The sequence below is a fragment of the uncultured Clostridium sp. genome, from assembly GCF_947039605.1.
In the GTDB taxonomy this organism is placed as follows: Bacteria; Bacillota; Clostridia; order Clostridiales; family Clostridiaceae; genus Sarcina.
In genome coordinates, this window is record NZ_CAMQZG010000026.1 from 1 (window position 1) to 49,508 (window position 49,508).

Consider the following 49,508-nt stretch of genomic DNA (forward strand, 5'->3'; position numbering starts at 1 on the left):
TTGAGTAGGAACTTAATTATAACAAGGATTTACTATGAATGTTTTTTATTTTATACAAATGTAATATTATTCAAGTGTTTTTGCACTATTATAGTTAGTTGAATTAAATATCCAATAAATGGTGTGATGAGTGAGAGGTATTTGATTATATTTTAAGATTTTTTATAAATGGATCATAGATGAGATCGTAATAAGATTTTCATTATCCATATTTCAGGAACTAAATACTGAAAAGGAAATATCTAAATGGTTTACAAAATTATTATCAGGAAACAGTCAAGTTATGATTTAGCTATTTTCTTTTTTTGTATAAGATAGATTATCAAGTTAAGTGTAACACTTCCTTAAAGAATACTTGGATGAGACTTTTCCAAGTTAGGCATTTAAACGCTCTACGAAAGTTGCAAAACACTCTTTATTTGAAACAACAGTAATAAGCTCCCAATGTCCAAAAACCTCTCTTTTATTAAATTTATTTGGAGCAGTATATATTTTATTCAAAATAAAGTACCCCTAGTTTCTTTAGGTTTATAATTTCCCCTTTTTATACGTAATTTTTAAAAATCTCCCTTTATGATTTTTATAGATAACTGAAGTTATCTATAGTTTTAAATGCTAATTTAGTTATAAAAATTAGCAAAAAGGTGCAATTTAGATTGCACCTTTTTGCAAAATTAATATTAATATAGCTATCTTAGTTTTGTATATTATAGTTGTAACATTTATATTTATTGGAAAGAGATACAACTATATAAACACATACGTTTGTAGAAATGTTTACAAAAACCTTTGTGGATGTAGAAGTGGAAATAGATCCACAAAATAAAATGAAAATATATTTATGAAATATACAGTATTAAATAGCTATATAGAGAGAGTTATAGGACTTTAGGGTTAATAAGATTTAAATTAGATATTAATTAAAATTTAGTTAGTTAATTGAAAAAATATTAAAAGAATAATTAACTAACCATACTATATAAAATAAAAGAATAGAATTATAAAAATAGAAGTTAAAGTTTATTTAATAAACTCAAATTAATACTTTACATTAATAACATATTATCAAATGTAAAAATTTCTGAAATATGGAACTATTAAAAATGACTACATTTTTAATAGAAATTGCTATTTTAGTTATAGGGCTGGATATTTAACTTTAAAGTTTGCTAAACAAAAGTTAAAAGAAAAATTTATAGGGTAGTTTTGATAAAAATTTGGTATAAAATCTATTGAATTTATTAAAATAGTGAGCGTTTATTTGAAAAAATGGAAAAAGAAAGAAAATATTTGAATTTTCTATTAATTTTGTTTATAATTAATTCACAATTTGAAAATATTAAAGATAAGGTGAATCATTGATGAAGAAAGTAATAGGTAGTTTTTTTGTAGGACTAATAATTTTAATAATAGGAATATGTATATACAATTTAGTAAATCAAAAACATAACAGTAGTATAATATTTTCAGATGGAAATCAACCTACTACTAATGTAGCAAATAAAAAAATTATAGATTTAACTAATAATGTAGCTTTAACTAAAGATGGAGTTAAGGTATATTTAGGAGTTCCAAAAGGTTATGTTAGTGATAAAATAAAAGCATGTAGAGTAGAGACAGTTGGAAAGTTACGAAATTACATTTTATCTTGGTACAATGATGGTAATCAAATAGATTCGTATAAAGAAAGTGTGAATTATAGTATCCCGAGTAAGGAATATCAATCACAATTATATTTATTTTCTATGGATAATCAAGATAAAAAAGACTTTTTGAAAAAATATGGAGCAGAAAATATTATGATTACAATTGGAACGGCTAATAGTTCTAGTTTAGATTCTGAAAATGTTTGTTCTGCTATAATGATAAATGGTATCCCAGCTTTTGGATTTACAGTTTTTAATAATAAGATGATGGTTGAGGGAAATAAATTATTTTATTATGGCTTTATTACAGGGGATGGAGTTGTTATTCCAGCACATCAATTAAAAGAGTATGGAAGAGAAGGTAAGGTTCAAGTTATTGAAACAGGTCAAGCTATTGATTTTAATGGAGCAAATAATGGTCAAGCAGCTTGGTTAGTCTAAATATAAGAGTGACTATGAAAAAATTCATAGTCATTTTTATTTGATTTTTTAAGAGTTTTAGTGTATTCTATAAATAGTTAGCATGCTAACTAAAAGGAGATTTAGTTATGAATATGGATGAATTTAAGATTTGCCTCTATATAAAGGAGTTTAATACAATTATAAATACAGAGGTATCTGAGAGATTAAAACACAAAGGACTTACACAGTCACAAATTACAGCTATAAAATTTGTAGCTCACAAACATAAAATAACATTAACAGAGCTTAGTGAAAAAATGAGTATTAAAAAGTCAACTTGTTCTGGAATTGTAGATAGACTTGAGGCTATAGATGTTTTTGAGAGAATAAAAGATGAAAATGATAAGAGAATAAGTTATATACAGTTTTCTGAAAAAGGAAAAACATTAGCATTTGAGATTAAAGATGATATGAATGGAGTTTTTGCAGATATATTTAAGGATGTTCCAAAAGAAACTTTAGATTTAGTTGGCACAAAACTTGAAGAAATTATAGAAATTATAAAAAAATAATCATTAACATTTAAAAAACAAAAGATAAAAGGAGTGGTTTTTAATGCCTAAATTATTAATACCAGCAATTATATTTATTACAGCAGCACTTGTTTTTTATACTATAGGAGTTTGGGGAGAGAATAGAGCGAAAGTTCTTAAGAAGAAACATGTAGTTATATTCTGGCTTGGACTTGTGTGTGATACTCTTGGGACTTTTACAATGAGTAGAATTGCAGCAGCGGGGACAGATAAAGGAATTACCCCTATTCAACTTTTAATACATCAATCAACAGGAACTCTTGCAATCGTGTTAATGCTTATACATGCTGTATGGGCAACATTTATTATTACTAGAGGCAGTGAGAAGGCAAAAGCAGTATTTCATAAGTTTAGTGTAATAGTATGGGTTATTTGGTTAATACCATATTTTGCAGGTATGTATATTGGAATGACATCTTAATACAATATTAGAGTAGACTATTTAGTCTGCTCTTTTTTTGTAAAGAAAAGATTAATTATAAATGTACAAGCATAAAATGGAAGAAAAAGTTAATTAAATAGATATATCTTTTTAAAGTTAAGTCAACAATTTTAACTTTTTATAGTGATACAATATTTTTATAAGATTATTTAGGAGGGAAAATATGTTACAAGTTAAGTTTATTTTAGTTGATGGGGCTGAAAATTTAAAATTATATTCAGAGATAATTAATAAGGTTTCAAGAGAGTATGCAGAGTTTAAAAACTATAAGATAAATAATAATTTAGAGGGTTTATTATTAGAATTTGATGTTAATAATAAGTATAAGGGTTTTAATCTTACTTATTTAATTAGGTCATATGATTATGATGAAAACAGTATGGGGGCTGAATATTCAGTAAATTATTTTAATAATGATAGACCTACAGATGTTAAGATAGTAATCGATAAATATGATGAAAAACATATTAGAGTAAAAAGTATAAAAAATAATCAAGTTATGAATGTTCTTACAGTATCACAAAAAGATTCAATTGAATCAACAGTTTATAATTTAAGTATTTATTCTGAAAATTTAGTTTCAGATGAAGCTAAAAAAACATATAAGAATTTAAGTATAGATAGTTTATGTGAAAGGGTATTAGAGCATTTTGGAGTTGAAATAGGATATTTATTTAGTAGAACATCAAAAGAATGGTTGCTTGAGGATATAGAAAGATTTTTAAAATAGACTTTTTATGTTTATAAATAAAAACCGAATGTTTGTTCTTTTTTTCTATTTTAATTGCAAATATTATGTTATAATAAATTTACAAATCGCGATAGAAATGAAAATTCTAATAAGTTTTTTACATTAGAAATAGTAGTATTATTATTCGCAAGGTAATAGAAGATGTTTGAGTGGAAGGAGATTTTAGAATGGAATTAGAAGAAGGTAAATTAAAAGCACTACAGAATACGCTAAATCAAATTGAAAAGCAGTTTGGTAAAGGTGCAGTTTTCAATTTAGGTGATGCGGGTACAGAAATGGAAACTATAAGTACAGGTTCACTTCAACTTGATGATGCATTAGGAGTAGGTGGACTTCCAAAAGGAAGAATTGTTGAGATATTTGGGCCAGAGAGTTCAGGTAAAACAACAATAGCACTTCATGCAATTGCAGAAGGTCAAAAAAGAGGAGAGCAATGTGCATTTATAGATGTAGAACATGCTTTAGATCCAGTTTATGCGAGAAATCTTGGAGTTAATATAGATAATCTTATAGTTGCACAGCCAGATAGTGGAGAGCAAGCGCTTGAAATTACAGAGGCTTTAATATCAAGTGGGGCTGTTGGTATAATAGTTATTGACTCAGTTGCAGCACTTACACCAAGAGCTGAGATTGAAGGAGAAATGGGACAGTCACATGTAGGGCTTCAAGCTAGACTTATGTCACAAGCTTTAAGAAAACTTACAGGTACTATCAAGAAAACAGAATGTATAGCTATCTTTATTAACCAATTAAGGGAAAAAGTAGGAGTTATGTTCGGGAATCCTGAGACAACACCTGGGGGTAGAGCACTTAAGTTTTATTCTTCAGTAAGATTAGATATTAGAAGAATAGAAACTCTTAAAAAAGGCGATCAAATGATCGGTAATAGAGTTAGAGTTAAAGTAGTTAAAAATAAGGTTGCACCTCCATTTAAACAAGCTGAATTTGAAATCATGTTCGGTGTAGGTATAGATAGACTTGGAGAGATTGTTGATCTTGGAGTTAAGTACGAATTAAAAAGAGTGGGTCATGGTTCTCATATGGAGAGACAAGACTTGGTCAAGGTAAGGAAAATGTAAAAGCATTACTTGCTGATAATGAAGAATTATACAAAGAGATTGAGAATTTAATTTTAGATAAAATGTAACATAATATTTAAAAGTCCTAGAATGTAAAAATTCTAGGACTTTTTTTTGTTTTTAATTTAAAAAAATTTAAAAATGATGAAAATTTTAAAAATAATTTTTAGAAAAGTGAAATATTTTGAATTTAAATACGAATATAAGGGTGAAAGTACTTTCAAGGGGACATAAAAAGTTATGGGGGAATAGATTAGTGAGAGATTTTGATGATTTTATAAAAAAACTAAAAAGAAAAGATTTAAAGGCTTTAGATTATTTAGTTTTAAATTATTCTAATATTATTTTTAAATATTGTAATGGGGTTTTGAATAATAGAGAGCTTAGCCGCGAATGTGTTAATGATGTTATTTTTAAAATTTGGAATAATATAGATTCATTTGATAGAAAAGAAGAAAAATTTATTGTTTGGGTTTTGGCAATTTCAAAATATACAGCTATAGATATTTTAAGAAAAGAGAGTAAATATTATAATGCGAGTGATATATCAGAAATTGCGATTGCTTCAAAAGATAGTATTGAGAAAGAATTTATATGTACTGAGGATATACAAGAAATCAAAGAAGAAATTAACAATATGAATGAGGTTGATAGAGAGATATTTTTACGAAAATTTTTTGATGATGAAAGTAGTATTGAAATAGGTAAAAGTCTTGGTCTTACAGAGAAGTTTATTAATCTTAGAATTTTTAGAGGTAGAAAAAAACTTAGAGAAAAGTTTGGTGTTAGAGGGGTGTAATTATGAAGAGATTTAAAGATGGTGAGAAGAAAAATGGTTTGAAATTTTCTAATGAAGATTTAACAGAATTTGAACTTGAAAGCATTAAGGAGGAAGTAAGAAGAAAAGTAAGGGTGGAAAATAAGAAAAGTCTTAGAAAGATTGCAGTGGTAATGATAGGGATAGTACTTATAGGTGGAGGTATAACACCTGTTATTGCAGAGAATGTTCCATTTATAAAGGAGATTTATAATAAGTTTGGAATGATTAAAGAATTTAAAGATTATACAGAATATGTAGGAATGAGAGAAGAATTTGATGGCGGGACTGTAACTTTAGATAATTTAATTATAACTAGAGATAAAGTAATGGTTTTAGTAGAAGTAAAGACTGATGAAAAAATTTCAAGTTTAGATAAATTTATGATAACTGGTAAATTCGGAGAAAAGGAAGAAAGAAAGTCTATGGGAACATTTGTGAGTGAGCATAAAGTTGATGATAATACTGTGATTATTGAAGCGATATTAGATTTTAATGGGAATAAACTTAAAAAGAATGAAGAGCTGATTTTTAGTATAGTTAATGAAAAAAATAAAAGTTTAGTAGAGTTTGATATAAAAGCTGATATTAGTAATACATTAGATAAAGTTTATGATTTTGAGGTAAATAAGAAAGTTAATGATGAGTATAAATTAAAGAATATAGAATATAGAATCAACAGTTCTAGATACTACATTAATATTTGAGTATAAAGATAATATTATCAAAAATGGGGAGTACACAAAATTTGATGAACCTTCTGATAATATATTAAGTGTAGATGGTAGATTATATTTTATGAATAGGTCAGAACCTGATGTTGAAAAGAATTCATATTCAGTAACTTATAATGGTGTTAATAAAGAATTATTAGAAAATGCAAATAGCATAGAATTAATAACAAGTAATGGGCTAGTAGAGGATAAGAAAGATTTAGAGTTAAAAAAAGAGTATGTAACTAAAAATAATGTTAAATATCCTAAAGTTATAAAGCTTTCAACAGGAGAAATAATTAAACTTGATGATGTTAAGAATGATGAGAGTGAAGTTACTTTAAATATAGAAAGTGAGGGGATTGAAGAATTAGCAGTAGCAAGAAGTTTAAATAAAATCGGAGAATTTGAAGATGAAAGCAAAGTAGTGTTTAATAGTTTTTTCCATCATGAAAATATTATACAAAAAATAGATAATGGATATTCAATAACATTTAGAAAGTATTTAGGTAATGAAGTTAATTATAATATAGATATAGAAGAAACTGATATAGGTATAGAGTATGAGAGGATAACTATAAAGTAAGGTTTGTTAAAAAATGATTAGTTCAAAAAATTATGAAGATGGACAAGGAATATAAGTCCATCTTTTTTTGTATATAAATTTATAAGAATATTAAAATTATATGGATACTAGATAGATAGTCAATAATAACAATTAAATTAAGATTTATAATATTAGTACTCAAATATAGAAAGAAAAGTATAATAAGTATCATATAATAATTTAAACATAAAAAATAGGGAGATGTAGTTATGGAGGGTTTTAAACCAGTATTTAAATGTATTTTCTTTGGGCTAATATGGCATTTATAATTTTTGAAATTTGAAATATTGTAAAAATAAGAAAATAGATAAAATTTCAATATCAGATAAAGTAGCATTATAAATATATTCTATATCTGATGATAAATTTAGTGCTATATTATAGGTTTTAGGATATAAAGTATTTAATCTTAGTAATAGTGGTTTAATAGCTATATTTAAAATTTCAAGTCTGTCATAAATCATATCTATATGCATTTTAAAAACTTTTTCAAAATCAAAAATATTAGTTAGTTCTATATCATAACTTGTAAGTTTAACAAGTAATCTTTGAAAAGCAGTATTATCTAGTCTAAAGTGATATTTTTCATTAGCTGATTTTAGTGTGGTGATATAAGCAGAAAATAGGTCGTTAGTGTGTTGGTAATTCTTGCTTTTGGGTAGAGTATAAATTGATATTATCATATTAGAAAAACTGTTGATGATATCATCTATAATTTTAACATTACCATATTTGATGATATCAGTAGTATTATTGTATAAAGCATAGTTGTCTTTATCAAAGCCTATTTTCTCTAAAAGTTTAAGTGCTTTAACTTCATTTTGGGTATTAAATGTCTCTTTATCTGTTACATGTTTAGTTAGGTCTACTCTATTAATTTTTATATGTTTTTTATTACGAGCTATATATTCAAAGTATGAATTTGCAATAGCTAGAGTGATATCATTTTTAAGTTGTCCTATGTTGTTTAGGCATTTATATAGCATTAATGAAAGAAGTGCATTTTTAGATATAAAAATATCTTCATTAATTTTTTTGCTTTCTTCTTTTAAAAATAACTCTATCAATGTAAGCCTTTCATGAAGATTTCTTTCTTCAAGTGATGGTAAATCTATTTTAATAGGTATTCTTCTAGTAAAAGTTGCAAGTAGATGTGTATTAATGTCTTTATTTGTAGCACAAATTATTAAAGCTGAAGATTTTCTTTTCTCAGAAACTTCTCCAAGTCTTCTAAAATAGCCAGTATCCATATATAAAAACAACATTTCTTGCCCTTCATTAGTAAGGTTGTGTATTTCATCTAAAAAAATAATTCCATTGTCAGCTTTCTCTAGTAGCCCTATTTTATCAGTGGAAGCACCTGTAAAAGTCCCTTTTTTTACACCAAATAAATGAGAAACTAAAAGTTGTGGGTTAGCACAGTAGTCAGAACAATTAAAGTGAATATATGAAATTTTTTTGTTTTTTAAATCACAAGCATATTCATGCATAAGTTTCGCAAGCATAGACTTACCAACACCTGTATCACCAATTATAAGTGAATTCATACCACTAGGTGGGTACATTATAGCTGTTTTAGAAAGCGTGATTGATTTTTCAAGTGAGGGATATAGCATGGACAAAATATCTATTTTTGATTTATTAATTGATTTATTACTGATATATGGATTAGAAATAAAATATTTTACAGGTCTTGAAATCTGTTTGAAAACTTTATTGTTTAATACAAGTATATTTAAATCTTTACTGATATTAGAACGTTCTAAATTAAGCTTTTCACTAAGCTGTGATGTTGTTACACCAAGCCCTTTATCTAAATTTTCAAGTGTTTGAAACACGATATCTATTCTTTTCATTTAGTGCACCTATCCTATTAATTTTTTACAGAGTTTAAAGTCATATATTAATTGTAAAAGTTAAAGTCTTTTTTTCCTAGTGAAGAATTTAAGAAGTATATGACTTTTTATATATAGTTTTATGAATTATTTAGTTAAAGGTTAAAAAATTGTGGATTGGCATAAATATTGCGTATATAAATTAGTATAGAAAAATAAAATTTGCATTAAAAAGGGAGATTAGATATATGTGGGGAATAATAGCAACATGGCGTATGGCAGTTGAAGGAGTTACAATAGCAAGTGAAATGCTTAAAAATAATGAGAATGCTGGAGATTCAATAGAAGTGGCGATAATGGAAGTTGAAGATTTTCCATATTATAAATCAGTAGGATATGGTGGACTTCCAAATGAAGAAATGATAGTAGAATTAGATGCTGCTTATATGGATGGGGATACTCTTGATATTGGAGCAGTTGCTGCAATAAAAGATTTTGCAAATCCTGTTAGTATAGCAAGAAGACTTTCAAAAGAAAAAGTTAATAGTATGTTAGTTGGTGCTGGTGCTGAAAAGTTTGCACAAAAAGAAGGTTTTGAGAGAAAAAATATGTTAACAGATAGAGCTAAAATTCATTATAAAAATAGAGTTAAAGAAATACAACACTTAGAAATCAAACCATATTCAGGACATGACACAGTAGGAATGGTATGTTTAGACACTTTAGGTAAAATGACATCAGCAACTTCAACTAGTGGGTTGTTTATGAAAAAAAGTGGTAGAGTTGGAGATTCACCAATTTCAGGTTCAGGTTTTTATGTCGATAGTAAAATTGGGGGTGCTACTGCAACAGGTCTTGGAGAAGATCTTATGAAGGGCTGTGTTTCTTATGAAATAGTTAGACTTATGAAAGATGGTATGCATCCACAAATGGCCTGTGAGAAAGTTGTAAATGAATTTGATTTAGACCTTAGAGAACGTAGAGGACAAGCTGGTGATATGTCACTTGTAGCAATGAATAATAAAGGCGAATGGGGAGTTGCTACTAATATTGAAGGGTTCTCATTTGCTGTTGCAACAGAAAATGAAAAGCCGACTGTCTATATAACAAAAAATATTGAGGGTAAGTGTATTCATGAGGTTGCAAGTAAGGAATGGCTAGAAAATTATATGAGAACTAGAACAGGGGTTTTAGTAGAAAAGTAATTATAAAAGTTAGATTTATTAAACCTTGGAGGAAAGCATAAGATATGAAAGATAAAATTATAAAAGAAGTAGAAAATATATCTGATGAGATGATAGAAAGTATTATTAAAATAGTAAAAATTAATAGTGTGAAATCTAAAAAAGAAGAAAATGCTCCATTTGGTAAGGGAATAAAAGAAGCTTTAGATGAGACATTGAAAATTGCTAGAGAGTTAGGTTTTAACACAAAGAATATAGATAATTATATTGGGTACGCAAGTTATGGGGAAAGTGAAGATTATATTTGTGCTATAGGTCACTTAGATGTAGTACCTGTTGGGATTGGCTGGAAAAATGAACCTTTTAGTGGACATCTTGAAAATGGAGTTATATATAGTAGAGGGATTTTAGATAATAAAGGTCCTATCCTTTCAAATTTATTTGCTTTGTATGCATTAAAAAGATTAAACTTAAATTTTGATAAAGAGATTAGAATTATTTTTGGCTGTGATGAAGAGAGTGGATTTGAAGACTTAAAATATTATCTTACTAAAGAAAAAGCACCTATAATGGGATTTACACCAGATTGTAAGTATCCAGTTGTATATGCAGAGCGTGGAAGGGCTACAATAGAAATTAAATGCCCTAATACTAGGCTTAATGATTTTTTTGAATTAGTAAATAATTATATTTTAAATTCTAAAAATAATGGAGAACAGTTTAATATAGATGTTAATGATGAAGAATTTGGTATTTTAGAGTGTAGAAATTATAGTATAAATTATGGAGAAGTTTTGTCTTTAAAGTTTAATGTAAGCTATCCAGCTTGTATTACTTGTGATGAGATTATTAAAAGAATTAAAGATACTAATAAGAGCTTTGAAGTTGAATGTCTTAATAATTTTAACCCAGTAAGATTTGAAAAAGATTGTTTTTTAGTTGATACTTTAACTAAAACATATGAAATGATAACAGGTGAAGATGGAAGCCCTGTAACTACAACAGGGGGTACTTATGCAAAATTAATGCCAGGTATAGTGCCATTTGGTCCATCATTCCCAGGGCAGAAAGGAATTGGACATGAAGCTAATGAATGGATGAGTGTAGAAGATATAATTTCAAATGCAAAAATATATGCTTTAAGTTTATACTATTTAGCAAAAGGAATTGAATTAAAATAACTTTAGGAACTAGTATAATCTAGTTCCTTTACATTTTTCGCAAAAAATTTAGAAAAACTTAATAGAAAATTCAAAAACACAAAAATCTAAAATATGGTAATTGTGATATAATAAAAATATCGAAAAAATATAGGGCTTATATGAAGTGAATTTAAATAAATAAGAAGTTAAAATAGGGGGTTTTGTTATGAATATTGGAATTATTGGTGCTGGAAATATAGGGACATACCTTGCAACTTACATGTCTATTAATGAAAAAAATAAGGTTTGGATTCATACATCAAGAGTAGATTCTTTTGCAAAAGAGCTTACACTTGTAGAAACAGAAAAAGAATTAGAGCATAAGGTGAAAATTCATAAAGTAACTGACAACTTGAGTGAACTTGTAAAGAGTTCAGATTTAATCCTTATAACTCATCCATCATTTATGATAGAGAAAACTATGAATCAAATTTTAGAGAGTGTTAGACCAGGTACTATGGTTGGAACAATTCCAGGATTTGGTGGAAAAGAATTTTATATAGAGAAGCTTCTTGCAAAAGGTTGTGTATATTTTGGAACACAGAGAGTTCCGGCTATCACAAGACTTGAGAAGTATGGTGAGATAGTTCATTTAAGACAAAGAAATAAATTTATGAAAATAGCAGCAGTTCCAGGAGATAAAACACAAGAAATCTGTGATATATTAACAGATTTAATTGATATACCATGTCTTCCACTTAAAAGTTATTTAGCAATAACATTATCACCATCTAACCCAACAATGCATCCATCAAGACTTTATGAGCTATTTAAAGACTATGATGATACAATTATATACCCAGATCACTCATTATTCTATGAAGGGTGGGGCACAATAGCATCAGAAACTTTACTTGCACTTGATGAAGAACTTAAAGAAATAGTTAAAAGTTTAAATGAATTCTCAGACTTTGAAGAAAGTGATTTTGAAGAAATAAAATTAAGATATAATATTGAACATCCAGAAGAACTTTCAGAAAAGATTCAAACAGCAGTAGGATTCTTAACTATTAAAACTCCTATGAAAGAAGATAATGATGGGTTTATTCCAGATTTAGAATCAAGATACTTTACAGAAGATTTAGAGTATGGACTTTGTATTATAAAAGCATTTGCAGAGCTTTGTAATATAGCAACTCCGACAGTAGACAAAGTTGTTTGCTGGGCTCAAAATTTATTTGGAAAAGAGTATATAGTTGATGGAAAACTTTGTGGAATAGATGTAAAAGAACTTGTAATTCCACAAAATATGGGGATTACAACAAAGAAAGATGTAATTGATTATTATAAAAATAAATTAAAATAAATTAAAAGGCTACTCATACGAGTGGCCTTTCAAATTTGCACTGAAAAAGGTTATTATTTATTTTTTTGAAAAATTTTGATTAAGTAATTTAAAGTTAAAATTATAGGAAGTGAAAACATCATAAAACAACCTAATAAAATAGTATATATATTTTGGGTGTAATTAATGTTTAATCCAATTAAAGTTGAAAAATAACCTTGAATTGAACTTAATGTTAGAAATGATAAATCTAGATTATTAAAATTCCAAAAGCCTTTAATATAGAGCATTGTAAGGATTATCATAATAATTGTTAATAGAGATATTATGATATATTTATAATATAACGATGAAAAGTTTAGGATGACTAGAGTTAGTATTAAAGTATATGATAGCATAAAATAATAATATCCTGGCGCAAAAGAATAAGTTATTAGACTAAAAAGACTTGCAAATAGTAAAGGAATAAATAAGAGTAAATTTAATTTTTCTAAAAGGGTATATTTCATCTTTAGTAAAACTCCTTATATATAAAATATTCTTTTTTTATATTAGTAAAATAATGAATAATTGTCAAATGATATTGATGGAAAGTTTTTAGCGAGAATAAATATGATTTATATAGTATAATTTATTCAGAGGTGATATATAAGAAATGAGTATAGCAGAAGAAATAGATTATATATTTAGTAAAATAGCATATGATGAGTTGGATGATATTATACTATCATCAGATTCAAGGTTAGGTAGTTATAAAATGTTAAAGGAAGATATTCCGCTTTGTAATAATTTAGCTTCAGAAAATATTGAAATGAATCTCAAAATTTTTTTTGATTGTTGGTCTGATAGTGAAATAAGAAAAGAAATTACTATAAAACAAATCATTGATAAATGTGAGAATCAAAAAACATTTGTACTAACAAATGTAATTAAAGATGAAGAACTTACAATGAAAAAATTTGCAACTTTTAAGACTGATAATTATATGTGGTATAGTGTCTTGATTATTGAAGAAGCATGGGGATATTCATATTTTGAAATAATATATTGTTAGTTAAAATATAAGCTGGTATTATAATTCAATGGTGTTAACATGAATAGATGTTGATGCTATTTTTTTATAGAAAATACAATAAATGATTATACAGAACAGATAACTATAATTAAAGAGTTTTTAGATAAGTATAAATAGAAAATTAACAGTACTGGCACTGTGTAAAATATTTAAGATATTGGAGGAGTAAAAATGAATACAATTTTAATAGTAGAAGATGATATGGATATACATAATTTAGAGAAAGAAATCTTAGGGGCAGCAGGATATAAGGTTCTGTCAGCTTATTCTGGAACAGAGGCAGTTATGATGGTTAAGTATGAAAAGTGCAGTTTAGTGTTACTTGACCTTATGTTACCTGCTATGTCTGGTAATGAGGTAATTAAAAAGATTAAAGAAATTAATGATATACCAGTTATTGCTGTAACTAGTAAGGATGATAAAGAGAGCAAAGTAGATTTGTTTAGGTCTGGTGCTGATGATTATATTACTAAGCCTTTTGATATTGATGTTTTTCTTTTAAGGATAGAGGCAGTACTTAGAAGATATAATATTTTATCTGATATTAGTGAGGATGAGAAGAGAAGAAACTTATTAGAGTATAAGGATGTAACTTTAAATTTAGATACATATGAAGTAATAGTTTTAGGGAATAGGATAAATCTAACAAGGTTAGAATTTGAAATTTTAAAATTACTTATGAGTAGACCTACTAATGTTTTCACAAAAAATCAAATATATGAGTCTGTATGGAATGATGAGTGCGGGATAGAAGATAATTCGGTTAGTGTACATATAAGCAATATAAGGGCTAAACTTACAAAGATAAGCAAGGAAGAATCTTATATAGAAACTGTATGGGGTATAGGATTTAAGCTTAACTAAACTTTCTTTAAGTAATTTAATAAAAATCTTTAAGAAATCTTTAAACTTTCTAAAGAGTTTTCATAAACTTAGTTTTTATAATAGAAGTATAGGTAGCTAAACTTTTAGAAGTAGTTTAACTAGCTAAATAAATATTAAAAGATAAGAGTATGAAAATAGAGGAGGAGATAGGTATGAAGTATGCTTTACAGACAGATGGAATAAGCAAATATTATGGAAGAAAAAAAGTTTTAGATAATATATCTATAACAGTGAAGAGAGGAAGTATATATGGAATCATAGGAATGAATGGTTCTGGGAAAACAACATTTATGAGAATACTAACAGGACTTACAAGTGCAACTTCAGGAAGTTATAGATTATTTGGGTCAAATGATTTAAAAGAAGGACATAAAAGAATTGGCTCTTTAATTGAGAATCCAGGAATATATAAGTACTTAACAGCAAGAGAAAACTTAGAGTTTTTTAGAAAATTATATGGAATAGCTGAAAAAGAAATAGTTGATGAGTTACTAGTTAAAGTAAATATAGTAGAAGCAGCAGATAAGAAGGTAAATAAATTTTCGCTTGGAATGAAACAAAGACTGAGTATAGCTATAGCGTTACTTGGAAATCCAGATATGTTAATACTAGATGAGCCTATAAATGGACTTGATCCAAAAGGTGTGTTAGAAGTAAGACAATTGCTATTAGAGTTAAATGACCAGTATGGAATAACAATTTTAATATCAAGTCATATTATTAGTGAGTTATATAAACTTTCTACAGATTATTTGATAATTAGCAAAGGCAAATTTGTAGAACAGTTAACTAAGGAAGAATTAGAAGATAAGGTTAATAAATGCATTAAGGTAGGGATTGCTAAAGATGACGTAAAAAGGGCTACAAGAATTTTAGAAATTAATTTAGGTATAAAAGAGTATGATGTTTTAGATGGAAATATCATAAGGATATTTGAGTATAGTGATATTTCAAAAGTAAATATAGCTCTTGCAAAAGAAGAAGTTGCAGTTAAATCTCTTATGTATAGTGGTGAAAATATTGAAGAATATTTCATAAATAGAGTAAGGGAGGATGCATAATATGATTAATGTAATTAGAAGTAATTTTTATAAGTTTTCTAAAAGTAAATTTGGATATTTTTATTTAGGTCTTGTCTTATTAAATGTAATAGTTTTTATTATTCTACAAGCAAAAGGTGGAAATTATTTAGTTTCTGGAGCCCAAGAACTTAGTTTATTTAGTGACCCTGTGCAGGATTATGGATTTATGATAATACTTTTTACAGCTATGATGGTGCATGTTGATTTTAGTAATGGGTCTATAAAGAACATACTTGGGAGAGGAATTCTTAGAGAAAAATATTTGATAGGAAATATAATTAGTTTTTCTATAGTAAGTATACTTATTTGGCTTTCAACTACACTGATAATTATAGTTGTTGATTCTATTATATATAAATTTGGAACTGGTATAAGAATAGACCAAATATTCTTTTCATATATTTTAGGAATTATATATATTATAGCGTATATAACAATGATAGTTAGTATAACAGCAATTACTAAAAGTGGAATAATAGGTGCTATAGTTGCAGTAGCAATTTATAATATAAACACATTTGTAGGGTTTATAGGGATATTTATGAAGAAAAATATAGATATTCATAATTTTAGTATGTCATTTTATCTTTATTCAGCTTCACAGGGAAGTGTTAGTAATGAATTTATTTTTAGAGGAATAGGTCTTGGTGTGCTTTGTATAATCATTTTTAGTATAATAGGAATAGTTATATTAAAAAGGCAGGATGTGAAGTAACATAATGATATTAATTCTGAGTTCAATTATAGTTATATTAATAATAATTCTTATAAGTAGTTTTTATCTTCAAAAAGCAAAGATTAGGGAGCTTAGAAAAAATCTTGATTTTATAGTTAGTAGTGATACTAATAAAGAGATAACTACATCAACTTTTGATAAGGAACTTATAGCAATAGCTAAAGATATAAATCAAATTCTTAGAAAGAATAAGGAAAATGATATAAAGCTTAGAAAAATGCAGAAAGCTCTTAAAACAACAATAGTTAGCATAGCACATGACCTTAGAACACCATTAACTTCTATAAGTGGATATCTTCAATTAATTGAAAAAGGTAATATATCAGAAGAAAAAAAGACCGAATATGTAAAAGTTATTAATGGTAGGATTTCTATAGTTCAAAAAATGTTAGATTTACTTTTTGAGTTTATAAGATTAGAGAACGATGATATAAATTTAGAAGTTGAAAAAGTAAATGTTGATGATATTCTACGGGATACTCTAGCAGTTTATTATTGCGATTTTATTAAAAAGATGGGAAATAAAGAGCCAAAGATAATAATTCCAGAAAAGAAAATAGTTTTGTATGGTGATAAGAGTGCATTAACTAGAGTATTTAATAATATAATTTATAACTCACTTATTCATGGAGAAAATTATTATAGAATAGAACTTGAAGAAACTGATAAAGAAATTATTATTAGTTTTGCTAATGAAACTTCATCTATAGAAGTTGAGGATGTAGAGTTTATTTTTGATAGATTTTTTACAGCAGATAAGTCTAAATTAAGAAAAACAACAGGACTTGGACTTTCAATATCTAAACTTTTGGTGGAAAAAATGAATGGAAACATAAGTGCAAATATTAACAATAGAATATTTGAAATTAAAATTAAATTGAGAAAAAACAATATAGATAATAAAAAAGAACTTATAAATAGAAGATTATAAAAATCTTTTATTTATAAGTTCTTTTTTTATGTTTTATGGAAGATTTAATATTAATTTTGAAAGTGTGTAGAAAACTTTAAAATATAGTATAATTTAAATTGATAGTTTACAAATGAATAGAGTTGGGAGAGTAACAGATGAAAAAACATATTGGAATAGTAATTTTACTTGTGTTATTAACAGGTGCTTTAAGAATCTTTGGGGCTGATTTTACAGAGATTTTTTGTATGGGCTTTGTTATTATGATTTATGGAGTATTTATTGCGAGAATGATTTCAAAAAATACTGAAAGTAAATTTATAAAAATCTTATCAGGTTTGTATAGATTTGCAGTCGCTATTTTTGTTATTAGTTTTATTATTATTGAAGGAATTATTTGGTATGATATTATTGATAGTGATTTATCAAAAAATGTACCAAATAGCGATTATATTATAGTCTTAGGTGCAGGGCTTGAGGGTTCTAAACCAGGGAATGTTTTAATTGAAAGGTTAAATGTTGCACTTGATTATTTAAATACTCATAAAGATACAAAAGTGATTTGTTCAGGTGGACAAGGTGTATCAGAGGATGTACCAGAGTCAGTTGCAATGAGTAATTATTTTATTAATCATGGAATAAATAAAAGCAGGATTCTTCAAGATAATAAATCAATGTCTACAATACAAAATTTAGAGTTTAGTAAAAATATATTATATGGTAGAGGGGATGCTAAAGATAAAGTATCCGTTGTTACAAGTAGTTTTAATATATTAAGAGCTAGAATTATTTCAGATCAAATAGGGATTAATGCAGATTATATAGGTTCAGATAGTAATTTTAGATTTAATATAAATTATTCTATAAGAGAATTTGGAGCTATAATTGATAACTATGCAAAACTTAAAATAGAAGAATATATTTAGTAGGAAGAGTTAAAGTCAATAGATGGCTTTAGCTCTTTTTTTGTTTACAAATAATTGCACAAAACTAAAGATGAACTTATTATGTAGGATTAGATAGGTTATAGAAAATAACACACAAAGATTAAATGATAAAAAAATTTTAATAACTATGAAAAACTAAGGATGGAATATCAATAAAGTGGCTATTTTAAAATACACTAGTAAAAATTATTGACACACAATACAAAAAACACTTATTTTACAAAGGTTAAAGAGGCAATTCTAATGTAGCGAAAAATTTCTATTATATATAAGGAAGGAACTCAAATTACAATAGTAATATTAAATATTATCAAGATAGTAAATACTACTAAAATTTCTACAAAAGTGGTTAAAAGGAAAAACAACACACTAGAAAGCTCTTTATAGCTGAATTTAAGGCGTGAAAACTAGTTATTTAGAGAATTTTTCATATAAAATTACTAGAAAAATGGACAAACTTTAGATTTATTGAACTTTTTCTAAAATGTATAAATATTTATATAACTCATATTGACATAAAAACATTTTATTGGTAATTTTGTAATTGTATTTAACGATAAATTGTTTTGAAGGGCAAATTAGAAAATTTACAGTTATTTTTGAGTTTGGTGTAAAGGATTTAATAGCACCATAAATAGTAGTTAATATTAAAATTTAATAAAGAGGGAGAGAAGTTATATGGAAACATTAGTTAATCGATTTGCTGGAGTCTTAGAAAAATATTTAATGCCTCTAGCAGCATTTACAGCTGGTCAAAGACATCTTTGTGCATTGCGTGATGGGTTTATTGCGACAGTTCCAATTAGTATGGTTGGATCAATCGTAATCATGTTAAAAGAAGTTTTATTTTTAGAATGGTCAATTATTGGTGAAAAACTTAATAAAATTCCATTTTATCATGAGAGCATTCAACCTATGCTTGATAAAACAGTTATTTCTGTTTTAAATCAAATTTGGTGGGGTACATTAGCACTTGGTATTATATTTTCAGTATTTAGTATTTCGTATTGTCTTGCAAAAATCAATAAAGTTGATAAAGTTTCAGCAGGACTTATTTCAACAGTTGCTTATCTTATTTTAACACCGCAATCATATGGTGATGGTGGATTTGGTAGTATGTCTTGGACATATTTTAACTCAGAAGCTTTATTTACAGGGATGATTGTAGCATTTACCGCTACCGAATTGTATACATTTGCAGTAAGAAAAGGTTGGACTATAAAAATGCCAAAGCAGGTTCCACCAGCAGTTTCAAAAGCATTTTCAGCTATTATTCCAGCAGCACTTGTATTTACAGTGTTTGGAATAGTATCAACAATTTTCTTAGTTGGATTAGATTCAAGTGTTAAAGATTTTATAAATATGATGCTTCAAAAGCCTTTAACTAATCTTGGACAATCAGTATTTACATTAATATTCTTAGTATTTATTCATCAAGTATTATGGTTCTTTGGACTGCATGGTACATTAATAGTTGGACCAGCTTATGATATGGTTTGGGGTGCTGCACTTAAAAGCAACTCAGAGGCCATATTAATACATGGTACAGAGCCAACTCATGCAATCACAAGAAATATGATTGACGTATATGCTATGCATGGTGGATCAGGAGCGACACTTGGACTTGTTATTGCAATATTTATATTCTCAAAAAGAGAAGAACATAGAGAATTTGCAAAACTTACAGTTATGCCAAGTACATTCCAAATTAATGAACCAGTTATATATGGTTTGCCAATAGTATTAAATCCTATTATGTGTCTGCCATTTATCTTTGTACCAGTTATTCTGGTATTTATAGGTTGGTTCTTTACCGCAGTAATACCATTTGCGGGACATATATATATAGCACCACCTTGGGTAATGCCACCAGTTATATCAGCTTTCTTAGCAACAGGGGGAGATATGGGAGCTACAATACTTGCAGCATGTACATTTGTATTATCAATTGTTATGTATGCACCTTTTGTAATTTTAGCAAACAAGGATATTCAAAAATAAAAATATTTAAAGAGTTAGATTTTATCATAGGATAAAATCTAATTTCTTTGATTTATTGGATTAAGAGGAGAGTTTTATGAGAAATATTTTAGCTATAGATATTGGGGGAACTAATATCAAATATGGAGTTATAAGCTTAGATGGACAGATTTTGTTTAAAGGTAGTGTAGAAACTATCCGAAAAGGAACTGAAATTTTAGAAACAATAGTAAAATTATTTTTAGATAATAAAGAAACTTATAATCTTGAGGGTGTGGGAATAAGTAGCCCTGGGATAATAAATTCTGATACAGGAGCTATGAAAGTTCAAGGAGCACTTGAAGATTTTAATGATTTTAATTTAAGAGATATTCTAAGAGATAGACTAAAAACTAATGTTGAAATTGAAAATGATGCTAAGTGTGTTGTTCTTGCAGAAAAATGGTTAGGTAATGGAAAAGAGTGCGAAACATTTTTAGTTATGACAATAGGAACAGGTGTTGGTGGTGGAGCTTTTATAAATAATAAACTTCACAAAGGTGCAGATTTTATGGCTGGTGAAATTGGATTTATGATTACATCTGGTATAAATAATAATACACCGTCTAATTCAACTATAAGCAATACATGCAGTACATATATGCTAAGAAGGTTATATGCACAAAGAACTAATAAAAAAATAGAAGATGTTAGTGGTGAGTATGTTTTCGAGCAAGCAGAAAAGGGAGATATACATGCACAAGACCAAATAGTTAAATTCTATGAAAGTCTTTCAATAGCACTTCATAACCTTTACTTTATACTTAACCCAGATAAAATTTTAATTGGTGGGGGAATTAGCGTTAGAGAAGATATTATTTATGAACTTAAAAGAAGAGTTGATTCATATTCTAGCTTTGGTAAAGACTTTGTTTTAGAAAGATGTGAGTTTTCAAATGATTCAGGTATTATAGGTGCAGTTAAAAATTATATGGATAGAGTAAATTAATTATATATTTAATTTAAAAGATAAAGGAGAATGAACTATATGGATAAAAAATTAGTATTTCCAAAAGATTTTTGGTGGGGAAGTGCCACTTCAGGACCACAGTCAGAGGGTGATTTTAATAAACCTCATAAAAGTGTTTTTGATAAATGGTTTGAGGTTGAACCTGAACTTTTCTTTAATGGTGTAGGGCCAAAGGTAACATCAAATTTTTATAATACGTATAAAGAAGATATTGCTATGCTTAAAGAAATAGGGCTTAATTCATTTAGAACATCAATCCAATGGACAAGACTTATAAAAGATTTGGAAACAGGAGAGCCAGATGAGGATGGTGTAAGATTTTATAATGATGTAATAGATGAATGTATCAAAAATGATATTATTCCAGTTATGAATTTACATCACTTTGATTTACCAGTTGAACTTTATGAAAAATATAAAGGTTGGGAATCATCTCATGTTACAGATTTATTTGCAAAGTTTGCAGCAACTGCTTTTGAGTTATTTGGTGATAGAGTAAAAACTTGGATAACTTTTAATGAGCCTATAGTTGTTATAGAAGGACAATATTTATATCAATTCCATTATCCAAAGGTTATTGATGGTAAAAAATTCATACAGGCTATGTTTAATATAAATCTTGCATCAGCAAAGGCAATTAAAAAATATAAAGAGCAAGGTCAAGATGGGGCTATTGGTATAGTTTTAAATCTTGCACCACCATACCCAAAAGATTCTAATGATGAAGAAGATTTAAAAGCAGCAGAAATAACAGATGTAATGTTTAATAGATGTTTCCTTGATCCTGCGGCTAAAGGAGAATTTCCAAAACTTCTAACAGATATTTTAGAAAAAGATGGTGTTATGTGGGTAGAAGAAGAAAATGACATGGAGATTATCAGAAAAAATACTGTTGATTTTCTTGGGATAAATTATTATCAACCACTTAGAGTGAAAAAGAGAGAAACGGAGTTTAAAGGTTCTACATGGATGCCTAATATATACTTTGAAGGTTATCAAATGCCAGGCAGAAGAATGAATCCTCATAGAGGATGGGAGATATATCCTAAAGGTATGTATGATATAGCGATAAATATTAAAGATAACTATGATAATATACCTTGGTTCATTTCAGAAAATGGAATGGGAGTTGAAGGCGAAGAAAAGTTTATGAATGCAGATGGAATTATTGAAGACGATTATAGAATAGAATTCTTTGAGGAACATCTTACATTTTTACATCAGGCAATAGAAGAAGGTGCAAATTGTTTTGGTTTCCATTCATGGACACCTATAGATTGCTGGTCATGGTGTAATGCTTATAAAAATAGATATGGATATATAGCTTTAGATTTAGAAACTGGAAAGAAAAAAATTAAGAAATCAGGCAGATGGATTAAAGAAGTTGCTAAGAATAATGGGTTTTAAAAATCTATAAAAGATGGGTTAATGTCTAATAAAACAGATATTAGCTCATTTTTTTTAAAAAATTATTTTTGTAAAATGGCTTAAAAACTAGGGTTAGTAATAATCATTATTAAAAAATTAAAGTTTTTTTCAATTTGCTATTTATTAATTCCGAGAAAAATAGTAGAATATAAATAACGTACTAAATAAGTACAAATTTGAAATGTTAATTAATACATACAGAAATAATTAAATTGAAGAATATAAATAAAAGTTTTTTGTTCTAGAAATACGTTTTTAAATCAGAGTAAAACGCTAAGAATTTCTAGGTTATCGTAGGAGGATAAGTTAAAATGAATAGATTATTAGAAGTTAAAGGTCTTAAATCAAAGGCTGATGATAAAGAAATATTAAAAGGTTTAGATTTAGTAGTAAACAAGGGAGAAGTTCACGTTATAATGGGACCTAATGGTGCTGGTAAGTCAACACTTGCTAACACACTTATGAGCCACCCAAGATATAAGCAAACTGCTGGAGAGATAATTTTTGGTGGAGAAGATATTTCAAAACTTAAAACAGATGAGAGAGCTAAAAAAGGTTTATTCTTATCATTCCAAACACCAGAGGAAATTCCAGGAATCACAGTTGAGAATTTCTTAAAAACAGCTAGAACTTCTATTACAGGAGAGCCTGTTAAATATTTAAAATTTAGTAGTGAGCTTAAAAAAATAAGTGATAGTCTAAAAATTGAAAAAGGATATTTAAGAAGATATTTAAATGTTGGTTTCTCAGGTGGAGAAAAGAAAAAGAATGAAGTATTACAATTACTAGCTTTAAATCCAAAGCTTGCTATACTAGATGAAACAGATTCAGGTCTTGATGTAGATGCTGTAAGAATAGTATCAGAAGGAATCAAGATGTTTGCGAATGAAGAAAATGCAGTTTTAATTATAACTCATAATAGTAAAATATTAGATAGTTTAAAAGTTGACTATGTTCATATTTTAGTAGATGGAAAGATTGTTAAAACAGGAGATGCATCTCTTGCAAATGAAATCCAAGAAAAAGGATTCGAAGAATATAAAAATAACTAATAAGTGAGGTGGATTAATAATGGAAGATAAAAGAAAAAAATCTGAAATTTCTGACATGGACAGAGGAATTTACGATGTTAAAAATAAAGATGAATTTGAATATAAAACAGATAAAGGTCTTACAAAAGAAGTTGTAGACACTATATCAGAAGAAAAAAATGAACCACAGTGGATGAGAGATTTTAGATTAAAAGCTCTTGAAACTTATCATGAAATAGATTTACCAACTTGGGGACCAGATCTTAGTGAATTAAATATGGATGATATTGTTGCTTATGTTAAACCAAAAGGTAAGCTTGCAGAAAATTGGGATGAAGTACCAGAAGATATTAGAAAAACTTTTGACCTTTTAGGTATTCCAGAAGCTGAGAAAGAATCTCTTGCAGGAGTTGGAGCACAGTATGATTCAGAGGTTGTTTATCATAGTATTAAAGCAGAACTTGTAGAACAAGGTGTTATATATACAGATATGGAAACTGCTTTAAATGAGTATGAAGATTTAGTTAAAGAGTACTTTATGAAATGTGTACCAGTTAATGACCATAAATTTGCTGCATTACATGGAGCTGTTTGGTCAGGTGGGTCATTTGTTTATGTACCTGAAAATGTGCATGTAGATATTCCACTTCAGTCATATTTTAGATTAAACTCACCAGGAGCTGGTCAATTTGAACATACTCTTATAATTGTAGAAAAAGGAGCTAGTCTTCATTTTATCGAAGGATGTTCTGCACCTAAATACAATTTAACTAATCTCCATGCAGGATGTGTTGAGTTATTTGTTAAAGAGGATGCAACTCTTAGATATTCAACAATAGAGAACTGGTCAAAAAATATGATGAACCTTAATACAAAGAGAGCTGTAGTAGATAAAAATGGAAAAATTGAATGGGTTTCAGGATCATTTGGTTCAAGAGTTTCAATGCTATACCCAACAAGTGTACTTAGAGGGGAAAATGCTAAAGCTGAGTTTACAGGAGTTTCATTTGCAGGGGCAGGACAAGATTTAGACACAGGTGCTAAGATTATCCATGCTGCTAAAAATACATCTTCAACAATAAATTCAAAATCAATTTCTAAAGATGGTGGGACTGCAACATATAGAGGGCTTGTACAAGTCAATGCTAATGCTACAGGTTCAAAATCTACAGTTTCATGTGAATCATTAATGCTTGATGAAATATCAAAATCAGATACAATACCAACTATTGATATTGCAACTGATGATGTAGAAATGAGTCACGAAGCTAAAATAGGTAAAATAAGTGATGATGCTATCTTCTATCTTATGAGTAGAGGAATTAGTGAGGAAGAAGCGAAAGCTATGATAGTTAGAGGGTTTGTTGAACCTATATCAAAAGAGTTACCACTTGAGTATGCAGTTGAGATGAATAATTTAATTACTCTTGAGCTTGAAGGGAGTATAGGATAATGAAATTTAATGAATTAAATAAAATACCTGTAAGAACAGGTAAAAAACAAAAAGTTAATGATATTACAATTGAGATGAATGATGTTCAAATTGAAAAATTTGAAACTTTAAATATAAAATCAAATGAAGTTAAAGGTCTTGAAATCAAGGCTTTAGATAAATCAGATGCAAAACTGTCTGTAGCACTGAGATATGGTGTTGGGGAACAGCTTATGAAAGAAGCTAATGAGAACTTCACAAATGGAGTTTTAGTTACACTTGCAGATAATACAGTTGTTGAAGAAAATATTATTTTAGAATTCAAAATGGATGAAAATAATAAAACACTTGTAGATAATATAGTTGTTGTTGCAGGAAAAAACTCAAAAGCAAATATAATTGTTAAGTATATCTCAGTGGATAGCCTTGAGGGATACCACAATGGAATTTGTAGAATATTTGCAGAGGAAAATGCAAATATTAGAGTTACAAAGGTGAATTTACTTGGTAAAAATGTTAGAACTTTTGATTCAAATATGTCAGAAGTTAAAGATAATGCTAAGGTAGATTTTATCGCTATCGAACTTGGTGGAAAAAGTGCAATATCAAACTATGAAGGAATACTTCTTGGTGAAAAATCTAAGGGTGATTTATTATCAGTTTATATAGGAACTGATGATGAGAAAATAGACCTTAACTATGTTATGACTATTAAAGGTAAAAAGTCAGATTGTAACATGGATATTAAAGGTGCACTAAGAGATAAAGCAGTTAAAAACTTTAAAGGAACTCTTGATTTTAAAAGAGGTGCTAAAGGAAGTAAAGGTGCAGAAGAAGAATTCTGTATGCTTTTATCTGATAAAGCTAGATCAAGGTCTGTACCACTTCTTCTTTGTGATGAAGATGATGTTTCAGGAGAGCACGCAGCGGCATCAGGAAGCATAGATGAAAATAAATTATTCTACCTTATGAGTAGAGGTATTTCTTATGATGATGCTAGACTTCTTATAATAAATGCAGCCTTTAACCCAATTGTAGATGAGATTAAAGATGAAGAAATTCAAAATGAAATTTTAGGATATATAAAGGAGCGTATAAATAGTTAGCAAATTTATAGATAAATAGGTGCAAAAGTATCTAAATATACTTTCAAATCAAGAAAGTGTGTAACAGAACTAGCCAAAAGAATAAAAAAATAAAGAAAGGGGTAAGCTACTTAAGTACCGATGGCTAGTCGGGATCTAAAGACTGTGGAGTTCTATATCAAATTGGAGTAGTGTATGCGAAACAAGGGACTAAGAAGCAGTAAAATTCTTGATATAGACACTTTTGTCTATATTTTAAGTAGCAGAGACTTGCATAAATGAAAAATAGAGAATTTTATAAAGATTTCCCTACTTTAGCAGAGAAAGATGGCAAAAGAGTAATATATTTAGACAGCGGAGCTACAACTCAAAAACCTTTATCAGTTATAGAGGCTATAGAAAAATATTATAAAGAAGAAAATGCTAACCCACATAGAGGAGCATATGCACTAAGTGTAATTGCCACTAATGTTTATGAGGGTGCTAGAGAAAAGGTTAGAGCCTTTATTGGAGCTGAAAAAGTAGAGGAAATAATCTTTACAAAAAACTCTACTGAAGCATTTAACCTTTTAGCTATGAGTTATGGAATGAACTTCATTAACGAAGGTGATGAGATTGTTATTTCAATAGCAGAACATCATTCAAACCTTATACCATGGCAAAATGTAGCAAGAGCTAAAAAAGCTATTTTAAAATACTTATATGTAGATGAAAATGGTGAACTTACAGATGAGGAAATTAATTCAAAGATTACAGATAAAACTAAACTTGTAAGTGTTACAGGAGTTTCAAATGTATTAGGAATTAAAAATCCTATTGAAAAGATAATAAAGATTGCTCATGAAAAAGGAGCAAAAGTTATAATAGATGGAGCACAAATGGTTCCACATAGAAAAGTAGATGTACAAAAACTTGATGCAGATTTCTTAGTCTTCTCAGGACATAAAATGCTAGGACCTATGGGAATTGGTGTTTTATATGGTAAGAAAGAACTTCTTGATGCTATGCCTCCATATATGTTTGGTGGAGATATGGTTGAGTATGTTTATGAAGATAGTGCAACATTTGCACAGCTTCCTTATAAGTTTGAAGGTGGGACACAAAATGTTGGTGCAGCAGCAGGTCTTGGAGCTGCAATAGACTACCTTGAAGAGATAGGAATGGAGAATGTTGAAGCTATGGAAAAAGAGCTTACAGCATACGCACTTGAAAGATTTAAGGATTTACCTTATATTAAGATATATGGAACAGCTGATGCAGACAAGAAAGAAGGCGTAATTTCATTTGAAATGGAAGGGGTTCACCCACATGATGTATCAAGCATTCTTGATAGTCATGGAGTAGCAGTCAGAGCAGGAAATCACTGTGCACAACCTCTTATGAGATTCTATGATGTTAATTCAACAACAAGAGCTAGTTTATACTTCTACAATAGAAAAGAGGATATAGATAAGCTTATAGAAGGATTAGAGAAAATATATAATATGTTTAAAAGGTGGATGTAATAAAGATGAGTATGGATTTAAGTGAAGTTTACACAGAAATTATCATGGAACACAACATGTCAAAAAGAAACAGACGAGAAATACTAGGATGTGATGCTTGCGAGAGAGGTCATAATCCAAGTTGCGGGGATGAAATAGAAATCCAAGTTAAATATGACGGAGATAAAATTTCAGATTTAGCTTTCAAAGGACATGGATGTGCTATATCACAGGCATCTACTTCAATGATGATTGATCTTGTAAAAGGAAAATCAAAAGAAGAAGCAAAAGAGCTTATAAATAAGTTTATTGGAATGATTAAAAGAGAAGTTAAAGATGAAGATGAACTAGAAGAACTTGAGGATGCTATGGTACTTCAGAATATTTCAAATATGCCAGCTAGAGTTAAATGTGCAGTACTTGCATGGCACACACTAGATGAGATAATGAAAAAATAATCTGTATAACTAAGATAAAGCAATCATACAAAATACAATAATAATTAATATGGTAAAAGATTATAATAAGACCCTTACAAATGTAGATGAATTTGTAAGGGTCTTTTTTGTTTTAAATTTCAATAAATTACCTTATAAAAGAGGGATTAGAGAAATTTATAGCTGTGGAGGAGATTGATACTAGTACGCTTTTAAATGTAGAAAGAAAAGTTTTTGAAGCATTTAAAAATCCAAGATATATGAGTAAAGTTAATATTGATACTGAAATTAATGAGAAAGATTTAAGATATTATTATGATAGGGTAAATGATGATTTAGTATTTAGAGGATTTATTATAGATAAAGATAAGATAAAAGAAAGACGAGTGGCATATAAGGCAACATTAGAAAAAATTCTAATTGGAGCAATTATCGGAATTATATTCATAGTACCAGGTGGATCATTTCTAAGCATGATAGCACTAATGATTTTATCTCCAGTTTCATTAGGATTTATATTAAAAGATTCAATAACAGGAAATAGTAGACTTACTAAAAAGGGGAAAGCTTGTCTTGATGCATATATAAATAATTTTAAATCAGGATGCTACACATAGGTTACTTATGATAGAGGAAGCTATGAATTTATTATGGCCAACTTTTTGGTGAAAAAGAGTGGAGTAGTAGAAAGTATGTCAGAAAAGAACACAATTTATAGTGTAGGAAATTATGATTCGAGTTATATAGGAAATGGTTTTAACACATCTTTTGATGATGAGTGTGATTCTGATTTTGGTGGAGATTGTGAGTGTGGAGGATCAAATTGTGATGGAGGGGGAGATTAAAAATAAAAGCAAACAAATGCTAAAATAGAAGTATGCATAGTGCTTTTTTTTATAGAAAAATTATTTAGAGATACATCATTAGAAGAACTTAATTTAAATAGAGATATTAGAATAAATTTATTCTAATATCTCTTATTTTTCTTTAAAAATATACGTATTGAATTAAATATTAAAAATAATATTAGAAGTAAACTTAACCCACTAGTTAGAATTAAAATAGGTAAAAGAGTAAATTTATTAACTCCTATTGCTATAATTGCCCACAGAGTAACTAAAATAACCCCTAAATCATTTTTAATAATACTAAATATCATAACGGTAATGGAAAGTAATAATAATATTCCGATTACAATATTTATTTCTTGAGATTCTGTAAAATTAAATTTATTAAATATTTTTAAAACTAATTGTATATCAAGAATTGTAGCAACTAAAAGCCAAGTCATTAAAAAGGAAAAGGGTAATCTGAAAATTTTAGAAACATTACTTTTATCTATAGTTAAATAACATAAGTAAGAGTTTATAAGTGCTATGATTATAAATAGTGGTGATACTTTTATTGGAACAAGAATAGTAAGCCCAGTAAAAATCATGCAAGGAATAAAAAATTTCAATATTTTTTTATACATAGTACATTCATCATTTTTACAAAGAAAACCTTTTAAAACAAAGATTCCAATTAATATATAAATAATCCCCCAGATACTAAATGCATAATTTGCTGGACTAAAAATAACATTTATATCATTAGGATTAAATGTATTAGTATTGAATAAGAATGATGATATTAAAAGAAAAATAAAGCCTAATAGACTTGCAATTGGTATTAAATATTTTCTCATATAAATCCTCCCTTTTTATTAGTATATGAATTTTACAAGTTTTAAATTACAAAAATTAATTATGCTAAATATATTTTGGATTTACATACTTGAAATTACTATGCATAATTTTCTCTTTTAATCACAATACTAATTAAAGAAACAATATGAAATGGAGGTGAGTGATTTGAATATTTTTTTTTAGAAGATATAGAATCTGTTGAGTTGATAGCAAAATCTCATTGTGATAAACATGTTGTTAAAATGATTTTAGAAACAGCACAGATATTATCAACAGTAAGTCGAGTTTATGGAATTGAGCAAGGGTATAAATTAACACATAAAAATCATCCAATTGTAAAGTGGGTAGCTGAAAGTCTTGAAAATTGGATATGGGTAAAAAAGCTAGGAATTGCACTTTGTAATGAATATACTTATAGATATGAAAAAACACATAAGACACAGGCAGTTTTAAATAGTTTAGAAAATCCACCTATGCCAAATTTGGGGTTTACAAATCCTCCGCAATGTATGCCAGATAAATATTTACGTGAAAAGAATGAGTTTATTGAGGCATATAGAAATTATTATATTTTTGAAAAAGGAAATATTGCAAAATGGAAAAAAAGAGAAGCACCTAGCTGGTTTATAGATATTAATAGTTGAGGTTATAATAATAAATAATATGGTGGTGATTTAAATGCGTAAAATTTGGGCAAAGCCTAAATTATTAGTTAGTAGCTGTTTAAATAATGAAAAATGCCGATATAATGGACAAGACTCACCTTGTAAATTATTAAAAGACTTAACTCCTTATATTGATATCATATCAATATGCCCAGAAGTTGGGATTGGTCTTCAAACACCTAGAGAAAGCATAAGAGTGGTCGGAGATTCTTATAGCTCTTCGCTTATAAATCCAAAAACTAAGGAAGATCTTACTCAAAAGATGGAAAACTTTATAGAGTCAAAGATAAATAAACTTATTCAAGAAAATATTAATGGAGTATTGTTAAAGTCTAAATCTCCTTCTTGTGGTTTATATGATGTGAAGATTTATTCAAGTGAAGAAAAGGGATGTAATAGTATAAAAGGAAAGGGGTTATTTGCAAAAGCAATTTGTGAAAAATTTCCTTGTGCAGTTATAGAAGATGATGGAAGATTACTAAATTTTGATCTTCGAGATAATTTTTTAAATAAGATATTTATATTAGCAGATTTTGATCTTGTTAAAACCTCTGGTGAAATTGTAGAATTATTAAAATTTCATACTAAAAATAAATTATTGTTTAAGACATATTCTCAAGATATAACTTTAAAACTTGGTACTTTAATTGCTAAACAAGATTCATATACTTTTGAAGATTTACTAGATAAATATAATGAGTTATTAAATCTTATGTTAAAGAAAAATCAAAAATTCAAAAGATGTATCTATATATTTGAAAAAGCTTATGGATATCTTTCAAAAAATTTAAATGAAAATGAAAAAATATTTTTTAAAGAGACTCTTGATGAGTATAAAGATGGAAAACAAGCAAAAAAGACTTTAGTAATACTTTTGAAAAGTTATGCAATAAGATTTAATGATGAATATTTATTAAACCAAACGTTACTTGAACCTTACCCTGAAGCATTATTAAATCTTGATGATTCTGGGAAAGGAATTGTGCGCTAAAAGCATTTATGGTAGTTGATAGTAATTATATACCACTTGATGAACGTGAAGAAGTAGAGAGTGAATATATAAAATAGTTCATTTGGTAGGTTAAAATTTAATAAAAAGAGTAATGCTTCTAGATAAATAATTTATTTAGAAGCATTTTTTTCAGTAGATTATAAAATAATAAGAGTTATTAGGAAGAGAATTACAAGAGTGCGTTTAAGTAAAGTTATAAAATGTTATAATATATATAATAAAACATTTTAGGTTTTCAAGCAGAGGTCTGTGGTTAAAATACTTCAAAATAAGTAGTGCAGAAGTTACTGGACTAATACAGGGACTATGGATGAAGAATTTTAAAATAGATATAAGTTGAAAAGATACAAAAGATATAATGTAGAAAACTAAGGAGGAAGTTTAAACGTGTTAAAGAGATTAAAAGAATCATCAATACTAATAATTTCGGTAGTCTGTGTTTTAGCAGTGCTTTTTGTAACTATATACCCCGTTAGTCAGTTCACTAGAGGATTAGTTATAGGGAGCACAGCGTCTTTAGAAGGAATTATGATAGCTTTAACTGTAACAGATTATTTGAAAAATAAGATTATAACAAAGGATAGTTTAAAGAAAAGCACAGAGGATAAGGAAGAAAGTAATCTTACAAAAGAAGAGCTTATAGCAGAGAATACTAGGTTAAAGAGAGCGATAACAATTTTGATGGAAAAATAAAAAAATGATATTAAAAAATAGTTAAGAAAAGTCTTATAGAGAAGATGATATTTATAAGAGTAGCACTATGGAAAATTTAGAAATAGACTTAAGTAAAGTTTTTAAGAATTTAGAGTTATAAATAAATTAAGTTTTAATAAAAAAATATACTTCAAAGCACTGAAGTTATTGTCATGTTAGAAAGAATCTAACATGACTTTTTTATAGATTTTTAAGTTTTTTATCTAGTAAATTATAAAAATCTTCATTACCTTTTAGGAAGGCTAATTGACCAGTTTCATCATCTTTTAAATTTCGTATAATTACAGCAATTAAATTTTTATCAAACATTTCTTCATTATCTTTTTTCTTTATATGTTTATATAATCTTGATTCAGATAACTTCCACTTTTTGCTCATAGAATCAATCATTTTATCTAAAGTTTTTAGAGTGTTTTTAACATCTTTTTTAGTAGAATAAATTTGGAATGAAGCTAGATGGGAGTTATATTCCCATAAATCATATAGCTTAGTATGTTCTTCTAGAATTTTAGCAAAATACTCTAAATCATCATCAAGTTTTTCTTTTATTGCAATTTCCATCATAAATAATAGTATTGAGTTTAACTCAGTTGTTGCTGCGAGTAATTTATGTTCAAAAACTTCAGATGCTTTATTAAATTCACCTGATTGAAGATAAAGAGAGCCTTGTAGTTTTTTCTTATCACAAGTAACATCTTCTAAACTATCTATATACTCTTGAGCCTTTTCAAATTCTTTTCTTTCTAAAAATTTAGTAACAAGCATAGATATAGCAGAATTTTTAATACTTAAATTTTCAGAATTAGTTATTCTTATATATAACTTTTCTATTTCATCTTTATAATATTTTTTGTTATTTGATCCATACATAGATAACCCGCCATCAAGCATTATAGCAGTTGTTAAAATTAGTTTATCACAAGTGGGATATTCATATATTTTATCAAGACCTAATTTGAATGCTATATCGAAAGATTTAGTAGTCATTATATTTGCTAATTCATTTGAAAAATGTCCTATTTCTTGGTCAGATAAATTATCATTAAATGAAAGTAGTGTATTTAAATCAACTTTTAAAAGTCTTGCAAGTGCTGGAAGAATAGTAATATCAGGATATGAAACTCCCTTTTCCCATTTGTTAACTGCTGGTGTTGAAACACCAAGATAAGTAGCAATTTCTTCTTGAGTAAGTCCTTTAGCAGTTCTTTTTTCTTTAATAATTTCATTAATTTTCATTTTTAGTCCCCTTATTTAATTAATAATAAAAATTTTTGATATTTATAGTTTACCAAGTAATGTAAAAAGTAACAATTGATATGTAGTTAAGTTATAATTAAAAAAAATAACTATTGGTTAACATTTATATTAAATTCTACAGTTTTTGAATCAGATGTTCAGGTATCTTTTAGTGGAGGAATTAAGCTATGGAAAGATACTACTTTAAGTGAGGTTATAAATCAAGCTGATAAAATCCTTTATAGGGCTAAAAGAGAAGGGCGAAATAAAATATTAAAATAAAAGACTAATGTATAGAGCTATAAAGAGAATCTTATATACCATAAATTTCAAAAATAGACAAAATATTAATCATAAGTTTACAGATTATGAAAGGGAAAATATGTTATTATTAAAGTAACTTAATAACTGCAAAATTAGAGAAATCTAAAGACGCAAAGCTAAAGGGACTAAGGGATAAAACCTATGTTAGCCAGTTGCTAAAATCTTTTGAGAAGATTTTATAATACATAATAAAAGCAGGAAGTGTTATTTAGTTACCTTTAAAATAAAGGTAACTTTTTTTGATAGTTGTAGGATTATATGGTGTAAGGGGACAGGAAATGGTCAATTTAAGGGATAAGAAAAAAATAATAATAGCACTAGGATTAATTATATTATCTATTAGTATGGTAGTAGTACCTATTTTTTTTAGAAAAAATTTAGACATAGAAATGCTTGAAAAAAATTTAGAACTCATAAACAAAGAGTGTAATTCTGTATATAAAGATATGGATAACAATGAAAAAAAATATAAAACATTATTAGAAAATGAAAAAGATTCTTTTAAAAGAGGTCTTTATGCAAGTGCATTAATCCAATTTTATGCGATAAAAGGTGAACCCGAGAATATAGTTAAATATATTAAAGTTGCAGAAGAAAACTATAAGATAGTTGATGGTGGAGAATATTATATTATAGCAGATAAAAAATACATAGCTTGGGTAATGCTAAGATCGGGAAACTATCCTGAAAGTTTTAGAGTGGCAAGTGAGCTACTAGAGTTAGTTAATACAAGCGAGGAAGAGTTATTAACACAGGAACAAGTTCTAGATACAGAAGCACTTATATATTCTATTTTCTTGTATATATATTCACATTTTGAAATCTTAGATAAAGCCCAAATATATTATGAAAAATTAAATAATATAGAGATGACACAAGAGTTAGAACTTGCAAAAGGTGATAGAATAGCCTCAAGTAAAATGATGTATGCAGAGAAAAAAGAAGATTTTGATTTAGTTAAAAAGTATGCACAAGAGTGTTACGATATAATTTTAAAGAAAGATAAAATAAATGGTACAGATACAGCCGCTTCTGTACTAAGTAATATAGCATATGCAAATATAAAACTTGGTGAATTTGATGAGGGATTAAAACAACTTGAAAAATCAGAAGAATACCATAAAAAAATACAGGATAATTATGGTCTTGTTGTAACTTATGAAAATTATGCTTCTTATTATGAAGAAATAGGAAATGCTAAGCTTGCTATAGACTATTATAAAAAAACTTTGAAATTACATAGTGAGGCAGAGAATTATTATGGGCTAGAGGATACACTTAATGCATTAATAAAATGTGTAGAAGAGAATGGACTTAACAATGAGGGGATGCATTTATATTATGAAGCGTTTTATGAATTAACAAAAAAAATTGATGAAGAATCACCGGTTAATGATTTCCTATCACAGGTTATTAGTATTAATGATGAACTTAATGAAAGTTCTATATTACTTTTAGAGGCAAAATCTAAACAAACTAAGCGTGGTGCAATGATTGCTATAATAGTAATTATTATACTTGGTACATTGATTACAAGAATGGATAAGCTTATAAAGATAAAAAGAGAAAGCGAAAAGAAATTAGAAGCAATAGCAAATACAGATTATTTAACAGGTTTAAATACTAGATCTTATGGAGAAAAGTTAATAGTGCATGAGATGAAAAAAGGTACTAAACTTTCTATTGCAGTTATTGATATAGATCATTTTAAAAATATAAATGATACGTATGGTCATATATTTGGAGATTTTATTTTAAAGGAAGTAGCTAAATATATCAAGGATAGCCTTGGTGAGAATGCTATAATTACTAGATTCGGTGGTGAAGAGTTTACAATAGCTTTTGTAGATAAGGGAAGAGAAGAAGCTAGAGTTATGCTTGATCAGATTAGAGAGGATATTAGTGGTATGGTTTTTGATAATAATGCGAGTGTATCATTTAGTGCAGGAATTGCAGAATGGGATAAAATTAGAGGTAAAACTAGTATTGAATTTATGATAAAAGAGGCTGATATATTATTATATAAAGCTAAAAGAGAAGGTCGAAATAAAGTTTTGGTTTAGATATAGATTAAGTGAAAACTTAAAATAAATATATGCAGTAAAAGGATAAGAGTTTTGAACTTTTATCCTTTTATCTTTATAAAAATCAATAAAAAAAATCAATATAAAATTAATGCAACAATTAACCCTTTTGATTTGTATTAATAGTGAAGGGAGGGGGACAATGCTAAATGTTAAAGAAAAAACTATACAGGTAGATGAGATTTTAGATGAGTTTTCTAATATGGTTTATAGGCTTGCATTTTCAAGGACTAAAAATTTGCATGATGCACAGGATATAACCCAGGATGTTTTTATAAAACTCATGAGTTATAAGAAAAATTTTGAGAGTGATGAGCATTTAAAATCTTGGCTTATAAGAGTTACTATAAATTCAAGCAAAAATCTTTTAACATCTGCATGGTTTAGGAAAACAGCTCCACTAGAGGACAATTTAGTTACGCACATTAAAGAAGATAGTGAAGTCTATAAGTATGTTTTAGACCTTCCGAGAAAATATAGAACAGTTATCCATCTTTTTTATTATGAGGGGTTTAAAACTCAGGAGATAGCAGATATTCTAGAGGTAAAAGAGGGGACGATAAGGTCACAGCTTAATAGGGCTAGAAATATTTTAAGAGATAATATAAAAGAGGAGGATTTTGATGTTTTCTGATAAGTATAAAAAAGATAATGAAAAAATAAATCTAGATGATTCTTTTAAAGAAGAATTAGCTAAGAATATGAAAAAGGGTGATTTTAAGGTGAAAAGAAATAATAAGAATTTTAAGGCTATTATAGGAGTTGCAGCAGCTATGGCAATAGTTGTAGGGGGATATTTTATATCTCAAGATACATCAAAGGGTAAAATAGGTGGAGATATAGCAAGTAGTAATGAGGAAATAAAAGAGGAGAAGGCACCAATGGGTGGAGATATGAGTGGGGGGAATACAGGTGAAACTAGTATGATGAGTTACCTTAGATATGATGGTAAAGATTATAGATATGTATTTCATAATATAAATGCTAAAAATATTGATAGTATCAAAGGTGAAAAACTTGGGACAACAATTTTAGGGAAAATGGATGAAGAGTTTTCAAGTCATGCAAAGGATGTTGAAATATATACAGTGAAAGGTTATGAGGATAAATCAGTACTTCTTGGAGTTTTAAAAACTGAGACAGATACTATAATAGATATTTATAGTTATTATGATGATAATGCAATAAAAACAGGAAATGATTTAGTTTCAAAAATGAAAATAGAAGGAAATATAAAAGCGGTTAAAACTAGCGAAAATAATGGTATGGGTGAGTATATAGAAAAAGATATTGCAAATGAAATTAACAGTCTTATAAGTGAACTTAAAATAGCAAAAAACATGTTAGATGATAAAGAATTTATGGATTCACTTTATGGGGAAAATGCAAGTGAGTTTAAGGCAATAGAAATTGAATTAAATGATGGAATAATTAGAGCATTTGATTTTTATAAATCAGGGTATTTATTTATAGATGGTTATGTATTTGACCTTGAAAATAAAGAAAAAGTTTTAGAAATTTATAATGCAATATAAATGAAAATTAAAAATAAAATAGTTTGAAATAAGAGTCTGTACTTAGGTAGAATAATAAAAATTCTAAGTATGGACTTTTATTATTATATAAGGAACATTTAGGCTATGATATAATAAATATATTAAAATATAGAATATAAAAGAAAAGGATGATAAGAGTGGATTTTTTAGAACTTGGCATAAATGAAAGACTAACAAAAAGATTATTAAAGAGTGGAATTAAAGTTCCTACTAAAATACAAGAAGATAGCATACCACATATTTTAAATGGAGCAGATTTAATTGGTGAGGCAAAAACAGGAACAGGAAAAAGTTTAGCTTTTCTTCTGCCTACAGTACAAAAGATAGATTTAGATAATGACGATATACAGGTACTTATCCTTGCACCAACTAGAGAACTTGCTATTCAGATAGCTGATGAGGCAAAAAATCTAACTAAAACTACTTATAAAAGAGTTATTGCAGTTTATGGTGGAAATACAGTTTCTGCTCAAATCACAAAGATAAAAAGACATCCAACTCATATGATAGTTGCAACTCCAGGTAGACTTTTAGACCTTCTAGAGAGGAAAAGCATAGATTTAAGTAAGGTTAAGACAGTTATAATGGATGAAGCAGATCAAATGCTTCTTATGGGCTTTAGAGATGAAATGATTGAGATTATGAAGGAAGTTCCAAGAATGGCACAGACTTTATGTTTTTCTGCAACTATGGATTCAGCAGTTAAAAAACTTGCTTATAGATATATGAAAGACCCTATTTCAGTAAAAGTAGAAGAAGAAACTCTAGTAGTTGATAAGATTAAACAAGAAGTTGTACAAACTGAAGATAGATTAAAGCAGGATGCACTTTGCAAAGTTTTAGAGGAAGATAATCCATTTATGGCTATAATATTCTGTAGAACTAAAAGAAGAGTAGATGAGCTTACAACAGGTTTTTCTAAGAGGAAAATACCTTGTAAAAAATTACATAGTGGAGTATCACAAGAAAATAGAGAAAAGATTATGAAGCAATTTAAAAGGTGTAATATTCAGTATCTTATTGCAACAGATATTGCATCAAGAGGAATTGATGTTACAGGTGTTGGGCATATATATAATTATGATATTCCAGAAACTGTTGAGAGTTATGTTCATAGAATTGGTAGAACAGGTAGAGCTGGTGATGAAGGGTATACATGTATGTTTACAGACCCTAAAGATTTGCAAATGTTAAAGCAAATTGAAGATGAATTAGAGATTAAAATAGATAGAAGAAAAGTGAATTTAAAGAATAAATAGAGTTTAAAGGATAAGCATCATAAATTTAATGCTTATCCTTTTTTGAAAGTTTATTTATTTTATAGTGACATAGACAACATAAAAGTGGGAAAATTGATGCTAATAATATACCAAATCTAAGTGATAACTCTTCTGTAGCAATAATATTTCCAAAACTTACAATCTCTAATAAATTATAATCAATAACAATTCCAGTAAGAAAAGGACCAGTAGCAGCACCAATGTCACCAGCAACTGCTAGCATTGCAAATATCCAAGCACCGGCTTTGGGAAAGCTTTCTGAGGCAATAATAAGAGTTCCTGGCCAAAGTAAACTAACAAAAAATCCGGTTATAATACAAGCAACTAAATTTATTATATTAGTACTACTTAAAGCGACTATAAGATAACTTATAAATGCAAAGAAAGAACCTTTTATAAGTAAAGTTTTTATATTAAATTTCTCACCTAAGGCGCCATGTAAAAGCCTTCCTATACCAAGCATAATAGCAAATCCACACATTCCTATAAGGTCACCAGAAACTTTAGGTATATTTAAAGATTTTTCAAGAAAGGTAGAAGTCCATTGATTCATTATAACCTCAGATGCACCACCAAATAAAATAGCTAAAAGACAAAGAATAAATAGTTTATTTTCAAATAATAGTTTATTTGTTGAGTGGTTATCTTCTCCAGATGTATCAGGAAAAGGTGCATTTTTAAACATAAAGAAATTTATTATAGGAACTATACTCCAAAATAAAATAATGTATTGCCAGTTATCATATCCAAAAATAAATAAAAATAGTGTTGTAATAATAATTGTTACAACTTGTCCCCATGCATAAAAAGAATGCATAAGAGTCATAGCAGTATTACCAACAGAATTTTCTTTTGAAATTGAATCAACAATTGGGCTAAGTAAAATTTCTAAAAGTCCAGCAGCACTAGAAAATATAATTGTAGAGATTATTAAACCTATAAAAATATTTTCTTTAAAAAGTATAGGTGTTGCTGCAAATAGCAAAAGCCCTGCAAAAGATATAAGTGTTGCGGGTATAACAAGTTTTTTATAACCAAGTTTATCAATTTTTTTACCAAATATAATATCTGATAAAATTTGAGAGGAAAAATTTATAGCTACAAGAATTCCAAGATGCTTGTATGAGAGGTTATATAAACTCATTAAAGGAATAAATAGAATAGCTGTTATATTTGCAATTATAGCTTGTACAAAAATTCCGACAAAGCATGAATAAGTGGTAAGTGTATAAGAGTTTTTTGTTTTTGACAAATTCAATTTTAGATACCTCCATAGTATATTATTGTATCTCTAGGATAAAAAATATTTTCAAATAGAATATAACATAAATAAAAACAAAGAAATTAATATTTATTTAGTAAACATTAATTTTTACAGTGAATCAATAATTTGTACCTTTTATATATATTTAAAATAGTAAATAAAAGAATAAAGTCTAAAAATAAATATAATCAAAAATTACAAATCCCATAAAATTATGTTTATTTAAAGAATAATATGGTAAAATATGGTAAAATTAGTTATGAAAATTTGTTTATTCATAGGGGGAAATATGAAAAAAAAACTTATAGGATTAATATGTGTTTTAGCAATTACATCATCATTTATAGCTTGTGGTGGGGATAAAAAGGATGATATATCATCAAAAGCTGAGGCTTCTGATAATATAGAGGTTGAAGAATCAGAAAAAGATGATGCTAAGAAAAAAGGTGAGAAAGAAACAGAGAAAGAAATAGCGAAAGAAACAGCGAAAAATAAGTTGGAGGAAGAAGAAGAGAAAGCAAGTAGTGATAAAAAACATTTAGAAGAATTTGGGCTTGATATAGAAATTCCATCAAAGTGGGAATTATTATCAGATGATATGATTGAGGCCATGGGTGGAAATGCTACAAGGGCAAATTTAATTGGTTTATGGATTGTGGATGAATTAACTGGAGCTAATTTTGCAATAGCTACAGATAATACAGCCCCAGATGCTTCGCTTGCAGATTATAGAGTAGGAGTAGAACTTATTTTAGGTTCCCAAGAAGGAATAGAACCAATAATTAATGAAAAAAAATATGGAGATGTTGAAGCTTTAGAAGTTCGGTATAAAAATATAGGTGTAAATATAACACAAATTGTAATAAAATCAGAAAAAGATTTTGTACTAATAATGTACACAGAGCCAGCAGACAAGGAAAGTAATTTCAAAGAATTTGAGAAAGTTATTGAAAGTTTAAAAGAAATATAGGGGATAAGATATATGGTGAAAAAGTTTATAATATTTGGTGGGGTTTTTAGTTTAATAATAGGAGTTTTAGTAAGTTCAAATTTGAGGTTTGAGGGGCTAACTGTTAAAGCAGAGGAGTTTGCTAGTAAGTATCATGAAGAAGAAGTCAAAGATTATAGTGAGAGTCCACTATATTATCATGACTATAATATAGAAGCAAAAGAGGAATGGACACAGATGTCTAGAGAATCTATAAAAGTAATAACTGGTGAGGATATAGGAAGTAGACTTATAGCTATGTGGCAACTTGATAAAGAAAATGAAACTAATATAAGTATTGTTGCAGAAAATCCACCAGTTATAACTTTAGAGTCATATCAAAAATTAGTTGAAGGTGTAGTTCATAAAAGGTATGGAAATAATATAGAATTTTTAAAGCAAAGCATAAATGGAATAGAAAGTTTTGCCACTAATTATGAAATTACAGACATCTATGATAAAGAATTGATATTTGAAGTTCATCAAGTTTGTTTTAAAGCAAAAGGTAATTTTATAACTATAACATTTACTGAAAAAGCTAATATTGAAGATAGTAAATTAAATGAATTTAAAGACTTTCTAAATACAGTAGAAAAAATTTAAATAGCAAAAGACGATACCAAAGTTTAAAGGTATCGTCTTTTTGTATATAATTATTTAAGATATTCCATATGGAAATCAAAATGTTCTTCTAGGAAAGTAGATATAAAGAAGTAGCTATGGTCATAACCTTCAACTTTTTTATAATTTACTACTTTATTATTTTGCGTAGCATTATCTAAGAAGATATTTTCATTTAGATGTTCATCATAGAAATTATCGTTAGTACCTTGATTTATTAGGATAGGTGGAATGTTTGTTTCTTTAATAAGTTCTGAGGCATCCCATTCTTTCCAAGTATTTTTATCTTCACCTAAGTAAGTTTTAAAAGCTTTTATTCCCCAAGGAACATTGCTAGGACTTAAAATAGGTGCAAAAGCAGAAATAGCTTTAAATCTTTCACTATTTTTCATACCAATAACTAAAGCACCATGACCACCCATTGAGTGGCCCATTATACTCTCATTACCAGAAAAATTAGGAACTAAAGTTTTTGCAATCTCTGTTAATTCTTCTGTGATATAAGTATACATCTTATAATTATTTGCCCAAGGTTCTTGTGTTGCGTTTAGATAAAAACCAGCACCTTGACCAAGGTCCCAAGCAGCATCATTTGCAACAGACTCACCACGAGGTGAAGTATCTGGCATAATTACTGCTACTTGATTTTTTTGTGCAAGTCTTTGGAATCCACTTTTTTGAACAAAAACATCATCTGTACAAGTTAATCCAGATAACCACCAAATAAGTGGTATCTCATTATTTTCTGTATTAGATGGTAGATAAATACTAAATGTCATATCACATTTTAAAACTTCTGAGTAATGACTATATTTATATTGAGTACCACTAAAAGAGCGGTGTTGTTCAAGTATTTTAAGCTTCATCATTTGAATCACCAAATGTTAAGATTGTACGTATTGACTCACCTTTGTGAAGTAAATCAAATGCTTCGTTTATATCTGTGAAGTTTAAGTGGTGTGTGATGAATGAATCTAAATCAATTTTTCCATTCATAAAATCAAGAACCATTTCTGGTAATTCTGTTCTTCCTTTAACTCCACCAAAAGCAGAACCTCTCCAAACTCTACCTGTTACAAGTTGGAATGGTCTTGTGTGGATTTCTTTTCCAGCACCAGCAACACCTATGATGATACTTTCTCCCCAACCTTTATGACAACACTCAAGAGCTGATTTCATAACTTCAACGTTTCCGATACATTCAAAGCTATAATCTACTCCACCATCAGTTAATTCAACAATAACTTCTTGGATTGGCTTATCAAATTTAGATGGATTTATAAAATCTGTTGCTCCCATTTTTTTTGCAAGCTCAAATTTATCTTCATTTAAATCTATTGCTATTATTCTACTAGCATTTGCTTTTTTAAGTCCTTGAATTGCTGCAAGTCCTATAGCTCCAAGACCAAATACTGCTGCTGTAGCACCTTCTTCAACTTTAGCTGTGTTTTTAACAGCTCCAAGACCTGTAGTAACTCCACATCCTAAAAGACAAACTTTATCAAGAGGAGCATCAGGTTGTATCTTAGCAAGTGAAACCTCAGCTACTACTGTATATTCACTAAAAGTACTTGTTCCCATATAGTGATATAATGGCTCTCCATTATAAGAGAATCTAGTTGTTCCATCAGGCATTAAACCTTTTCCTTGAGTTTCTCTAACAGAACTACATAAGTTTGTTTTTCCTGATAAACAGAATTTACATTTTCCACATTCAGCTGTGTATAATGGAATAACATGGTCTCCAGGTTTAACTGAAGTAACTCCCTCACCAATTGAAACTACAACTCCAGCACCTTCATGGCCTAAAACTGATGGGAATATTCCCTCAGGGTCTTGACCTGATAATGTGAATGCATCTGTGTGACAAACTGAAGTATAAAGAATTTTAACTAATACCTCATTTGCTTTTGGATCTTGGACATCTATTTCTACGATTTTAAGTGGTTCTCCTGCTTTAAAAGCTACCGCTGCTCTGCTTTTCAAATTAATCCCTTCTTTCATATAATTTATAGTATATAATTTTACTGACTAAATCAGCCTTATATACTATTTAGTATCTCTAATTTAAATGTATTAATACAATGTTAATACATTGTGTATATTATTATAATAATATAGTATAATGTTTTATACAATACTGACCTTTTTGTCACTATGTATAAAATACTAATATGAAAGAGAGAAGCTATGACAATTTATTATAAAGAAAGATCTTATTACAATGGTAAAGACTTAGCTTTATCAGTTATAGGAGGAAGATGGAAGATAGCTATTATATGGTGTCTACTTCATGAATCTCCATTAAGGCTTAGTCAGATGCAAAGAAGACTTCCAGATGCTAATCAGCGTATGTTAATTAGACAGCTTAGAGAACTTGAAGAAGATAGCGTAATTACTAGAGAGGTATATTCTGTTGTACCACCTAAGGTTGAATATCAATTAAGTGAAATTGGTAAATTACTAGAGCCAGTTGTAAATTCTATTTGTGAATGGGGAGATACTTTTCACGAGTTTATAGAAGATGAAAATAGTAAGACAAGCAGTGAGACACATTAAGATAAAATAAAAGCCATTTGTTAAAAATTCATTTAACAAGTGGCTTTATTAATTTTATTAAAGATTTTCACCGTTACTGTCTATAACTTTTTTGTACCAATCAAAGCTATCTTTTTTATATCTTTTTAGACTACTATTATCATCTATATCTCTATCTACATAGATAAAACCGTATCTTTTTTGGTAACCATTAAGCCAGCTAAGTAAATCTGTGAATGACCATGTGCAGTAGCCAAGAAGATTTACACCATCAGTAACAGCCTCTTTACAGGCAAGAATATGGCTTTTTAAAAATGCGATTCTATATTCATCATGAACTTCTTCATTTTCTAGGGTATCAAATGCACCAAGTCCATTTTCTGTTATTAAAATAGGAATGTTATCATATCTACTAGTAATTTTTCTAAGTGCAAGTCTAAGTCCTTGTGGGTCAATTTCCCAATCCCAATCAGTTGTTTCTAAGTGTTCATTCTTAGTAGTTTTATATGCACCAGGGATTCCTTGAGATTTTGAAGTTCCTTTTTTACCACTTTGATTCATTTCTCCTGTTCTTGTAACTCCACCCAGAGGATTACTTTCTACTGTATCTGTTTTATAATAGTTAACTCCTATAAAGTCAGGTTTACCTTCTTTTAAAAGTTCTAAATCACCAGCCTCAATAGTTGGTTCTAGTCCCATTTTTTCCATAAATCTAAAAGCTAAAGTTGGGTAGCTACCTTTAAGATATACATCAAGCCACCAATAAGAATTAATTTCACTAGCATTCTCCATAGCTAAAACATCTTCAGGTTTACAAGTGCTAGCATATGATGGTGTATAAGCAAAGCTTGGACCTATCATACCTTGTGGTACAAGTTCCTTAAAAGATTTTATAGCCTTTGCATTTGCAAGATTTGCAATATGGTTAGCTTCAAGCATTCTTTTTGTATCTTTTACAGCAGGTGGATGAATTCCAAGTTCATAGCCAAGTCCTATAAAGATATTTTGTTCATTTAAAGTAACCCAGTACTTAACTCTATCACCAAAGCTTGTATATAAAGTTCTGCAATAATTATCAAAGTCATTTATGATTTCTCTAGACTCCCAACCACCATATAAATCTTGTAGTGATTGTGGAAGGTCCCAGTGATAAATAGTTAGAACAGGCTCTATATCATTTTGAACTAACTCATCAATTAAGTTATTATAAAATTCTAAACCTTTTTGATTAATTTCACCTTTTCCATTTGGGAAAATTCTTGCCCATGAAACAGAGAATCTATAAGCTTTAAGTCCCATTTCTTTCATAAGTGCTACATCTTCTTTAAATCTGTTATAGTGATCTACAGCAACTTTTCCAGTAGTATTCTTATAAGTTGTATTAGGTATTTTTACATATTCATCCCAAATAGATAAGCCCTTGCCATCTAAATCACTTGCACCCTCAATTTGATAGGCAGCAGAAGCACTACCCCAAAGAAAGTTCTCATTAAATTTATCTAGTTCTTTATATATCATAGTAATTTCCCCCTCAAAGTTATTCATTAACTACATAGTAGCATCTTAGGAGAGGCAGAAGAAGAGAGTAGTGAACTAAAATAAATCGTTTTATAAGAAAAAAAATGTACCAAGTAAAAAACAAGATGTTTTACTTGGTACATTTTAATTTAACTGAGTATTATAGATAATTCACTAGCTATTTTTTCTATAATATAAATGACTGGAACTTGAGTTGTAAGCTGATGATGACCATTCTTTTTAGATGGTGCATAGTAGCTTATATTTTTATCAGATAGTTTTGCAAGAGTGCAATTTTTACTATTTGTAATAGAAACAACTATGCCACCATTTCTTTTAGCTCTACTTGCACATTCAATAATTTGTGGACTCTCTCCTTCAACAGATAAAATAAGGGCAATGCTATCATCACCAAGTATTTTTTCTGTAGGATAAAAAGAATCAGAGATTGCAAGTGCAAACTTACCCATATTACCAAGATACCTTGCAGCATAAGTAGCAAGAGAACCGGAATTTCCAAAGCCAATCCAAAAAATATTTCTATTTTCATTAATTAAAGTAGCGATTTCTTTTATATCCTCGGTAAATTCATTAGAAGTAGTTCTTTCAAAAAATTCTAATAAAGCACTTTTATCATCTTTTAAAATAATCTCTTTATTATCAGAGAGCATCATTTTAAGTTTGATTTTAAATTCTGAAAATCCATTACACTCAAACTTTTTGCAAAAGCGAAGTATAGTAGTTGTAGAAACATGAGACTCATTTGCAAGGTCCCTTATTCTCATATAGATAACACTATTTTTATTCTCTACAACATATTTATATACATTTAACTCAAGTTCATTTAATTTTGATATTTTGTCAGCTGAAAACATTCTAATTTCCCCCATTAGTTTTAGGTGATTTCTTCTTTTTAGTAAGTGGTTTCTTAAATTCATTTATTTCTTCAACAAGTGAAGTTTTATTGTAAGTTGGTAATATATAAGTTTGAAGTTTGAAAGAATCATCCTCTTCTATTCTAGCTATATGCTTATAATCACTAACTATTAGAGCTTCTTTCATATCAAATCTTTGAGCATATTTTGACCTAAGAGCATTACTTAAAAATCTACTTTTCATTACAAGAATTCTATAAACTATAAGAATTTCTGTGTAAGACATTTTAGTTTGAACTTTCTTACCATTTTGCATTTCATTGAATAATTCTTCTAGTGATTGTTCACGTACATTTTTTAGAATTTCCTCATTAAGTTTTACATATGATTTATAAATATTTCTTACTTGCTCCTTTACTTTTATAGGATAAACATACTTAGTTACTATATAACTAAGTAGACCACCAATTAGTATAAAGACTAATTTATCTACTATAAGTGTACCAGTATGACCCTTAATGAAAAGAGAATCTGATGCAACAACACAAAAAGTTACAAATATAGCTTGGTTACTATAAGAAGTTAAATAGATTGCAAGATATCCACTTGCAAGAATAAGTCCTAATAATATAAGCTTAGAATCTACAAATACTAGAACTAAGTTTAAAAGGATAAAGCCTAAAACTGTACCTAGAATTTTAGCTCTAATTTTTTTCATACCTGTACCTGTAAAAGGAATGTATGTTGCAATTATAGTATATAAAATCCATCTACCATTTGAAATATTAAAATAATAAACTACAAAAGTTGCAATTGTTATAAGAAGGGTACCTTTTATAGCAATATTAAATCTAAGAGAAGCCATATCTACTTTAAAGTCTAATCCAAGATTAAATATTGAGTTATATTTTTTTAAAACCTTTTTAACATAACGTTTTGAATGTTTTTCATTAGCTGTTAAAACTTCATTTTGATAAAGCTCTAAAAATGCTGATATATGCTTTTGTACTAACTCATTTTCATATCCTGAAGATAAATATATATGTGTAGATAAACTTTTCTTAAACTCAGTTATATCAATTTTCTCTTGATAAAGTTTTATAATCCAATTAAGAAGTCTTGAAATATCTCTTAAAAGATTTGGGTCTTCTGTTTTATTTATAATACTTCCAAGAGACTTCATAAGGTCAAGTGTTAGCTCTTTTTTTATAAGCGCATCTGTATTTTTAGGCATACTATAAATTTTTCTAACTAGAATATTATCAACAGAAATACTTTGTGATAAAGCATTTAAAAGATAAGTAGAGTAGTTATCACCCTGTATTTTTAAAAGTATAGCTCTACTAAGATTATCATAAGCAGTTTCAACAGTAGAGTCAGTAAGTTTTAAAAAATCAATTTTACTTAGTATATAGTATAAAAGAATTACTATAATCCCACCATAAATACAAGCAGAGAATCTAAGGATTATTTCATGTTTATCAATAGGAATAGATAAAATTAATATATAATAAAGCATGTAATAAGTAGCCCTCGACTTTTTATTATCATATGTATAGAAATAGTAAATAACAAAAGCTACTACAAATGTTACAAGAACTCCTACATATAAATTTAGCCCTATAATTGAAGCTAATAATGATAAAATTAGAAATGTAGCAAATAGTTTTGATATATTTTTAATTTTATCAGACTGATAATCCTCACAGGCAAGAGTTGGGATTAAAAGTAGCGAGGCTATTGGGATTATTATATTAGCCTTTCCAAATGGAATAAAGGTAGCAATAATTAGAAGTGCTACTACATATATTTTTAAAATCGTAAGTTTCTTCATTATAAACTCCTTGTCTTTTGTTTAACTTGTATTAAGTTATATACCTATCATTGTAAACTATCTTTGCAAAATGTAGAATAGATTTTTTATTTTATAATAGTTTTGTCTTTAGAATGATAGATTCAAGATAGGGAATGAGAAATAGTTATGTAATTTTTTATTGAATATTAAATTATGGCTCCTTAGGTTTTAAACTTAGGGGGCTATATATTTGAAAATATAGAAATATGATATAATAAAAAGATATAAACTTCCTAAATGGAAGGAGCAATATTGGAGTTGATAGTATGAAAAAATTTAATACAACAGGATTATGTGTACCTAAAAAACATTATATGGTAGATATATCTAACAAACTCGACAATATAGAAAAACTTATAGAAGAGGAATCTTATTTTGTTATAAATAGACCAAGACAATTTGGAAAAACAACAACTTTAAATGAATTATATAAAAGACTTAAAAGTAATTATACAATCATTAAATTAGATTTTGAAAGAATGAGTGAAGATTTTATATCAAGTAAAGTTTTTTGTAATTCATTCGTTGAGAGTTTATCAAGAGTTTTAGGTGAAGAACTTAAAAATGTTGATACTTTAAATAATTTAGCATATTTAATATCTGATATAACAAAGGATAGAGAAATTGTTTTAATGATAGATGAAGTTGATAGAATATCTAATAATCAGCTTTTTGTGAATTTTTTAGGTATTCTAAGGTCATTATATCTTGATAGAGAAGCAGAGCTTTGTACAACATTTAAATCTGTAATACTTGCAGGTGTGTATGATATTAAGAATTTAAAACTTAAATTTAATGATAATACAGATACAAGGTATAATTCACCATGGAATATTGCTGTTGATTTCGATTTAAATATGAGTTTTGATTCAAATGAAATACAGACAATGTTAGATGAGTATAATAAAGATAATAATTTGCTAATAGATACTGAAAAAATTAGCAAAGAGATATATAAATTTACAAGTGGGTATCCTTTCTTAGTAAGTAGAGTATGTCAAATAATAGATGAAAAAATATTATTAGGACAAAAAAGAGAGTGGAGAGTAAATGATATTCATAAAGCAATTAAAATGCTTTTAACTGAACATAATACATTATTTGATGACCTTATAAAAAATTTAGAAAATAATAAAGCATTGTATAATCTTATAGAAAAAATTTTAACTTAATTTGAGAGAATTCTCCCACTTCAAGCTTTAGCTAAGTGGTG

Annotated in this window: 48 protein-coding genes, 1 pseudogene and 1 riboswitch; of the genes and pseudogenes, 39 read left to right on the plus strand and 10 right to left on the minus strand. The window is 28.0% G+C overall.

Going from position 1 to position 49,508, the window contains the following annotated elements; genetic code table 11:
- Window positions 1-375: 375 nt before the first annotated feature.
- Window positions 376-501: a hypothetical protein gene (locus tag Q0V24_RS10650; RefSeq protein WP_297521293.1), complete on the minus strand. Its 126-nt coding sequence runs from the start codon at window positions 499-501 to the stop codon at window positions 376-378.
- A gap of 860 nt (window positions 502-1,361) precedes the next feature.
- On the opposite strand from Q0V24_RS10650, the gene Q0V24_RS10655 reads away from it, so the two are divergent.
- The 8 genes and pseudogenes from Q0V24_RS10655 to Q0V24_RS10690 all read left to right on the plus strand — a co-directional run bounded on the left by Q0V24_RS10655 (window position 1,362) and on the right by Q0V24_RS10690 (window position 7,029).
- On the plus strand, window positions 1,362-2,087 hold the full coding sequence (locus Q0V24_RS10655; RefSeq protein ID WP_297521295.1) for a hypothetical protein: 726 nt from the start codon (window positions 1,362-1,364) through the stop codon (window positions 2,085-2,087).
- Between the two features lie 107 nt (window positions 2,088-2,194).
- The gene (locus Q0V24_RS10660) at window positions 2,195-2,620 is read left to right on the plus strand and encodes a MarR family transcriptional regulator (RefSeq protein WP_297521297.1); all 426 of its coding nucleotides are present in this window, start codon (window positions 2,195-2,197) and stop codon (window positions 2,618-2,620) included.
- Between the two features lie 43 nt (window positions 2,621-2,663).
- Entirely contained in the window at window positions 2,664-3,062 is a 399-nt protein-coding gene (locus Q0V24_RS10665) for an HsmA family protein (RefSeq protein ID WP_297521299.1), read from the plus strand.
- 184 nt (window positions 3,063-3,246) lie between these two features.
- Complete coding sequence (locus tag Q0V24_RS10670) at window positions 3,247-3,813, plus strand: hypothetical protein (RefSeq protein ID WP_297521301.1); 567 nt, start codon at window positions 3,247-3,249, stop codon at window positions 3,811-3,813.
- Window positions 3,814-4,001: 188 nt separating this feature from the next.
- Window positions 4,002-4,981: pseudogene (gene recA, locus Q0V24_RS10675) on the plus strand (recombinase RecA).
- A 188-nt stretch (window positions 4,982-5,169) separates the two neighbouring features.
- The gene (locus Q0V24_RS10680; RefSeq protein ID WP_297521303.1) at window positions 5,170-5,712 is read left to right on the plus strand and encodes a sigma-70 family RNA polymerase sigma factor; all 543 of its coding nucleotides are present in this window, start codon (window positions 5,170-5,172) and stop codon (window positions 5,710-5,712) included.
- Window positions 5,713-5,714: 2 nt separating this feature from the next.
- The gene (locus Q0V24_RS10685) at window positions 5,715-6,437 is read left to right on the plus strand and encodes a DUF4179 domain-containing protein (protein ID WP_297521305.1); all 723 of its coding nucleotides are present in this window, start codon (window positions 5,715-5,717) and stop codon (window positions 6,435-6,437) included.
- Between the two features lie 91 nt (window positions 6,438-6,528).
- Window positions 6,529-7,029 (plus strand): hypothetical protein, encoded by a 501-nt coding sequence (locus Q0V24_RS10690; protein ID WP_297521307.1) that lies wholly within the window; start codon window positions 6,529-6,531, stop codon window positions 7,027-7,029.
- Between the two features lie 284 nt (window positions 7,030-7,313).
- On the opposite strand, the gene Q0V24_RS10695 is transcribed toward Q0V24_RS10690, so the two are convergent.
- Window positions 7,314-8,906, minus strand: a complete 1,593-nt coding sequence (locus Q0V24_RS10695; protein WP_297521309.1) for a sigma 54-interacting transcriptional regulator — start codon at window positions 8,904-8,906, stop codon at window positions 7,314-7,316.
- 227 nt (window positions 8,907-9,133) lie between these two features.
- Between Q0V24_RS10695 and Q0V24_RS10700 the strand changes: the two genes are divergently transcribed.
- The 19 genes from Q0V24_RS10700 to Q0V24_RS10790 all read left to right on the plus strand — a co-directional run bounded on the left by Q0V24_RS10700 (window position 9,134) and on the right by Q0V24_RS10790 (window position 28,922).
- Window positions 9,134-10,090, plus strand: a complete 957-nt coding sequence (locus Q0V24_RS10700; protein ID WP_297521311.1) for a N(4)-(beta-N-acetylglucosaminyl)-L-asparaginase — start codon at window positions 9,134-9,136, stop codon at window positions 10,088-10,090.
- Between the two features lie 44 nt (window positions 10,091-10,134).
- Complete coding sequence (locus tag Q0V24_RS10705; protein WP_297521313.1) at window positions 10,135-11,250, plus strand: Sapep family Mn(2+)-dependent dipeptidase; 1,116 nt, start codon at window positions 10,135-10,137, stop codon at window positions 11,248-11,250.
- A gap of 187 nt (window positions 11,251-11,437) precedes the next feature.
- The gene (locus tag Q0V24_RS10710) at window positions 11,438-12,577 is read left to right on the plus strand and encodes an NAD/NADP octopine/nopaline dehydrogenase family protein (protein ID WP_297521315.1); all 1,140 of its coding nucleotides are present in this window, start codon (window positions 11,438-11,440) and stop codon (window positions 12,575-12,577) included.
- Between the two features lie 634 nt (window positions 12,578-13,211).
- Window positions 13,212-13,610, plus strand: a complete 399-nt coding sequence (locus tag Q0V24_RS10715; protein ID WP_297521317.1) for a hypothetical protein — start codon at window positions 13,212-13,214, stop codon at window positions 13,608-13,610.
- Between the two features lie 192 nt (window positions 13,611-13,802).
- The gene (locus tag Q0V24_RS10720; RefSeq protein ID WP_297521319.1) at window positions 13,803-14,495 is read left to right on the plus strand and encodes a response regulator transcription factor; all 693 of its coding nucleotides are present in this window, start codon (window positions 13,803-13,805) and stop codon (window positions 14,493-14,495) included.
- A 173-nt stretch (window positions 14,496-14,668) separates the two neighbouring features.
- Complete coding sequence (locus Q0V24_RS10725; RefSeq protein ID WP_297521322.1) at window positions 14,669-15,577, plus strand: ATP-binding cassette domain-containing protein; 909 nt, start codon at window positions 14,669-14,671, stop codon at window positions 15,575-15,577.
- A 1-nt stretch (window position 15,578) separates the two neighbouring features.
- Window positions 15,579-16,313 carry an ABC transporter permease gene (locus tag Q0V24_RS10730; RefSeq protein ID WP_297521323.1) on the plus strand — a complete coding sequence of 245 codons (735 nt, stop codon included), beginning with the start codon at window positions 15,579-15,581 and terminating at the stop codon, window positions 16,311-16,313.
- Between the two features lie 4 nt (window positions 16,314-16,317).
- Window positions 16,318-17,265 carry a HAMP domain-containing sensor histidine kinase gene (locus tag Q0V24_RS10735; RefSeq protein ID WP_297521325.1) on the plus strand — a complete coding sequence of 316 codons (948 nt, stop codon included), beginning with the start codon at window positions 16,318-16,320 and terminating at the stop codon, window positions 17,263-17,265.
- A gap of 137 nt (window positions 17,266-17,402) precedes the next feature.
- Entirely contained in the window at window positions 17,403-18,170 is a 768-nt protein-coding gene (locus Q0V24_RS10740) for a YdcF family protein (protein ID WP_297521327.1), read from the plus strand.
- A gap of 699 nt (window positions 18,171-18,869) precedes the next feature.
- The gene (locus tag Q0V24_RS10745; protein ID WP_297521329.1) at window positions 18,870-20,192 is read left to right on the plus strand and encodes a PTS transporter subunit EIIC; all 1,323 of its coding nucleotides are present in this window, start codon (window positions 18,870-18,872) and stop codon (window positions 20,190-20,192) included.
- 76 nt (window positions 20,193-20,268) lie between these two features.
- On the plus strand, window positions 20,269-21,159 hold the full coding sequence (locus tag Q0V24_RS10750; protein ID WP_297521331.1) for an ROK family protein: 891 nt from the start codon (window positions 20,269-20,271) through the stop codon (window positions 21,157-21,159).
- Between the two features lie 39 nt (window positions 21,160-21,198).
- Complete coding sequence (locus Q0V24_RS10755; protein ID WP_297521333.1) at window positions 21,199-22,587, plus strand: glycoside hydrolase family 1 protein; 1,389 nt, start codon at window positions 21,199-21,201, stop codon at window positions 22,585-22,587.
- A gap of 332 nt (window positions 22,588-22,919) precedes the next feature.
- Entirely contained in the window at window positions 22,920-23,660 is a 741-nt protein-coding gene (gene sufC, locus Q0V24_RS10760; protein ID WP_297521335.1) for a Fe-S cluster assembly ATPase SufC, read from the plus strand.
- Between the two features lie 19 nt (window positions 23,661-23,679).
- Entirely contained in the window at window positions 23,680-25,092 is a 1,413-nt protein-coding gene (gene sufB / locus Q0V24_RS10765; RefSeq protein ID WP_297521337.1) for a Fe-S cluster assembly protein SufB, read from the plus strand.
- Window positions 25,092-26,177 carry a Fe-S cluster assembly protein SufD gene (gene sufD / locus Q0V24_RS10770; protein WP_297521339.1) on the plus strand — a complete coding sequence of 362 codons (1,086 nt, stop codon included), beginning with the start codon at window positions 25,092-25,094 and terminating at the stop codon, window positions 26,175-26,177. Before sufB ends, sufD begins: the two co-directional genes overlap by 1 nt.
- A 257-nt stretch (window positions 26,178-26,434) precedes the next feature.
- Entirely contained in the window at window positions 26,435-27,661 is a 1,227-nt protein-coding gene (locus tag Q0V24_RS10775; RefSeq protein ID WP_297521341.1) for a cysteine desulfurase, read from the plus strand.
- An 11-nt stretch (window positions 27,662-27,672) separates the two neighbouring features.
- Window positions 27,673-28,098, plus strand: a complete 426-nt coding sequence (gene sufU, locus Q0V24_RS10780) for a Fe-S cluster assembly sulfur transfer protein SufU (RefSeq protein WP_297521382.1) — start codon at window positions 27,673-27,675, stop codon at window positions 28,096-28,098.
- Between the two features lie 164 nt (window positions 28,099-28,262).
- Window positions 28,263-28,694 carry a hypothetical protein gene (locus tag Q0V24_RS10785; protein ID WP_297521343.1) on the plus strand — a complete coding sequence of 144 codons (432 nt, stop codon included), beginning with the start codon at window positions 28,263-28,265 and terminating at the stop codon, window positions 28,692-28,694.
- A 48-nt stretch (window positions 28,695-28,742) separates the two neighbouring features.
- Window positions 28,743-28,922 carry a hypothetical protein gene (locus Q0V24_RS10790; RefSeq protein WP_297521345.1) on the plus strand — a complete coding sequence of 60 codons (180 nt, stop codon included), beginning with the start codon at window positions 28,743-28,745 and terminating at the stop codon, window positions 28,920-28,922.
- Window positions 28,923-29,044: 122 nt separating this feature from the next.
- Here Q0V24_RS10790 and Q0V24_RS10795 read toward each other — a convergent pair whose 3' ends face one another.
- Complete coding sequence (locus tag Q0V24_RS10795) at window positions 29,045-29,764, minus strand: hypothetical protein (RefSeq protein WP_297521347.1); 720 nt, start codon at window positions 29,762-29,764, stop codon at window positions 29,045-29,047.
- 204 nt (window positions 29,765-29,968) lie between these two features.
- On the opposite strand from Q0V24_RS10795, the gene Q0V24_RS10800 reads away from it, so the two are divergent.
- The 3 genes from Q0V24_RS10800 (at window position 29,969) to Q0V24_RS10810 (ending at window position 32,135) form a co-directional block, all read left to right on the plus strand.
- Window positions 29,969-30,409: a pyrimidine dimer DNA glycosylase/endonuclease V gene (locus tag Q0V24_RS10800; RefSeq protein ID WP_297521349.1), complete on the plus strand. Its 441-nt coding sequence runs from the start codon at window positions 29,969-29,971 to the stop codon at window positions 30,407-30,409.
- 34 nt (window positions 30,410-30,443) lie between these two features.
- Window positions 30,444-31,421 (plus strand): DUF523 and DUF1722 domain-containing protein, encoded by a 978-nt coding sequence (locus Q0V24_RS10805; protein ID WP_297521351.1) that lies wholly within the window; start codon window positions 30,444-30,446, stop codon window positions 31,419-31,421.
- Between the two features lie 408 nt (window positions 31,422-31,829).
- Window positions 31,830-32,135, plus strand: coding sequence for a hypothetical protein (locus Q0V24_RS10810; protein ID WP_297521353.1), 306 nt, complete (start codon window positions 31,830-31,832; stop codon window positions 32,133-32,135).
- A gap of 201 nt (window positions 32,136-32,336) precedes the next feature.
- On the opposite strand, the gene Q0V24_RS10815 is transcribed toward Q0V24_RS10810, so the two are convergent.
- Window positions 32,337-33,392: a helix-turn-helix domain-containing protein gene (locus Q0V24_RS10815; RefSeq protein ID WP_297521355.1), complete on the minus strand. Its 1,056-nt coding sequence runs from the start codon at window positions 33,390-33,392 to the stop codon at window positions 32,337-32,339.
- Between the two features lie 126 nt (window positions 33,393-33,518).
- Between Q0V24_RS10815 and Q0V24_RS17105 the strand changes: the two genes are divergently transcribed.
- The 5 genes from Q0V24_RS17105 to Q0V24_RS10835 all read left to right on the plus strand — a co-directional run bounded on the left by Q0V24_RS17105 (window position 33,519) and on the right by Q0V24_RS10835 (window position 38,615).
- Entirely contained in the window at window positions 33,519-33,674 is a 156-nt protein-coding gene (locus tag Q0V24_RS17105; RefSeq protein ID WP_366938304.1) for a diguanylate cyclase, read from the plus strand.
- A 117-nt stretch (window positions 33,675-33,791) separates the two neighbouring features.
- A riboswitch (cyclic di-GMP riboswitch) is annotated at window positions 33,792-33,876 on the plus strand.
- A gap of 118 nt (window positions 33,877-33,994) precedes the next feature.
- Complete coding sequence (locus Q0V24_RS10820) at window positions 33,995-35,779, plus strand: tetratricopeptide repeat-containing diguanylate cyclase (protein WP_297521357.1); 1,785 nt, start codon at window positions 33,995-33,997, stop codon at window positions 35,777-35,779.
- A 163-nt stretch (window positions 35,780-35,942) separates the two neighbouring features.
- Entirely contained in the window at window positions 35,943-36,434 is a 492-nt protein-coding gene (locus tag Q0V24_RS10825) for a sigma-70 family RNA polymerase sigma factor (RefSeq protein ID WP_297521359.1), read from the plus strand.
- The gene (locus Q0V24_RS10830) at window positions 36,424-37,335 is read left to right on the plus strand and encodes a hypothetical protein (protein ID WP_297521361.1); all 912 of its coding nucleotides are present in this window, start codon (window positions 36,424-36,426) and stop codon (window positions 37,333-37,335) included. The genes Q0V24_RS10825 and Q0V24_RS10830 overlap by 11 nt, the downstream gene beginning before the upstream one ends.
- Before the next feature lie 158 nt (window positions 37,336-37,493).
- Complete coding sequence (locus tag Q0V24_RS10835) at window positions 37,494-38,615, plus strand: DEAD/DEAH box helicase (RefSeq protein WP_297521363.1); 1,122 nt, start codon at window positions 37,494-37,496, stop codon at window positions 38,613-38,615.
- Window positions 38,616-38,640: 25 nt separating this feature from the next.
- On the opposite strand, the gene Q0V24_RS10840 is transcribed toward Q0V24_RS10835, so the two are convergent.
- Window positions 38,641-39,894, minus strand: a complete 1,254-nt coding sequence (locus Q0V24_RS10840) for a sugar MFS transporter (RefSeq protein ID WP_297521365.1) — start codon at window positions 39,892-39,894, stop codon at window positions 38,641-38,643.
- A gap of 295 nt (window positions 39,895-40,189) precedes the next feature.
- Between Q0V24_RS10840 and Q0V24_RS10845 the strand changes: the two genes are divergently transcribed.
- Both Q0V24_RS10845 and Q0V24_RS10850 read left to right on the plus strand, forming a co-directional pair.
- Window positions 40,190-40,870: a hypothetical protein gene (locus Q0V24_RS10845; RefSeq protein WP_297521366.1), complete on the plus strand. Its 681-nt coding sequence runs from the start codon at window positions 40,190-40,192 to the stop codon at window positions 40,868-40,870.
- Between the two features lie 12 nt (window positions 40,871-40,882).
- Window positions 40,883-41,491 (plus strand): hypothetical protein, encoded by a 609-nt coding sequence (locus Q0V24_RS10850; RefSeq protein WP_297521368.1) that lies wholly within the window; start codon window positions 40,883-40,885, stop codon window positions 41,489-41,491.
- 50 nt (window positions 41,492-41,541) lie between these two features.
- Here the strand turns inward: Q0V24_RS10850 and fghA are convergent, their stop codons facing one another.
- Complete coding sequence (fghA, locus tag Q0V24_RS10855; protein ID WP_297521370.1) at window positions 41,542-42,378, minus strand: S-formylglutathione hydrolase; 837 nt, start codon at window positions 42,376-42,378, stop codon at window positions 41,542-41,544.
- Entirely contained in the window at window positions 42,365-43,495 is a 1,131-nt protein-coding gene (locus Q0V24_RS10860; protein WP_297521384.1) for an S-(hydroxymethyl)glutathione dehydrogenase/class III alcohol dehydrogenase, read from the minus strand. Before Q0V24_RS10860 ends, fghA begins: the two co-directional genes overlap by 14 nt.
- Window positions 43,496-43,699: 204 nt before the next feature.
- Here Q0V24_RS10860 and Q0V24_RS10865 point away from each other — a divergent pair, with 204 nt between their 5' ends.
- Complete coding sequence (locus tag Q0V24_RS10865; RefSeq protein ID WP_297521372.1) at window positions 43,700-44,068, plus strand: helix-turn-helix domain-containing protein; 369 nt, start codon at window positions 43,700-43,702, stop codon at window positions 44,066-44,068.
- A 57-nt stretch (window positions 44,069-44,125) separates the two neighbouring features.
- Here Q0V24_RS10865 and Q0V24_RS10870 read toward each other — a convergent pair whose 3' ends face one another.
- The 3 genes from Q0V24_RS10870 to Q0V24_RS10880 all read right to left on the minus strand — a co-directional run bounded on the left by Q0V24_RS10870 (window position 44,126) and on the right by Q0V24_RS10880 (window position 48,274).
- On the minus strand, window positions 44,126-45,565 hold the full coding sequence (locus Q0V24_RS10870; RefSeq protein ID WP_297521374.1) for a glycoside hydrolase family 1 protein: 1,440 nt from the start codon (window positions 45,563-45,565) through the stop codon (window positions 44,126-44,128).
- Between the two features lie 149 nt (window positions 45,566-45,714).
- Window positions 45,715-46,440, minus strand: a complete 726-nt coding sequence (locus Q0V24_RS10875) for a MurR/RpiR family transcriptional regulator (protein ID WP_297521376.1) — start codon at window positions 46,438-46,440, stop codon at window positions 45,715-45,717.
- 1 nt (window position 46,441) lies between these two features.
- Entirely contained in the window at window positions 46,442-48,274 is a 1,833-nt protein-coding gene (locus Q0V24_RS10880; protein WP_297521378.1) for an FUSC family protein, read from the minus strand.
- A gap of 287 nt (window positions 48,275-48,561) precedes the next feature.
- Between Q0V24_RS10880 and Q0V24_RS10885 the strand changes: the two genes are divergently transcribed.
- The gene (locus Q0V24_RS10885; RefSeq protein ID WP_297521380.1) at window positions 48,562-49,467 is read left to right on the plus strand and encodes an AAA family ATPase; all 906 of its coding nucleotides are present in this window, start codon (window positions 48,562-48,564) and stop codon (window positions 49,465-49,467) included.
- Window positions 49,468-49,508 lie beyond the last annotated feature (41 nt).

Coding starts and splice junctions, on each gene's coding strand:
- sufC (WP_297521335.1), top strand. CDS start 22,920: ATGAATAGATTATTAGAAGTTAAAGGTCTTAAATCAAAGGCTGATGAT.
- Q0V24_RS10730 (WP_297521323.1), top strand. CDS start 15,579: ATGATTAATGTAATTAGAAGTAATTTTTATAAGTTTTCTAAAAGTAAA.
- Q0V24_RS10865 (WP_297521372.1), top strand. CDS start 43,700: ATGACAATTTATTATAAAGAAAGATCTTATTACAATGGTAAAGACTTA.
- Q0V24_RS10830 (WP_297521361.1), top strand. CDS start 36,424: ATGTTTTCTGATAAGTATAAAAAAGATAATGAAAAAATAAATCTAGAT.
- Q0V24_RS10885 (WP_297521380.1), top strand. CDS start 48,562: ATGAAAAAATTTAATACAACAGGATTATGTGTACCTAAAAAACATTAT.
- Q0V24_RS10815 (WP_297521355.1), bottom strand. CDS start 33,392: ATGAAAATTAATGAAATTATTAAAGAAAAAAGAACTGCTAAAGGACTT.
- Q0V24_RS10700 (WP_297521311.1), top strand. CDS start 9,134: ATGTGGGGAATAATAGCAACATGGCGTATGGCAGTTGAAGGAGTTACA.
- Q0V24_RS10695 (WP_297521309.1), bottom strand. CDS start 8,906: ATGAAAAGAATAGATATCGTGTTTCAAACACTTGAAAATTTAGATAAA.
- Q0V24_RS10880 (WP_297521378.1), bottom strand. CDS start 48,274: ATGAAGAAACTTACGATTTTAAAAATATATGTAGTAGCACTTCTAATT.
- Q0V24_RS10715 (WP_297521317.1), top strand. CDS start 13,212: ATGAGTATAGCAGAAGAAATAGATTATATATTTAGTAAAATAGCATAT.
- Q0V24_RS10705 (WP_297521313.1), top strand. CDS start 10,135: ATGAAAGATAAAATTATAAAAGAAGTAGAAAATATATCTGATGAGATG.
- Q0V24_RS10690 (WP_297521307.1), top strand. CDS start 6,529: ATGAATAGGTCAGAACCTGATGTTGAAAAGAATTCATATTCAGTAACT.
- Q0V24_RS10660 (WP_297521297.1), top strand. CDS start 2,195: ATGAATATGGATGAATTTAAGATTTGCCTCTATATAAAGGAGTTTAAT.
- Q0V24_RS10845 (WP_297521366.1), top strand. CDS start 40,190: ATGAAAAAAAAACTTATAGGATTAATATGTGTTTTAGCAATTACATCA.
- Q0V24_RS10850 (WP_297521368.1), top strand. CDS start 40,883: ATGGTGAAAAAGTTTATAATATTTGGTGGGGTTTTTAGTTTAATAATA.
- Q0V24_RS10795 (WP_297521347.1), bottom strand. CDS start 29,764: ATGAGAAAATATTTAATACCAATTGCAAGTCTATTAGGCTTTATTTTT.
- Q0V24_RS10670 (WP_297521301.1), top strand. CDS start 3,247: ATGTTACAAGTTAAGTTTATTTTAGTTGATGGGGCTGAAAATTTAAAA.
- Q0V24_RS10745 (WP_297521329.1), top strand. CDS start 18,870: ATGGAAACATTAGTTAATCGATTTGCTGGAGTCTTAGAAAAATATTTA.
- Q0V24_RS10725 (WP_297521322.1), top strand. CDS start 14,669: ATGAAGTATGCTTTACAGACAGATGGAATAAGCAAATATTATGGAAGA.
- fghA (WP_297521370.1), bottom strand. CDS start 42,378: ATGATGAAGCTTAAAATACTTGAACAACACCGCTCTTTTAGTGGTACT.
- Q0V24_RS10740 (WP_297521327.1), top strand. CDS start 17,403: ATGAAAAAACATATTGGAATAGTAATTTTACTTGTGTTATTAACAGGT.
- Q0V24_RS10735 (WP_297521325.1), top strand. CDS start 16,318: ATGATATTAATTCTGAGTTCAATTATAGTTATATTAATAATAATTCTT.
- Q0V24_RS10825 (WP_297521359.1), top strand. CDS start 35,943: ATGCTAAATGTTAAAGAAAAAACTATACAGGTAGATGAGATTTTAGAT.
- Q0V24_RS10870 (WP_297521374.1), bottom strand. CDS start 45,565: ATGATATATAAAGAACTAGATAAATTTAATGAGAACTTTCTTTGGGGT.
- Q0V24_RS10720 (WP_297521319.1), top strand. CDS start 13,803: ATGAATACAATTTTAATAGTAGAAGATGATATGGATATACATAATTTA.
- Q0V24_RS10750 (WP_297521331.1), top strand. CDS start 20,269: ATGAGAAATATTTTAGCTATAGATATTGGGGGAACTAATATCAAATAT.
- Q0V24_RS10775 (WP_297521341.1), top strand. CDS start 26,435: ATGAAAAATAGAGAATTTTATAAAGATTTCCCTACTTTAGCAGAGAAA.
- Q0V24_RS10710 (WP_297521315.1), top strand. CDS start 11,438: ATGAATATTGGAATTATTGGTGCTGGAAATATAGGGACATACCTTGCA.
- sufD (WP_297521339.1), top strand. CDS start 25,092: ATGAAATTTAATGAATTAAATAAAATACCTGTAAGAACAGGTAAAAAA.
- Q0V24_RS10875 (WP_297521376.1), bottom strand. CDS start 46,440: ATGTTTTCAGCTGACAAAATATCAAAATTAAATGAACTTGAGTTAAAT.
- Q0V24_RS10820 (WP_297521357.1), top strand. CDS start 33,995: ATGGTCAATTTAAGGGATAAGAAAAAAATAATAATAGCACTAGGATTA.
- Q0V24_RS10805 (WP_297521351.1), top strand. CDS start 30,444: ATGCGTAAAATTTGGGCAAAGCCTAAATTATTAGTTAGTAGCTGTTTA.
- Q0V24_RS10665 (WP_297521299.1), top strand. CDS start 2,664: ATGCCTAAATTATTAATACCAGCAATTATATTTATTACAGCAGCACTT.
- Q0V24_RS10655 (WP_297521295.1), top strand. CDS start 1,362: ATGAAGAAAGTAATAGGTAGTTTTTTTGTAGGACTAATAATTTTAATA.
- sufB (WP_297521337.1), top strand. CDS start 23,680: ATGGAAGATAAAAGAAAAAAATCTGAAATTTCTGACATGGACAGAGGA.
- Q0V24_RS10685 (WP_297521305.1), top strand. CDS start 5,715: ATGAAGAGATTTAAAGATGGTGAGAAGAAAAATGGTTTGAAATTTTCT.
- Q0V24_RS10755 (WP_297521333.1), top strand. CDS start 21,199: ATGGATAAAAAATTAGTATTTCCAAAAGATTTTTGGTGGGGAAGTGCC.
- sufU (WP_297521382.1), top strand. CDS start 27,673: ATGGATTTAAGTGAAGTTTACACAGAAATTATCATGGAACACAACATG.